Source organism: Streptomyces sp. NPDC127190, assembly GCF_042672505.1.
Classification (GTDB): Bacteria; Actinomycetota; Actinomycetes; order Streptomycetales; family Streptomycetaceae; genus Streptomyces.
This window is the reverse complement of record NZ_JBHXVE010000018.1, coordinates 70,345-128,015: the sequence shown is the minus strand read 5'-3', so window position 1 is coordinate 128,015 and position 57,671 is coordinate 70,345. Positions and strand designations below refer to the sequence as shown.

General features: G+C 72.4%; 34 protein-coding genes and 3 pseudogenes (1 of these 37 running past the window's edge). 16 read left to right on the top strand and 21 right to left on the bottom strand.

From position 1 onward, the window contains the following. Window positions 1-18,371: the 3' portion of a non-ribosomal peptide synthase/polyketide synthase gene (locus tag ACFVIU_RS26055; RefSeq protein ID WP_385845405.1), read on the top strand. It extends 1,588 nt beyond the left edge of the window; the window shows 18,371 of its 19,959 coding nt (coding positions 1,589-19,959); its start codon lies beyond the left edge, outside the window; it ends in the stop codon at window positions 18,369-18,371. Between the two features lie 142 nt (window positions 18,372-18,513). Then, a complete protein-coding gene (locus ACFVIU_RS26050) occupies window positions 18,514-19,242 on the top strand; it encodes a GNAT family N-acetyltransferase (RefSeq protein ID WP_385845403.1) in 729 nt (242 codons plus the stop codon). 106 nt (window positions 19,243-19,348) lie between these two features. Here ACFVIU_RS26050 and ACFVIU_RS26045 read toward each other — a convergent pair whose 3' ends face one another. Next, a complete protein-coding gene (locus ACFVIU_RS26045) occupies window positions 19,349-20,938 on the bottom strand; it encodes a hypothetical protein (protein ID WP_385845402.1) in 1,590 nt (529 codons plus the stop codon). A 317-nt stretch (window positions 20,939-21,255) separates the two neighbouring features. On the opposite strand from ACFVIU_RS26045, the gene ACFVIU_RS26040 reads away from it, so the two are divergent. Further along, window positions 21,256-27,501 (top strand): RHS repeat-associated core domain-containing protein, encoded by a 6,246-nt coding sequence (locus tag ACFVIU_RS26040; RefSeq protein WP_385845401.1) that lies wholly within the window; start codon window positions 21,256-21,258, stop codon window positions 27,499-27,501. An 80-nt stretch (window positions 27,502-27,581) separates the two neighbouring features. After that, window positions 27,582-29,216, top strand: coding sequence for a hypothetical protein (locus ACFVIU_RS26035; RefSeq protein ID WP_385845469.1), 1,635 nt, complete (start codon window positions 27,582-27,584; stop codon window positions 29,214-29,216). Here the strand turns inward: ACFVIU_RS26035 and ACFVIU_RS26030 are convergent. Next, entirely contained in the window at window positions 29,131-29,745 is a 615-nt protein-coding gene (locus ACFVIU_RS26030; protein WP_385845400.1) for a helix-turn-helix domain-containing protein, read from the bottom strand. The genes ACFVIU_RS26035 and ACFVIU_RS26030 overlap by 86 nt on opposite strands. Window positions 29,746-29,885: 140 nt before the next feature. Between ACFVIU_RS26030 and ACFVIU_RS26025 the strand changes: the two genes are divergently transcribed. After that, window positions 29,886-30,818, top strand: coding sequence for a helix-turn-helix domain-containing protein (locus tag ACFVIU_RS26025; protein ID WP_385845399.1), 933 nt, complete (start codon window positions 29,886-29,888; stop codon window positions 30,816-30,818). Here the strand turns inward: ACFVIU_RS26025 and ACFVIU_RS26020 are convergent. Further along, entirely contained in the window at window positions 30,796-31,287 is a 492-nt protein-coding gene (locus ACFVIU_RS26020) for a peptidoglycan-binding protein (RefSeq protein WP_385845398.1), read from the bottom strand. The two genes, ACFVIU_RS26025 and ACFVIU_RS26020, sit on opposite strands and share 23 nt — an antisense overlap. 124 nt (window positions 31,288-31,411) lie before the next feature. On the opposite strand from ACFVIU_RS26020, the gene ACFVIU_RS26015 reads away from it, so the two are divergent. Both ACFVIU_RS26015 and ACFVIU_RS26010 read left to right on the top strand, forming a co-directional pair. Then, window positions 31,412-32,326: a DUF2690 domain-containing protein gene (locus ACFVIU_RS26015; RefSeq protein ID WP_385845396.1), complete on the top strand. Its 915-nt coding sequence runs from the start codon at window positions 31,412-31,414 to the stop codon at window positions 32,324-32,326. 298 nt (window positions 32,327-32,624) lie between these two features. Continuing rightward, entirely contained in the window at window positions 32,625-33,041 is a 417-nt protein-coding gene (locus ACFVIU_RS26010) for a hypothetical protein (protein ID WP_385845395.1), read from the top strand. A 309-nt stretch (window positions 33,042-33,350) separates the two neighbouring features. On the opposite strand, the gene ACFVIU_RS26005 is transcribed toward ACFVIU_RS26010, so the two are convergent. Further along, a complete protein-coding gene (locus tag ACFVIU_RS26005; protein WP_385845394.1) occupies window positions 33,351-33,581 on the bottom strand; it encodes a hypothetical protein in 231 nt (76 codons plus the stop codon). Next, window positions 33,578-33,727: a hypothetical protein gene (locus ACFVIU_RS26000; RefSeq protein WP_385845393.1), complete on the bottom strand. Its 150-nt coding sequence runs from the start codon at window positions 33,725-33,727 to the stop codon at window positions 33,578-33,580. Before ACFVIU_RS26000 ends, ACFVIU_RS26005 begins: the two co-directional genes overlap by 4 nt. Before the next feature lie 269 nt (window positions 33,728-33,996). Here ACFVIU_RS26000 and ACFVIU_RS25995 point away from each other — a divergent pair, with 269 nt between their 5' ends. Beyond that, the gene (locus ACFVIU_RS25995; protein ID WP_385845392.1) at window positions 33,997-34,464 is read left to right on the top strand and encodes a hypothetical protein; all 468 of its coding nucleotides are present in this window, start codon (window positions 33,997-33,999) and stop codon (window positions 34,462-34,464) included. Window positions 34,465-34,673: 209 nt separating this feature from the next. On the opposite strand, the gene ACFVIU_RS25990 is transcribed toward ACFVIU_RS25995, so the two are convergent. Continuing rightward, window positions 34,674-35,141: an AbfB domain-containing protein gene (locus ACFVIU_RS25990; protein WP_385845391.1), complete on the bottom strand. Its 468-nt coding sequence runs from the start codon at window positions 35,139-35,141 to the stop codon at window positions 34,674-34,676. A gap of 110 nt (window positions 35,142-35,251) precedes the next feature. Between ACFVIU_RS25990 and ACFVIU_RS25985 the strand changes: the two are divergent. After that, window positions 35,252-35,602, top strand: a pseudogene (locus ACFVIU_RS25985) (transposase family protein); the annotation flags it as partial. A gap of 175 nt (window positions 35,603-35,777) precedes the next feature. Here ACFVIU_RS25985 and ACFVIU_RS25980 read toward each other — a convergent pair. Both ACFVIU_RS25980 and ACFVIU_RS25975 read right to left on the bottom strand, forming a co-directional pair. After that, window positions 35,778-37,211, bottom strand: a pseudogene (locus tag ACFVIU_RS25980) (NAD(P)/FAD-dependent oxidoreductase). A gap of 489 nt (window positions 37,212-37,700) precedes the next feature. Then, complete coding sequence (locus tag ACFVIU_RS25975) at window positions 37,701-38,408, bottom strand: FAD-dependent monooxygenase (RefSeq protein WP_385845389.1); 708 nt, start codon at window positions 38,406-38,408, stop codon at window positions 37,701-37,703. Between the two features lie 108 nt (window positions 38,409-38,516). Between ACFVIU_RS25975 and ACFVIU_RS25970 the strand changes: the two genes are divergently transcribed. Continuing rightward, window positions 38,517-39,722, top strand: a complete 1,206-nt coding sequence (locus ACFVIU_RS25970; RefSeq protein ID WP_385845388.1) for a cytochrome P450 — start codon at window positions 38,517-38,519, stop codon at window positions 39,720-39,722. 322 nt (window positions 39,723-40,044) lie between these two features. On the opposite strand, the gene ACFVIU_RS25965 is transcribed toward ACFVIU_RS25970, so the two are convergent. From ACFVIU_RS25965 to ACFVIU_RS25950, 4 genes and pseudogenes are all read right to left on the bottom strand, one after another. Beyond that, entirely contained in the window at window positions 40,045-41,766 is a 1,722-nt protein-coding gene (locus ACFVIU_RS25965) for an acyl-CoA dehydrogenase family protein (protein ID WP_385845386.1), read from the bottom strand. A 78-nt stretch (window positions 41,767-41,844) separates the two neighbouring features. Continuing rightward, window positions 41,845-42,402 carry a PadR family transcriptional regulator gene (locus ACFVIU_RS25960; protein WP_385845385.1) on the bottom strand — a complete coding sequence of 186 codons (558 nt, stop codon included), beginning with the start codon at window positions 42,400-42,402 and terminating at the stop codon, window positions 41,845-41,847. A 182-nt stretch (window positions 42,403-42,584) separates the two neighbouring features. Further along, a pseudogene (locus ACFVIU_RS25955) lies at window positions 42,585-42,872 on the bottom strand (TcmI family type II polyketide cyclase); the annotation flags it as partial. Between the two features lie 99 nt (window positions 42,873-42,971). Next, window positions 42,972-43,655: a VC0807 family protein gene (locus ACFVIU_RS25950; protein WP_385845383.1), complete on the bottom strand. Its 684-nt coding sequence runs from the start codon at window positions 43,653-43,655 to the stop codon at window positions 42,972-42,974. Window positions 43,656-43,871: 216 nt separating this feature from the next. Here ACFVIU_RS25950 and ACFVIU_RS25945 point away from each other — a divergent pair, with 216 nt between their 5' ends. Beyond that, a complete protein-coding gene (locus ACFVIU_RS25945) occupies window positions 43,872-44,699 on the top strand; it encodes a class I SAM-dependent methyltransferase (RefSeq protein ID WP_385845382.1) in 828 nt (275 codons plus the stop codon). 250 nt (window positions 44,700-44,949) lie between these two features. On the opposite strand, the gene ACFVIU_RS25940 is transcribed toward ACFVIU_RS25945, so the two are convergent. After that, window positions 44,950-46,119, bottom strand: a complete 1,170-nt coding sequence (locus ACFVIU_RS25940) for an MFS transporter (protein ID WP_385845381.1) — start codon at window positions 46,117-46,119, stop codon at window positions 44,950-44,952. Between the two features lie 325 nt (window positions 46,120-46,444). On the opposite strand from ACFVIU_RS25940, the gene ACFVIU_RS25935 reads away from it, so the two are divergent. Beyond that, entirely contained in the window at window positions 46,445-47,281 is an 837-nt protein-coding gene (locus ACFVIU_RS25935; RefSeq protein WP_385845380.1) for a helix-turn-helix transcriptional regulator, read from the top strand. 654 nt (window positions 47,282-47,935) lie between these two features. Here the strand turns inward: ACFVIU_RS25935 and ACFVIU_RS25930 are convergent. The 6 genes from ACFVIU_RS25930 to ACFVIU_RS25905 all read right to left on the bottom strand — a co-directional run bounded on the left by ACFVIU_RS25930 (window position 47,936) and on the right by ACFVIU_RS25905 (window position 54,076). Continuing rightward, window positions 47,936-48,604: a response regulator gene (locus ACFVIU_RS25930; protein WP_385845379.1), complete on the bottom strand. Its 669-nt coding sequence runs from the start codon at window positions 48,602-48,604 to the stop codon at window positions 47,936-47,938. Continuing rightward, complete coding sequence (locus ACFVIU_RS25925; RefSeq protein WP_385845378.1) at window positions 48,601-49,899, bottom strand: sensor histidine kinase; 1,299 nt, start codon at window positions 49,897-49,899, stop codon at window positions 48,601-48,603. The genes ACFVIU_RS25930 and ACFVIU_RS25925 overlap by 4 nt, the downstream gene beginning before the upstream one ends. A 35-nt stretch (window positions 49,900-49,934) precedes the next feature. Continuing rightward, window positions 49,935-50,792, bottom strand: a complete 858-nt coding sequence (locus ACFVIU_RS25920; RefSeq protein ID WP_385845376.1) for an ABC transporter permease — start codon at window positions 50,790-50,792, stop codon at window positions 49,935-49,937. Continuing rightward, a complete protein-coding gene (locus ACFVIU_RS25915) occupies window positions 50,789-51,727 on the bottom strand; it encodes an ATP-binding cassette domain-containing protein (protein ID WP_385845375.1) in 939 nt (312 codons plus the stop codon). Before ACFVIU_RS25915 ends, ACFVIU_RS25920 begins: the two co-directional genes overlap by 4 nt. Before the next feature lie 572 nt (window positions 51,728-52,299). Continuing rightward, on the bottom strand, window positions 52,300-53,253 hold the full coding sequence (locus ACFVIU_RS25910) for a potassium channel family protein (RefSeq protein ID WP_385845374.1): 954 nt from the start codon (window positions 53,251-53,253) through the stop codon (window positions 52,300-52,302). Between the two features lie 181 nt (window positions 53,254-53,434). After that, window positions 53,435-54,076, bottom strand: coding sequence for a hypothetical protein (locus ACFVIU_RS25905; protein ID WP_385845372.1), 642 nt, complete (start codon window positions 54,074-54,076; stop codon window positions 53,435-53,437). Window positions 54,077-54,241: 165 nt separating this feature from the next. Here ACFVIU_RS25905 and ACFVIU_RS25900 point away from each other — a divergent pair, with 165 nt between their 5' ends. Beyond that, window positions 54,242-54,775 carry a hypothetical protein gene (locus ACFVIU_RS25900; RefSeq protein WP_385845371.1) on the top strand — a complete coding sequence of 178 codons (534 nt, stop codon included), beginning with the start codon at window positions 54,242-54,244 and terminating at the stop codon, window positions 54,773-54,775. Beyond that, window positions 54,772-54,984, top strand: coding sequence for a hypothetical protein (locus ACFVIU_RS25895; protein ID WP_385845369.1), 213 nt, complete (start codon window positions 54,772-54,774; stop codon window positions 54,982-54,984). The genes ACFVIU_RS25900 and ACFVIU_RS25895 overlap by 4 nt, the downstream gene beginning before the upstream one ends. 33 nt (window positions 54,985-55,017) lie before the next feature. On the opposite strand, the gene ACFVIU_RS25890 is transcribed toward ACFVIU_RS25895, so the two are convergent. Next, the gene (locus ACFVIU_RS25890) at window positions 55,018-55,590 is read right to left on the bottom strand and encodes a phosphatase PAP2 family protein (RefSeq protein WP_385845368.1); all 573 of its coding nucleotides are present in this window, start codon (window positions 55,588-55,590) and stop codon (window positions 55,018-55,020) included. Between the two features lie 149 nt (window positions 55,591-55,739). Continuing rightward, complete coding sequence (locus tag ACFVIU_RS25885) at window positions 55,740-56,117, bottom strand: STAS domain-containing protein (RefSeq protein ID WP_385845367.1); 378 nt, start codon at window positions 56,115-56,117, stop codon at window positions 55,740-55,742. A 158-nt stretch (window positions 56,118-56,275) separates the two neighbouring features. On the opposite strand from ACFVIU_RS25885, the gene ACFVIU_RS25880 reads away from it, so the two are divergent. Together ACFVIU_RS25880 and ACFVIU_RS25875 are read left to right on the top strand one after the other, a co-directional pair. Beyond that, window positions 56,276-56,755, top strand: a complete 480-nt coding sequence (locus tag ACFVIU_RS25880; RefSeq protein ID WP_385845366.1) for an ATP-binding protein — start codon at window positions 56,276-56,278, stop codon at window positions 56,753-56,755. A gap of 531 nt (window positions 56,756-57,286) precedes the next feature. After that, the coding region (locus tag ACFVIU_RS25875; protein WP_385845468.1) for a WhiB family transcriptional regulator at window positions 57,287-57,671 on the top strand (385 nt) is incomplete at its 3' end.

Below are 57,671 nucleotides of genomic sequence, written 5' to 3'. Positions count from 1 at the left end.
TCGTCGCCGGCGGTGAACGGCTCGACTACGCGACCCTGAACGCCCGCGCCAACCGCCTCGCGCACCACCTCATCTCCCTGGGGGCCGGCCCCGAACGGCTGGTCGCCCTGCGCCTGCCGCGCACCGCCGACATGATCACGGCGATCCTCGCCACCTGGAAGTCCGGTGCGGGCTACCTCCCGCTGGACCCGGCCCTGCCCGAGGAACGCGTCCGCTACCTGCTGGACGACGCCCGCCCCGCGCTCGTCCTGGACGAGGCCGCCCTGCGCGCCGTACCCGCCACCGCACCGGACACCGACCCCACCGACGCCGACCGGCGTGCCCCGCTGCACCCGCTGCACACCGCCTACGTCATCTACACCTCCGGCTCCACCGGCCGCCCCAAGGGCGTCGCCGTCGCCCACCGCTCCGCGGTGCACCTGCTGGCCGCGCACCGGGCGGGCTTCGTCGCCGAGGCCGGCGGCGGCCCGCTGCGGGTCGCCCTCACCGCGTCGTTCTCCTTCGACACCTCCCTCGAAGGCGTGCTGCTGATGGCCGACGGCCACCCGCTGCACCTGGTCGACGAGGTGACCCGGATGGACCCGGCCGCGCTGGTCGCCCACGTCGCCGAACACCGCATCGACTTCCTCGACGTCACCCCCTCCTACCTGCGGCAGCTGCTGCCCGCCGGACTGCTCACCGGCCCCGGGCACCGCCCCCGGGTCCTGATGCTCGGCGGCGAGGCGGTCGGCCCCGCCCTGTGGCGCGAGCTGGCCGCCCACCCGGACGTGACCGCGCACAACTTCTACGGCCCCACCGAGTGCACGGTCGACGCGCTGTCCTGCCGCATCGACGGCGGCGACCGCCCGCTGGTGGGCCGCCCGCTGCCCGGTGTCCGCGCCTACGTGCTGGACGGCCGGCTCCAGCCGGTGCCGCCCGGCGTCGGCGGCGAGCTGTACCTCGCCGGCCCCCAGCTGGCCCGCGGCTACACCGGCCGCCCGGGGCTGACCGCGGCCCGCTTCCTGCCCGACCCGTACGGGCCGCCCGGCACCCGGATGTACCGCACGGGCGACCTGGCCCGCTGGACGGCCGACGGCCGCCTGGACTACCTCGGGCGGGCCGACGACCAGATCAAGGTGCGCGGCCACCGCATCGAACCCGGGGAGATCGAGGCGGCCCTGCTGGACCTGCCCGCGATCGCCGCCGCCGCGGTCGTCGCCGTCCCCGACGCGCACGGCCACACGCGCCTGGCCGCCTACGTCGTGCCCGCGCCCGGCGCGGCCCGGCCGGCCCCCGCCGACCTGCGCGCGGCCCTGCGCCGCACCCTGCCCGACGCCCTGGTGCCGTCCTCCTTCACCGCCCTGGACGCCCTGCCGCTGACCACCAGCGGCAAACTGGACCGCCGCGCCCTGCCCGCGCCCGACACGGCCGAGGGCGACCGCGAGTTCACCGCCCCGCGCACCCCGGACGAGGAGACGCTCGCCGCCATCTGGGCCGAGGTGCTCGGCGTGGCCCGGGTCGGCGTCACGGACAACTTCTTCGAACTGGGCGGCGACTCGATCCTGAGCATCCAGGCCGTCTCCCGGGCCCGCGCGGCGGGCCTGCGGATCGGCTCCCAGGACGTCTTCCGGCACCAGACGGTCGCCGACCTCGCCGCCGCCGCGCGCCGCACCGGCGCCGTGCCCGCGCCCCGGCGCGCGCACGAGGACGGCCCCGCCCCGCTCACCCCGGTCCAGGAGTGGTTCTTCGCCACCCACGGGCCGCTGCGGCACTTCAGCATGTCGATGCTGCTCGACCTGCCGCACGACCTCGACGAGGCGGCCCTGGAACGGGCGCTGGCGGCCCTGACCGGCCACCACCCGGCGCTGCGCGCCCGCTTCACCCGCACCGACGACGGGACCTGGCGGCAGGAGCCCGGCACGGGCCCGGCCGGCGCACCGCTGACCCGGCACGCCCCGGACACCCCGCCCGCCGAGGCCGCCGACGCCGCCCGCGCGGCCCTGGACCCGGCCACCGGCGCGCTGCTGCGAGCGGCCCTGCTGACCGGAGGCCCACGGCCCCGGCTGTTCCTCGCCGTGCACCACCTGGCCGTCGACAGCGTCTCCTGGCGGGTCCTGCTCGCCGACCTGGAGCTGGCCTACCGGCAGGCCGCGGCCGGCGAGGAGCCCCGGCTGGAGCCCGAGCACACCCCGTTCGCCGACTGGGCGCGCCGGCTCGCCGAACGGGTGCGGGCCGGCGACCTGGACGACGACCTGCCGTACTGGACCGAGGAGACCGCACAGCCGCGCACCCCGCTCCCCGTCGACCTGCCCGGCACCCCGCTCGCCGGCTCCGTGCGCACCGTGCGCACCCGCGTGGACCGGACGACCACCGAGGCACTGCTGCGGCGGGTGCCGGGCGTGTACCGCACCCAGGTCAACGACGTGCTGCTGAGCGCACTGGGCCGGGTGCTCGCCGACTGGGCGGGCACCGACCGGGTCACCGTCGCCCTGGAGGGCCACGGCCGCGAGGAGGACCTCGCGGAGGGCGCCGACCTGTCCCGCACCGTCGGCTGGTTCACCACCCAGTACCCGGTCACCCTCACCGTCGCGGACGGAGCGGACGGTGCCGACTGGGGCGCGACCCTGAAGGCCGTCAAGGAGCGGCTGCGGGCGGTGCCCCGCCGCGGCCTGAGCTACCAGGCCCTGGGCCACCTCGGCTCGCCCGGCCCGCAGGCGGCCGCGCTCGCCGGACTGCCGCTGCCCGAGGTCTGCTTCACCTACCACGGCCAGTGGGAGGCCGCCGCCGGCGGGGACTTCGCACCCGCCGCCGACGTGCCCGGCCGCGACACCGACCCCGCCCAGCCACTGGACCACCTGCTCGACGTCTCCGCCGTGGTGTCCGACGGCGAGCTGGAGATCACCTGGCACTACAGCGAGCAGGTGCACCGGCCGTCCACCGTACGGCGGCTGGCCGACGCGATGGTGGAGGCGCTCGGCGCCGTCGCCGACCACTGCGCCCGGCCCGGCGCGGGCGGCCGCACCCCCTCCGACTTCCCGCTCGCCCGGCTGGACCAGGCCGGTGTGGACCGGCTCGCCGGCGACGGCCGGGACGTGGCGGACCTGCTGCCGCTCACCCCGCTCCAGGAGGGCATGCTCTTCCACCGCCTGGTCGGCGGGAGCGACGACGTGTACGTCGACCAGGCCGCCCTGCTGTTGGAGGGCGTGAGCGACCCCGCCGCGCTCGCCGTGGCCTGGCAGCGGGTCGCCGACCGCACCCCGGCCCTGCGCACCTCCGTCGTGTGGGAGGGCGTCCCGGTACCGCTCCAGGTCGTCCACCACCGCGTCACCGTCCCCGTCGAACAGCTCGACTGGCGCGACCTGGACGCCGGGGAGCGGGCCGAGCGCTGGGACCGGCTGCGCGCCGACGACCTCGCGCGCGGACTCGACCTCACCGCGGCGCCCCTGATGCGGCTGACGTTCGTCCGGCTCCCGGACGCCCGGCTGCACCTGCTGTGGACCTCCCACCACCTGATCCTGGACGGCTGGAGCCTGGCCCAGGTCCTCACCGAGGTGTTCGAGGAGTACCGGGCGCTCACCGCCGGCACCGAGTACCGGCCCCCGGCGCGGCGGCCGTTCGGCGACTACGTGCGCTGGCTGGCCGGCCAGGACGGCGAGGCGGCCCGCGCCCACTGGCGGGCCGTCCTCGACGGATGGGCCACCCCCACCCCGCTGCCCGCCGACCGCGTCCGGCGCCCCGGGCACGAGACCCGCTCCGCGGCGGTGCACACGGCCGCCCTGTCCGAGGAGGTCTCCGCCCGGCTGGCCGCGACCGCACGGTCGGCCGGACTCACCCTGGGCACCGTGGTGCAGGGCGCCTGGGCGCTGCTGCTGGCCCGCTACAGCGGCGAACGGGAGGTGCTGTTCGGCACCACCGTCTCCGGCCGCCCCGACGACCTGCCCGGCGCCGAGTCCATGGTGGGCCTGTTCATCAACACCCTGCCCACCCGCATCCGCGTGGACGGCGGGCGCAGGGCCGCCGACTGGCTGCGCGACCTCCAGGAGGCGCAGGCCGAGGCACGGCGGTTCGCCGCGGTGTCCCTGGCCGAGCTGACCGGGCTGAGCGACGTGCCCGCGGGCAGCCCCCTGTTCGACAGCATCGTCGCCTTCGAGAACTACCCCTTCGACGAGGCCCGTTCGGCCGCCACCGGCATCCGCCTCGCCGACGTCTCCTCCCGGGACGCCACCAACTACCCGCTGGTGCTGCGGGCGTACCAGGGCGCGCACGTCGGCTTCGACCTGGCCTACGACCCCGCCCTGTTCGACGCCGCCACCGCCGCGGACCTCGCCGGCCGGCTGTGCCTGCTGCTGACCGGGCTCGCCGACGACCCCGACCGCCCGCTGCGCGCCCTCGCCTGGACCACCGCCGCCGAACGGCACCGGATGCTGACCGAGTGGAACGGCACCGCCGAGGGCCGGCCCGCCGACACCCTGACCGGCCTGTTCGCCGCGCAGGCCGCCCGCACCCCGCACGCCGAGGCCGTCACCTGCGGCGACGACCGCCTCGACTACGCCACCCTGGACGCCCGGGCCGGCCGGCTCGCCCACCGCCTCGCCGAACTCGGCGCCCGCCCCGAGACGTTCGTGGCGCTCGCCCTGCCCCGCTCCACCGACCTCGTCGTGGCCGTCCTCGCCGTGCTGAAGACCGGCGCGGCCTACCTGCCCGTCGACCCCGCGCTGCCCGCCGAACGCGTCCGGCACCTGCTCGACGACGCCCGGCCGGTGGCACTCGTGACCACCGCTGGCACCACCGCGGGCACCGAGGCCGGCACCGCCGTGCCCGCCCTGCTGCTGGACGACCCGGACGTACGCGCCGACCTGGCCCGGCGCCCGGCCACCGGCCCCGCCGACCCCGCGCTGCGCCCGCTGCCGGAGAGCCCCGCCTACGCCATCTACACCTCCGGCTCCACCGGCCGGCCCAAGGGCGTCGTCGTCCCGCACGCAAGTGTCGTCCGGCTGTTCACCCGCACCCGGCAGTGGTTCGGCTTCGGCCCCGACGACGTGTGGACGCTGTTCCACTCCTACGCCTTCGACTTCTCGGTGTGGGAGCTGTGGGGCCCGCTGCTGCACGGCGGCCGGCTGGTGATCGTGCCCGAGGACACCGCACGCTCCCCGGAGGACTTCCTGCGCCTGCTCGCCGACGAACGGGTCACCGTCCTCAACCAGACGCCGTCCGCGTTCTACCCGCTCATCCGCGCGGACGCCGAACACCCCGGCGTCGGCGCACGGCTGGCCCTGCGCACGATCGTCTTCGGCGGCGAGGCACTGGACGTCACCCGGCTCGCCGACTGGTACGCCCGCCACCCGGACGACGCGCCGCGCCTGGTCAACATGTACGGCATCACCGAGACCACCGTGCACGTCACCTACGCCCCGCTGGACCGCGGCACGCCCGGCGGCACCGCGAGCCCCATCGGCACCGGCATCCCCGACCTGCGCGTCCACGTCCTCGACGACGCCCTGAACCCCGTACCGCCGGGCGCGGTGGGGGAGTTGTTCGTCGCCGGCGAGGGCCTGGCCCGCGGCTACCTGAACCGGCCCGGCCTCACCGCGACCCGCTTCCTCGCCAACCCGTTCGGACGCCCCGGCACCCGCATGTACCGCACGGGCGACCGGGCCCGCCGGCGGGCCGACGGCACCCTGGAGTACCTGGGCCGCGCCGACCAGCAGGTCAAGATCCGCGGCTACCGCATCGAGCCCGGCGAGATCGAGGCCGCGCTGCACACCCACCCGGGCGTGGGCGCGGCCGCCGTCGGCGTGTACGAGGACTCCGCCGGCACCCGCAGGCTGGTGGCCCACGTCGTCGGCACCGGCACCGGGGACCGCGCCGCGCCCCCGCCCCCCGCCGCCGCCCTCCGCGCCCACCTCGAAGGACTGCTGCCCGCGCACATGGTGCCCGCGGCCTACGTCCCCATGGCCGCCCTGCCGCTGACCGTCAACGGCAAGCTGGACCGGCGCGCCCTGCCCGCCCCCGGACCCGGCGGCTTCGCGGCCGACGGACCGCGCACCCCCCTGCGCACCGACGCCGAACGGCTCGTCGCAGCCGCCTGGACGGACGTCCTGGACACCGACGAGATCGGCGCCGACGACGACTTCTTCGCGCTCGGCGGCGACTCCATCCTCGCCGTCCGGGTCACCTCCCGGCTGCGCGCCGCCTTCGGCAGCGACGTCTCGCCCCGGCTGCTGTTCACGCACAGCACGCTCTCCGCGCTCGCGGCCGCGCTCGGCGAGCCGCGGGAGGGGACCGGCGCCGGCCGCGGCGAGGCCGCCGACGCCATCCCGGCGACCGACCCGGACACGCCTGCACCGCTGTCGTACGCCCAGCAGCGGCTGTGGTTCCTCGACCGGTTCGAACCGGGCAGCACCGAGTACACCACCCTGTCCGTGCTGCGGCTGCGCGGATGGCTCGACCTCGCCGCCCTGCGCACCGCCCTGGACGGCCTGGTCGCCCGGCACGAGGCCCTGCGCACCACGTTCACCGAGGACGGCGGCGAGGCCCGGCAGGTCGTGCACCCGCCGCGGCCCGTCGACCTGCCGGTGGAGGACCTCCAGGACCGCGCCGCCCTGGACGCCCTGCTGGAGCGGGAGGCCGGCACCCCCTTCGACCTGGCCACCGGGCCGCTGCTGCGCGCCCGCGTGGCCCGGCAGGCCCCCGACGAACACGTCCTCGTCCTGGCCGTACACCACATCGTCACCGACGGCTGGTCCGTCGGCGTCCTCGGCCGGGACCTCGGCGAGCTGTACGCGGCGGCCCTCGACGGCCGCCGCCCCGCCCTGCCCCGACTGCCCGTCCGCTACGCCGACCACGCCGCCTGGCAGCGCGGCCGCGCCGACCGCGTCGAGGCCGGCCTCGCGTACTGGCGCCGCGCCCTGGACGGCGTACCCGCGCTGGAACTGCCCACCGACCGGCCGCGCCCGGCCGTGCGCACCCGCGACGGCGCCCTGGTCACCTTCACCCTGCCCGCCGCGCTGACCGGGCGGCTGCGCGAGCGCGGCCGGGAGGCCGACGCCACCTTGTACATGACCCTGGTGACGGCCTGCCAGGTGCTGCTCGCCCGCTGGGCCGGGCAGCAGGACCTCACCGTCGGCACCGTCACCGCCGGCCGCGACCGGCCCGAACTGCACGACGTGGTCGGCATGTTCGTCAACACCCTGGTGCTGCGCACCCGCGTCCGCCCCGAGCTGTCCTTCCACGACCTGCTCACCGAGGTGCGGGGCACCGTCCTGGACGCCTTCGCCCACCAGGACGTGCCCTTCGAACGCGTGGTGGACGCCCTCCAGCCCGAGCGGGACACCAGCCGCACCCCGCTGTTCCAGGTCATGGTGGCCCTGCACAACCTCGGCGCCCGGGCACCCCGGCTGCCCGGGCTCACGGCCGAGCCGGTCACCCCGCCGGTCCGCAACGCCACCTTCGACCTCGCCTTCGACTTCGTCGAGACGGACGGCGGCCTCACCGGCCACCTGGAGTACAACACCGGGCTCTTCGACGCCGGCACCGCCGCATGGCTGGCCGAGCGGCTGCGCATCCTGCTGGAGGCCGCCGCCGCCGACCCGCGGCAGGCCGTGGGCGCCCTGCCGCTGATGACCGACGGCGAACGCCGGCAGGTGCTCGCCCAGGGCCGGGGCGCCCCGCTGCCCGGGCCGGACACCACGTTCTGCGCCCTGTTCGAGGCCCAGGCCGCGCGCACCCCGCACGCGACCGCGCTGGTCGCCCGGGACACCACCCTCGACTTCGCCGCCCTCAACCGGCGGGCCAACCGGCTCGCCCACCATCTGATCGCCCGGGGCGCCGGCCCCGAGGACGTGGTCGCCGTACGGCTGCCCCGCACCTCCGGGCTGCCGGTGGCGCTGCTCGCGGTCCTCAAGGCGGGCGCCACCCTGCTCTGCCTCGACCCCCAGCTCCCCGAGGACCGCGTGCGGTACCTCCTCGACGACGCCCGGCCGCACACCGTGCTGACCGGCCTCGACGACGTGCCCTGGGACCGGCTGCCCGACCACGACCCGTTGGACGCGGACCGCGTCCGGCCGCTGCTGCCCGGGCACACCGCCTACGTCGTCTACACCTCCGGCTCCACCGGCCGCCCCAAGGGCGTCGCCGTCGAGCACCGGCACCTGGTCAACCTCTGCCACGACCACCGCGAGAACCTGTTCGCCCCGCACACCGCGGGCGGCCGCCGGCTGCGGGCCGCGCTCAGCGCCTCGTTCTCCTTCGACACCTCCTGGGAGGGCGCCCTGCTCCTCGCCCTCGGCCACGAGGTCCACCTCGTCGACGAGGACGTGCGGCTCGACCCCGAGGCGTTCTGCGCCCAGGTCGCCGAGCACCGTCTCGACCTGGTCAACGTCACCCCGTCGTTCCTGCGCGAGCTCACCGCCGCCGGCCTGCTCGCCCCCGGCCGCCACCACCCGCGCCTGCTGCTCGTCGGCGGCGAGGCGGTGCCCACCGCCACCTGGCGCGAACTCGCCGCGGTGGAACGGGACCTGGGCATCGCCGTGTACAACATGTACGGGCCCACCGAGTGCACCGTCGACGCGGCCTACGCCCGCACCACCGACCGCCCCGACCGCCCGGTCATCGGCCGTCCCGGCGGCAACCTGCGGGCCTACGTGCTCGACGGCGCCCTGCGCCCGGTCCCGCCCGGCGTGCCCGGCGAGCTGTACCTCGCCGGAGCGCAGGTGGCCCGCGGCTACCTCGGCCGGCCCGGCCTGACCGCCGCCCGATTCCCCGCCGACCCGTTCGGCGCGCCGGGCGAGCGCATGTACCGCACCGGGGACCGGGCCCGCTGGGACCGCGGCGGGCTGCTGGAGTTCCTCGGCCGGGTGGACGAGCAGGTCAAGATACGCGGGTTCCGCATCGAACCCGGCGAGGTCGAGGCCGCCCTGCTCGCCCACCCCGACGTCGCCGACGCGGCGGTGACCGCACGCGAACACGCCGGCCGCCTCCTGCTCGTCGGCTACGTCGTGCCCGCCCCCGGCCGCAGCCCCGGCGCCGACGAACTGCGCGTCGCGCTGCGCCGCACCCTGCCCGACCACATGGTGCCCGCCGCGTTCGTGCCGCTGGCCCGCATCCCGCGCACCACCAGCGGCAAGACCGACCGGCGCGCCCTGCCCGCCCCGCCCGAGCAGCCCGACAGCGGCAGCCCGTACGTCGCCCCGCGCAGCGGCACCGAGGAACGCCTCGCCGCCATCTGGACCGACGTCCTCGGCGTCGAACGGGTCGGCGCCCGGGACAACTTCTTCGCGCTCGGCGGCGACTCGATCCTGAGCATCCAGATCGTCTCCCGCGCCCGGCAGTGCGGCCTCGCACTCACCACCAAGGACGTCTTCCGCCACCAGACCGTCGCCGAACTCGCCCTGCACGTCACCGAGTCGGCGCCACGCCCGGCGGCCGGCGACGCCACCGGGCCGGCCGAGGCACCCCTCACCCCGATCCAGCACTGGTACCTCGACGGCCGCGAACCCGGCGAGCGGCTGCGGTTCACCATGACCCAGCGCCTCGAACTCGCCCCCGGCACCGACGCCCCCGCCTGGCGGCAGGCCGCCGACGCCCTCGTGCGCCGGCACCCGGCCCTGCGCACCCGCTTCCACCGCACCGGCGAGACCTGGCGCCAGCAGGTGCTGCCCGAGGCGCCGGACACCGTCTTCACCCGCCACGACCTGACCGGCGCCGACGTCCCGGCGGCGGAGGCGGCGGTCCAGCGGTGCACCGAGCAGGCGCAGGCCGGCCTCGACCCCACCGCGGGCCGGGTGGTGCGCGTCCTGCTCTTCGACCGCGGCCCGCAGCTGCCCGGCCAGCTCGTCGTCACCGCGCACCACCTGGTGATCGACGGCGTGTCCTGGCGCATCGTCCTGGCGGACCTGGAGAGCGCCTACCGGGCTGCCGCCGCCGGCCGCCCGGCCGAACCGCCGGCCGCGAGCACGCCGTACGGCCACTGGGCGGACCGGCTGGAGCGGCACACGCGCTCCGGCGCCCTGGACGCGGACCTGCCGTACTGGACGCGCACCGCCGCCGCCCCGGCCGCGCTGCCCGCGGGCCGGCCCGGCCCGAACACCCACGGCACCGCCGCCACGGTCACCGTCACGCTGGACGCCGCGACCACCGACGCCCTGTTGCGGCAGGTCCCGGAGGTCTACCGCACCCAGGTCAACGACGTCCTGCTCAGCGCCCTCGGCCGCACCCTGGCCCGCTGGTGCGGCCGCGACACCGTCCTGCTCGGCGTGGAGGGCCACGGCCGCGAGGACCTCTTCGCGGACGTGGACCTGTCGCGGACCGTGGGCTGGTTCACCGCCGAGTTCCCGCTCGCCCTGCGCGTCGCCCCGGACGCCGGCTGGCACGACACCCTCCGCTCGGTGAAGGAGCAGCTGCGCGCCGTGCCGCTGCACGGTCTCAGCCACGGCGCCCTGCGCCACCTGCGGCCCGACAGCCCGCTCGCCGGCGCCCCGGCCCCGCAGATCGGCTTCAACTACCACGGGCAGTGGGACCCGGGCGCCGCCGACGGCGACGGCCCGGTCCGCGGCCCGCTGCCCCCGGCCGGCCGGGACACCGACCCCGACGCACCCCGCCCCTACCTCCTGGACGTCACCGGCGTGGTCCAGCAGGGACGGCTGGAACTGGGCTGGACCTACCCGCCGGGCGTCTACGACGAGGACACCGTCCGGCGGCTCGCGGACGACACGATCGCCGCCCTGCGCGACATCGTGCGGCACTGCGCGACGCCCACCGCCGGCGGCCGCACCCCGTCCGACTTCCCGCTGGCCGGCCTCGGCCAGGACCAGCTGGACCGGCTCGTCGGCGACGGCCGGCACGTCGCCGACGTACTGCCACTCACCCCGCTCCAGTCCGGCATGCTCTTCCACGGCCTGGTCGACACCGAGCACGCCTACTTCGACCGCACGGCCGTCCGGCTGTCCGGGGTGGCCGACCCGGGCGCCTTCGCCGCCGCCTGGCAGCAGGTCGCCGACCGCACCCCGGCGCTGCGCACCAGCGTCCACTGGCAGAACCTGCCCCACCCCGTCCAGGTCGTCCACCAGCGCGCCGAACTGCCCGTCACCCACCTCGACTGGCGCACCCTCGCCCCGGCCGAGCGGGCCGCGGCCACCGAGCGGCTGCTCGCCGAGGACCGCGCGGCGGGCATGGACCTCACCACCGCGCCGCTGACCCGCCTCACCCTGGCCGCCCTGCCGGGGGACGAGGTGCTGATGCTGTGGTCCACCCACCACATCGCGCTCGACGGCTGGAGCACCGGGCAGCTCCTCACCGAGGTCTGCGCACGCTACGCCGAGCTCACCGGCGGCCCGCACACCCCGCCCCCGGTACGGCGGCCCTTCGCCGACTTCCTGCACTGGCTGGCCGCGCAGGACGAGACGGCGGCCGAACGGCACTGGGCCGAGGCCCTGGACGGGTTCACCGCCCGCACCCCCCTGCCCTACGACCGCACCCCCGCCGAGGCACACCGCACCCGGTCCGCCGCGGCCGTCCACCAGGAGCTGGACGCCCGCACCTCGCAGCGGCTGCGGGAGACCGCCGCCCGCGCCGGGCTCACCGTCAACACCGTGGTGGAGGGCGCCTGGGCGCTGCTGCTGGCCCGCACCAGCGGCCGGGACGACGTGGTGTTCGGCACCACCGTCTCCGGCCGCCCGGCCGAACTGCCCGGCGTCGAGGGCATGATCGGCATGTTCATCAACACCGTCCCCACCCGGGTGCGCATCCCGTCCGGGCCCGTGCTGCCCTGGCTGCGAGGCCTCCAGGAACGGCAGAGCGAGGCCCGCCGGTTCGATCACCTCGCGCTGCCGCGCATCCAGGCGGTCACCGGCGTCCCGGCCGGCGAGCCGCTGTTCGACAGCATGGTGGTCTTCGAGAACTACCCCGTGGACGAGGCCGCCACCGCCCGTACCGGCGTCCGCGTCGAGGAGGTCCGCGCCGACGACGCGACCACCTTCCCCTGGTGCCTGCGTGCCCACCTCGCCGACCGGCTCGCCTTCGACCTGGCCTACGACCCCGCCCTGTTCGACCCGGCCACCGTCGAGCGCGCCGCGGACCGCCTGACCGCCCTGCTCACCGCGCTCGCCGACGGGTTCCACACCGGCCTGGACGAGCTGGACCTGCTCACCCCCGCCGACCGCGAGCTGCTGGGCGCCTGGAACACCACCGCACGCCCGGCCCGGCCGCACAGCCCCGTCGCCCTGTTCACCGCACAGGCGCGCCGCACCCCGGACGCGACCGCCGTGCGCGACGGCGACCGCGACCTGACCTACCGGGACCTGGCCGACTGGGCGGGGCGGCTCGCGGCGCGGCTGGTGGCGGACGGGCTCGCCGCCGAGGACCGGGTGGCGCTGCTGATGGACCGCTCGGCCGAACTCGTCGTCGCCCAGCTCGCGGTGCTCATGGCGGGCGGCGCCTACCTGCCCGTCGACACCCGGGCCCCCGGGGAACGCCGCCGCCTCCTGCTCGACCAGGCCGGCGCCGCGGTCCGGCTCACCGCCGCCGACGTCGTCGCCGCCCGCACCGCCGGCGCGGACGGGCCGCTGCCGGCCGCCGACCCCGACCGGGCGGCGTACGTGATGTTCACCTCCGGCTCCACCGGCCGGCCCAAGGCGGTCGTCGTCCGCCACCGCGACGTGGCCGCCCTGGCCACCGACAGCCGGTTCACCGGCGGGGCGTGCGCACGAGTGCTGCTGCACTCGCCGGTCGCCTTCGACGCGGCCACCTTCGAGGTGTGGGCGCCCCTCCTCAACGGCGGCTGCGTCGTCGTCGCCCCCGTCGGCGGGGTGGACGCGGCCCTGCTGCGCCGGCTCGCCGCCGACGGCGGACTGACCGCGCTGTGGCTGACCGCGGGGCTGTTCCGGCTGCTCGCGCAGGACGCCCCCGACTGCTTCCGCGGCCTCGGCCAGGTCTGGACCGGCGGTGACGTCGTCCCCGCCCAGGCCGTGCGCCGGGTCCTGGCCGCCTGCCCCGGCCTGACCGTCGTGGACGGCTACGGACCCACCGAGACCACCACCTTCGCCACCTCCTACGCCCTGACGGACCCGGCGGCCGTACCGGACACGATCCCCGTCGGCCACCCCCTGGACGACATGCGGGTCCAGATCCTCGACGCCCGGCTACGGCCCGTGCCGCCCGGCTGCGCGGGCGAGCTGTACCTGTCCGGGGAGGGCGTGGCCCGCGGCTACCTGGGCCGGCCGGGCGACACCGCGGCCCGGTTCCTCGCCGACCCCGCCGGCCCGCCCGGAGCCCGCATGTACCGCACCGGCGACCTCGCCCGGCGGCGGCCGGACGGCGCCGTGGAGTTCCTCGGCCGCGCCGACGACCAGGTGAAGATCCGCGGCTTCCGGGTGGAGCCCGGCGAGGTCGAGGCCGTCCTCGCCGCCCACCCCGGCGTCCTCGACGTGGCCGTGCTGGCCCGCGAGGACCGACCGGGCGCCAAACGGCTCGTGGCCTACGTCGTCGGCCCGGCCGGCGAGGACGAGGAGGAACTGCGGGCCCACGCCGCCCGCAACCTGCCCGAGTACCTGGTGCCCACCGCCTTCGTCCCGCTCGCAGCCCTGCCGCTCAGCGGCAACGGCAAGGTCGACCGGGCCGCCCTGCCCGCGCCCCGGACGCCCGAACCGGCCGTACGGGTGGCACCGCGCACCGAGGCGGAGCGCCGCACGGCGGAGGTCTTCGGCGAGGTGCTCGGCACCGAACCGCCCGGCGTGCAGGACGACTTCTTCCAGCTCGGCGGCGACTCGATCCTCAGCATCCGGCTCGCCGCCCGCCTCGCCGCGGCCTTCGACACCGACGTCACCCCGCGCGCGGTGTTCACCCACCCGACCCCGGCCGGGCTGGCCGCGCTGCTCGGCGCGCGCCAGGGCTCCGGCCGGCCGGAGATCGTCCCGGTCCGCCGCGACGGGCTCGCCCCGATGTCGTACGCCCAGCAACGCCTGTGGTTCCTGGAGGAGTTCGCGCCGGGCGGCGCCGAGTACGTCACCGCGCTCGCCCTGCGCCTGCGCGGCACGCTCGACCTGCGGGCCCTGCGCGCGGCCCTGGCCGCCGTCGTGGCCCGGCACGAGTCGCTGCGCACCACCTTCGACAGCGTCGACGGGCACGGCGTGCAGCGCGTCCACCCGCCGCAGGACGACGTGCCGCTGGACGTCCGGGACCTGACCGGCCAGGCCGGGGAGGAACAGCAGCGGGCACTGCGCCGCGTCCTCGCCGAGGAACGCACCCGCCCCTTCGACCTGCGCCGCGGACCGCTGCTGCGCACCCTGCTGGTCCGGCTGGCCGACGACGACCACGTGCTCGGCCTCACCCTGCACCACATCGTCACCGACGGCTGGTCCACCTCGGTCCTGCTCGGCGACCTCGCCCACTTCTACCGGGCCGAACACGGCGTCGTACAGGAGGACCTGCCACCGCTGCCGGTCCAGTACGCCGACTACGCGCACTGGCAGCGCGCCGCGGCCGGCGCCGGCGACGACGAGCACCTCGCCTACTGGAAGGAGCACCTGGCCGGCACCGCACCACTGGACCTGCCCACCGACCGGCCCCGGCCGCCGGTGCGCACCACCGCTGGCGCGACCACCCGCGTGGTGGTGCCCGCCCGGACCGCCCGGCGGCTGACCCGGCTCGCCCGGGACCGGGGCACCACCCTGTTCACCACCCTCGTCGCCGCCGCCCAGGCCTACCTGGCCCGGCTCTCCGGCGCCGAGGACATCGCCGTCGGCACCGTCACCTCCGGCCGCGACCGCGCCGAGACCCAGGCCCTCATCGGGTTCTTCGTCAACACCCTGGTGCTGCGCTCGACGGCGCGGACCGGACAGTCCTTCAGCGACTTCCTCACCACGGTCCGCCGCACGGTCCTCGACGCCTTCGCCCACCAGGACGTGCCGTTCGAGCGCGTCGTCGACGAGGTGCAGCCCGTCCGCGACACCAGCCGCAGCCCGCTCTTCCAGGTCATGGTCGTCCTCCAGAACACCCCGGCGAGCGGTCTCGACCTGCCCGGCCTCGACGTCACCGACGTGCCGCCGGAGTCGGAACAGGCCGCGTTCGACCTCACCTTCGAGTTCGCCGAGGCCGGCTCGGGGGCTCTGCACGGGCTGCTCACCTACAACACCGACCTGTTCGACGCGGCCACGGCCGAGCGCATGGCCGGCCAGCTCGCCACCCTGCTGGGCGCGGTCGCCGAGGACCCCGACCGCCCGCTCGGCGCGCTGCCGCTGACCACCGACACCGAGCTGAAGGGCCTGCTCGACCAGGGCCGGGGAACCTTCCGCCCGGTACCGCAGGCGACCCTGCCCGCCCTGTTCGAACGGCAGGCGGCCCGCACCCCGGACGCGGTGGCCCTCGCCGACGGCGACCGGGAGCTCACGTACGCCGAGGTCGACCGGGCGGCCAACCGGCTCGCCCACCGGCTGATCCGGGACGGCGCCGGACCGGAGCAGGTGGTGGCCCTCGCCCTGCCCCGCTCGGCGGCGACCGTGGTGGCCCAGCTCGCCGTCGCCAAGACCGGCGGCGCCTTCCTGCCCGTCGACCCCGACTACCCGCCGCAGCGCCGGGAGTTCATGCTCCGCGACGCCGGCGCCCGGCTGGTCGTCGGCGACCCGGCCGAGGTGTGGGCCGCCGACGGCCCCGAGACCGCACCGACCGACGCCGACCGCACCGCCCCGCTCACCCCCGACCACCCCGCCTACGTCATCTACACCTCGGGATCCACCGGCACCCCCAAGGGCGTCACCGTCACCCACCGGGGCCTCGCCTCGTTCGCCGCGGCCGCCGCCGACCGGTATGCCGCCGGCCCCGGCGACCGGGTCCTCCAGTTCGCCTCGCCCAGCTTCGACGCCTCCGTGCTGGAACTGTGCATCTCCCTGCTGAGCGGCGCCACACTGGTGACCGGCGAGGAAGGGCCGCTGGTCGGGGAACGCCTCGCAGAGGTGCTCGCCGGGCGGCGCATCAGCCACACGCTGATCCCGCCGGCCGCGCTGGCCACCGTCCCGCCGGAAACGGCCGCCGCCCTGCCCGACCTGCGCACGCTCATCGTCGGCGCGGAGGCCTGCCCGGCCGACCTGGTGGCCACCTGGGCACCCGGCCGCCGGGTGATCAACTCCTACGGGCCCACCGAGGCCACCGTGGTCGCCACCTGGACCGGCCCGCTCACCCCCGGCACCGGAGCCCCGCCCATCGGCCGCCCCGCCGGCCACACCCGCGTCCTCGTCCTGGACACCGCCCTGCGCCCCGTCCCGCCCGGCGTCACCGGCGAGCTGTACGTCGCCGGCCCCGGACTGGCCCGCGGCTACCTCGGCCGGCCCGGACTCACCGCCCAGCGGTTCGTCGCCGACCCGTTCGGCGCGCCGGGGGAGCGGATGTACCGCACCGGCGACCTGGTCCGCTGGACCGCCGACGGCCGGCTCCGGTTCGCCGGACGCGCCGACGACCAGGTCAAGCTGCGCGGCTTCCGCATCGAGCCGGGGGAGATCGAGGGCGCGCTGCGCCGCAGCCCCCAGGTGCGGGACGCGGCCGTCGCCGTCCGCGAGGGCGCGGCCGAGGGCGCCCCGGCCCGGCTCGTCGCCTACGTCGTACCCACCGGGCCGGCCGGGGGACCGCTGCCCGTCGACGAACTGCGGCTGCATCTGGCCGGGCTGCTGCCCCCGCACATGGTGCCGTCCCTCTTCGTGCCGCTCGACCGGCTGCCGCTCACCCCGAACGGCAAGCTGGACCGGCGGGCGCTGCCCGCACCCGGGCCGGCCCAGGCCGGGGACACGCCCCGCACCGCGCCGCGCACCGACACCGAGCGCCGCATCGCCCGCATCTGGGCCGACGTGCTGGGCATCGAGGAGGTCGGCGCCGACGACAACTTCTTCGCGCTGGGCGGTGACTCCATCCTGACCATGCAGGTCGTCTCCCGGCTGCGTCGCGACGGCCTGCACGTGGCCACCCGGGACCTGTTCACGCACCAGACCGTCGCCGAACTCGCCACCGTCGTGCGCAGCGCGCCCGAGCGGACCGGGGAGGGCCCGGTGACCGGCGAGGTGCCGCTCACCCCGATCCAGGAGTGGTTCCTCACCAGCCCGCGCGCCGCCCACCACCACTTCAACCAGTCGGCGCTGCTGGAACTCGACGGCACGCCCGACCAGCGGGCGCTGCGGGCCGCGCTCGACGCGCTGTTGGAGCACCACGACGCCCTGCGCATGCAGTTCACCCGGTCCGCCGGGACGGACGGCCCCGGCACCGGCTGGCGCCAGTTCAACCCGCCGCCCGCCGCCCACGACGTCCTGGTGTGCCACGACCTCACCGGCCTGTCCGCCGAGGAGGCCGACCGGGCCATGGAGAAGACCGCGGACGAACTGCACGCCGGGTTCGACCTGGCCCGCGGTCCCCAGCTGCGGGCGGCGCTGTTCACCGGCGGCCCGGACCGGCCCGTGTTCCTGCTGCTCGTCGCCCACCACCTCGTCGTGGACGCGGTCTCCTGGCGCATCCTGCGCGACGACCTGGAGACCGCCTACCGGCAGGCGCTCGAGGGCGGCACGGTCGGCCTGGGCGAGCGCAGCACCAGCTTCCGCACCTGGTCGCGACGGCTGGCCGCGCACGTCGCCGACGGCGGCCTCGACCACGAACTGCCGTACTGGGAGGAGGCGGTGCGCGCCGAGCCCGCCCCGGCCGCCCCCGCACCGCAGGCCGGGACGGGACCGGCCGCCGTGGTCGGCGTCGAACTGGACGAGGACGACACCGCCGCCCTGCTGCGGGCCGCGCCCACCGCCTACCGCACCCGCGTCGACGACGTCCTGCTCGCCGCCCTCACCCTGGCCCTGGCCCGCTGGACCGGCCGCGACCGGGTCCGCCTGGACCTGGAGGGACACGGCCGCGAGGACCTGCTCGACGGGGTGGACCTGTCCCGCACGGTCGGCTGGTTCACCACCGTCTACCCGGTCGCCGTCCAGGTCCCCGACCCCGGCGACCTGGGCCCCGACCGCGACTGGCGGGCCCTGGTGAAGTCCGTGCGCCGCCAGCTGCGCGCGGTGCCCGGCAACGGCATCGGCTTCGGCGCCCTGCGCACCTTCGGTCCGCCCGAGGTCCGCGAGCGCCTCGGCGGCAGCGCGCACAGCCAGGTGGTGTTCAACTACCTCGGCCAGTGGGACGCCCGTCCGGAGACCGCGGGCGGCGGGCTGGTCCGCGCCGAGCACGGCTCCTTCGGACAGGACCACGACCCCCGGGACCCCGGCTCGCACCCGGTGGAGGTGGTGGGCGCCGTCCAGCACGGCCGGCTCGCCTTCACCTGGCACCACCGCCCCGGCGTCCACGACACGGCGGCCGTGCGCCGGGTGGCCGAGGAGTTCGCCGAGGCCCTGCGGCAGCTCGCCCGGCACGCCCGGGGAGGCCGGTGACGGCGCCCAGCCGGGACGGGGCGCACCGTGCCGGGCCACCGCCCGGCACGGCCCGCGCCCCTCCCGCGCCCCTCCCAAGGCAGGACGACCTCCACCCGACGACACCCGTACTGACGACACCCATAGGACGAAGGAGCCCGACATGGACGAGAACACCCGCTACCAGGTGCTGCGCAACGACGAGGAGCAGTACTCCCTGTGGGCCGCCGACATCGAGGAGCCCGCCATGATCCCCGTACTCCACACCGAACGCCTGGAGTTCCTCCCCTACAGACCCGAGGACGAGGACCACTTCGTCGCCCTCCTGCGCAACGAGGAGGTGTGCCGCTGGATGGGCCAGGATCTGGTGCCCGAAGCGGACCTGCGCACCCTGTTCCGCGCCATCCTCACCGACGTCTACCCGCAGCGCCGCTTCGACGTGTGGGGCCTGTGGCTGGCGGGCACCTACGTCGGCCACGCCGAGATCAAGCCGACCGGCAACGTCGACGGCCACGAACTCGTCACCGCGCTCGCCCCCGCCCACTGGGGCCGCGGCCTGGGGGCCGAGGTGGTGCGCGGGCTGCTCCGGCACGCCGCCGACGACCTCGGGCTCACCGAGGCGTACGGCATGGTCGGCGCCGACAACACCGCGAGCCTCGCCATGTGCCGCCGACTGGGCTTCCGGCACGTCCGGGACGTCGTCGACGAGGACGGCTCCGTGACGAAGATGCTGGTCGTACCCACCCTGCCCGCCGACGCCGGGCCGGCGGACCGGGCGCCCTCCGGGGCCGGAGCGGCGGACCGTGCTCCGTTGCCCGCGGGAGCGACGGATGCGGCTCCGGCCGCCACCGTGCCCGCCCCGGCCGCTGACGGCTCACTCGCCATGGAATGACCGACAGGATGGGAGCCTCAGAGGGCGCTTCCATCCCCTGCGCGGCATTCAGCTTCGCCGGTGCACCGAACGCGCCGGCTCCTTCGCATGAAGCGGCGCATGCGCCTCACGGCTGGGTGAGGATGTCGCTCACCCGGTGGGCATAGATCACCCGTCCGCAGGGCGTCGGGTCGGGTGTGGGGCCGGTCGCTGTACAGGAAGGGTCGTTGATGTCGGCGCGGTGCTCACTCTGCGACCAGAGCAAAGGTGCCGCGCCGGTGGCCTGACCGTGCTCGTAGTACATGTCCTCGGCGCCGACCGCCGTGCGAATCTCGCCCCCGGTCACCGCCAGGGCGCCGTCGCCTCCCACTGCTGCCCGCCACAGACTGGCATTGCTGTAGCGATGGCTCTGGTTGAGATACCAGCGGCCGGCGTAACGGGAGTCCCCCTGGACCTGTTTCACGGGTAGCGCGTAGGTGGCGACCGCCGACACCAGGCCGTCGGCAGTCGCCAGGAGGGATCCGTCCGTGTCGTCGACGGGCAGGGCGCCGATGCGTCCGTTGTCGGGATGAGTGGAGTCGGTGGTGCAGTACTCGCCCATGATGAGCTGCGGGGGGCTGCTGCTGCGGTCGACCGAGAGGTAGGACGCCTTGGGCGCCCCACTCGACTCGCACGTGCCGGCTGAGCTGTTGTACTGGGCGCTGACGAAATCGTAAGAGCCCACCTGCGGCAGGACGTAGCGATAGCCGTAGGAGTACCAGACGTTGCTCTGCCGTCCGACCTTGCCGTTGTCCTGGACATTACTGGTCAGGCCGTCGGGGGTGCTGTTGTTCGTGCTGGGGTTCCGGTCCGGGTCGAGGTCGAGGATGTCACGCAGGTCGAACACCCTCAGCCCGTGCAGGGTGTCGGTGACGTAGAGGCGGTACTTGTACCAGGCGATGCCGCCGGCGTGGATGTTGACCGCCCGGTACGAGATGTGCCCGTAGGAGTTGTAGTACGGCGCCGCGAGCAGGACGTGGCGATACTTTCCGGTGGCCGGGTCGAGGAAGGACAAGCGCACCCCCTTGTCGGCACACGCCGGTGTACCGGCGGGCGTGCAGGCGGTGGAGTCGTCGTACCAGGAAGCGATCAGGGGCCGCTTCGTACCCCAGTACTCATCGGCCTGGGCATCCGAGACACCGGTGATTCCCTGTGGGATCCATTCGTGGTTCAGGGCATCGTCGTCGCTCCAGCAGTACTTGACGGCCGGAGCCAGCGGAGCGATGCCGCCGTCGCCGGCGCCGAACGGATCAGTCGCGCAGGCCGTTCCGCTGCTGATCGACTTGTCGGCCTGGCTGAGCAGGTTCTGGACGCCCTGTGTGGGCAGCGAGGTGGTCAGATCGGCGACGCGGTCACTCAGGTCGGTGGCCGCGAGGCCGAAGCCGCCGTCGACCGTTGACACCGTGCGGGCAGCGATCGCCTGCACGGCGGCCGGCTCCGGGCCTGTCGGCGTCGCCGCAGCCGGCTCTGGCTGCCACAGCAGTGCACCGGCGGCGAGGGCCAGGGCCAGGAGACGGCCTGTCCGGCGCGGGCGGCATCGGTCGTTGCGGGTTTTCATGGTGACGAAAGCCTCTTGGTCGCGGGTGGGCGAGCGGCGGACGGTGCGACGAAGACGGTGCGCCCGACGAGGCTGCTCGGTCAACCGCCTGAAGTCGTCGAGGCGGTGCTCGCCTGCCACGACGCGCTTCCGAAAAGGGGAGTTGCTCACCCGTCCCACGGCATGAACGCCGAGGTGGCCGTTGTCGGAGCAACAGCGACTCCAACTGGGGTTCCGTGCCTCCGCGGCCGACGCCGACACCGTGATCCGGGCCCGCACGCCGCGGTCGCCCGCCGCGGGCCTGGGGGCCCGAAGTCATGCGCTGAGCGACAACGGCATTGCGTTCACGGTCAATGCATCGGACAGCCGCCGGTGAAAGGCTCGCCGGGGTTCCACTGCTGAGGTTGCCGCAGCCTATGGCCGGCGGCCGTCCTGGACAGGCTGAGGGGGAGAGGCTTGTGAAGGTACGCAGACGACTGTCGCGGTGGCTGGCACTGTTGTGCCCGCCACTGATCCTCGCCGGACTGCTCCAGGGTGCCGTCCCCGCCTCCGCACTGACCACCGTCACCGCGAAGGCCTCCGCGCATACCGGGACACCGCGCAGGGAGAAGTCCGTACCCGGTCGTCCGCTGCCCGCCGCGGCCAGGCGCCGTGACCGGGAGGCCGTCTCCTCCGCGTCACCGGCGGCGCCCACCTGGCCGACGGCTCGTTCCGCCACCCTCGATGTCACCAAGGGACACACTGCAAAGCTTCCGGGGACCGGGCTCGGCCTGACGGCAACTGCGGACACCGCAGCTCGGGTTGCGGTGCGTACCTACGACCGGGCCACGGCGCGGCGGCTGGGAGCCATCGGATACGTCTTCACCGCTGCCCGCGCCGACAACGCAGTACCTCAGGCGAGACCCGCGACCGCTCCCGTGACCGTCACGATGGACTACGCGTCGTTCCGTCATGCCGCCGGCGGCGACCTCGCGAGCCGGCTACGGATGGAACGCCTGCCGCGGTGCGTGCTGGACGCCAGACCGTGCCGAGGGCGGCCAGCCTTCGTGCCCGCGGACAACGACGTTGACAAGGGGCGGATCAGCGCCCGGGTGCCGCTGGCCGACAACGCGGTGTACGCCCTGGTGAGCACCGCGTCCGGTGACTCCGGCGACTACCGGGCCACCGATCTCAAGGCGTCCGGTAAGTGGTCGGTCGGACCTGAGTCGGGTGACTTCCGGTATTCCTACCCGCTCCCGTTGCCCCCTCCGCCCTACGGCAAGGCGCCGGACCTGTCGCTGGAGTACTCCTCGCAGTCGGTCGACGGCCGGACCTCGGCCTCGAACAACCAGGCGTCCTGGGCGGGTCTGGGCTGGGACCTGAACCCCGGGTTCATCGAGCGCAAGTACCGGACGTGCGTCGACGACGGAAGCCCGACCCTGTCCGACCTGTGCTGGCGCTCGCCGTATTCGGGCGCGGAGGACGGCGCGGAGTACGTCATCTCCCTGCAGGGCACGACCACCGAGCTGATCAAGGACGGCAACGGCAGATACCACGCCGAGGACGACCCGGGCTGGAAGATCGAGCACACCTACGACGGTGCCAACTCCGACAACAGCAAGGAAGCCTGGGTGGTCTCCACGGACGACGGCACCCGCTACTTCTTCGGCTACCACGAGGACTCCAACTGGACGGTGCCGGTCGTCGGCAACGACAGCGGCGAACCCTGCCACGACGCGGCGCAGTCACTGTGCCGCCAGACGTACCGTTGGAACCTGGACGAGATCCGGGACCCCAACGAGAACGACACCCGGTTCTCCTGGACCAAGGAGACCAACTACTACAAGCGCTTCTCCAATGGCGACAAGGAGTCCTACGACAGGGGCGGATACCTCAGCCGGGTGGAGTACGGCATGCAGACCGGCGAGAAGCCGGCCGACCGCGTGGACTTCGCCACCGCCTACCGCTGCCTGTCCGACGTCACGAAGCAGAGCCCGAACTGCTCCGCTCCGACCTCCACCAGCGACAGCGACTATCCTGACGTACCGGTCGATCTGATCTGCACCAGCGGCCAGGACTGCACGAAGAACTCCCCGGCCTTCTTCGTCACCCGGCGCCTGGCGTCGATCACCACACAGGTCTGGGACCCGGCTACTTCGGCCTATCTACAGGTCGACCGCATCCAACCCACCTATGCGATGCCCGACCCGCCCGGCGCGACCGACGCGATGCTGTGGCTCAACTACATCCAGGTGCAGGGCACATGGGCGGAGAACGTGACTCTTCCCGCCGTGGACTTCGACGGGGCCTGGCTCAACAACCGGGTCGACTACCCCAGCGGTGATTCCACCAAGGCGATGCCCATGCGCCGTATCACCAGCATCCAGAACGGGCTCGGCGGTGCGACGGACATCCACTACGGCCACGGTTCCGCCGCCGCCACCTGTCCCAGCGACGGTTCCGACTCCACCTGGGAGTCGGGCAAGCACTGGGACACCAACGACCAGGAATGCTTCCGCGTCGACTACCGGCCCGAAGGGGCCTCCTCGACCGTGCACGGCGTCTTCCAGAAGTACCTGGTGACCAAGCTCGACCAGGTCGACCTGATCGGTGGCTCGCCCACCAGGACCACCCAGTACGACTACCTGGGCAAACCGGCCTGGCACTACGACGACGACCTCACCACCCCCACCGTCCAGCAGCAGTGGGCCGACTGGCGCGGCTACGCCACCGTCCGGCAGACCGACGGCAGCGGGCCGGCCGAGCAGCGCACGGTCACGGAGACCACCCACTTCCGCGGTATGGACGGGGACAAGCTCAAGAGCGGCGGCACCAAGAACGTCAACCTCACGGACTGGGACGGCAACCAGTTCGCCGACAACCACGCCAAGAGCGGCGAGACGCTGCAGACCCGCCACTACCGTCTGAACTCCGACGGCTCGCGCACCGAACTCGCCTCCGAGCGGTACACCTACTGGGACTCGGGCGTCACCGCGAACGGCCCCGGCCTGCACAACGCCCACATGATCCGCCCGTACCAGACCCGGGCCCGGCAGCTGAGGGCCGACGGGACCTGGCGGCAGACCGGCAGCGACAAGGACGGCTACAGCACCGCCAACGGTGGACTGCCCACCCGGACGGTCCAGTGGGGCGAGATCGGCACCGGGACCGACAACACCTGCAGCGAGATCACCTACGCGCAGAACACCAGCGACTGGCGCTGGATGCTCGACTATCCCGAAACCCAGGAGACGCACAACGGCGACCCCGACGCGAGCACCACGCAGTGCCCGGGGCCGGTGGTGGCCCGCACCGTGACCCTCTACGACAACGCCACCGCACCCGGCACCAGCGACCAGCCCATCGACGGCAACCCGACCGAGATCCGCCGGTACTGGAACGACACGTCCCACTCCGACGAGAAGAAGATCTACGACCAGTACGGCCGCGTCACCTCCGACACCGACCCGCTCAACCACACCACCACCACGTCCTACAACCCGACCAGCGGCTGGCCGGTGAACGGCACCAGGACGACCAATCCGCTGAACCAGAGCACCACGACGTACACCAGCCGCGCCTTCGGAGTGGTGTCCCGCACCATCGACCCCAACGGCCTGACCACGACAACCGACTACGACGGCGCCGGCCGGCTGGTCCGGGTGTGGCTGCCGACCGAACCCAAGCCGAACGCCGTGGACGTCCCGCCGCCGGCCGGCGCGGTGCCCTCCTACGAGTACACCTACCGCGTCACCGTCGACGGAACCGCCCCCAACTCGCAGCCGGACAAGCCGACCGTCGTGACCGCGCGCCAGCTGCAGTCGCTCACCGACGGCACCCCCCAGTGGCTCCCGACATACACCTATCTCGACGGCTTCGGCCGCACACGCGAGGTACAGGCGCCCAGCGCGGCCCGCACCGGCGGCCGCACGGTCACGGTCACGACCTACGACGACCGGGGCCTGGCCAAGGGCACCTCGGCAGCGCTCTACAACACCCAGGCTCCCGGCGACGACCCGGACCTGCTCCTCAACCCGGCTCCCAGCGAGATCCCCTCGTGGACCGAGAAGACCTACGACGCCCTGCAGCGGGAGACCTCCAGCACCCTGTCCGGCTACGGCGCGGTCGACTGGACGACCACCACCGCCAACTACGGCGACGGAAAGGTGGTCACCCCACCGCGCGGCGCCCGGACCGCCTACTGGAACGACGGCCTGGACCGACTCGCCAAGGTGCAGGAGAACGTCCCCGCCGGCAGCGACGTGCCGCCGTCCGCGACCCCCACCACCAGCTACACGTACACACCGCGCGGAGAGGTCGCCACCCTCACCGACGCGGCCGGCAACCTCACCTCGTACGGCTACGACTGGCTCGGCCACCGCACCAGCACCCGTGACCCCGACGCCGGCCCGTCGACCACCACCTACGACCCCACGGGCAACGTCCTCACCACGAAGGACGCGGCCGGAAAGACTCTCGCGTACACCTACGACGCGCTGAACCGCAAACGCACCGAATGGTCCGGTTCGGTGGGCGACACCAAGCTCGCCGAATGGACCTACGACACCGTGCCCATGCCCGGTCAGACCGGAACACCCACCAAGTTCGTCCTCGGCCGCCCCGCCACGACCACCCGCTGGAGCGGGGGGCAGGCCTACCGCGTCGACGTCACCGGCTACGACCTGCGCTACCAGGTCACCGGCCGCACATGGACCGTGCCGACCGCCGAAGGAGCACTGGCCGGCACTTATGCCTACGGCTACGGATACGACCGCGCCGGACACCAGACCTGGATCTCGTATCCAGCGGCCGGCGGCCTGCCCGCCGAGAAGGTCACCACCGGATACACGGACACCGGCCGCCCGGACACCCTGACCGGTGATGCCGCCACCTACGTGAAGACCAGCACCTACTACGGCAACGGAGTGCTCGAGGGCAGGAGTTACGGGGCCGACGGCAGCGTGCAGCGGCAGTACGGCTACGAAAGCTCCGGCGCCCAGCGCCTGTCGTCCGTACAGAGCTATGTGGCCGGCGACCGGGTGCAGTACGACACCTACGCCTACGACGACGACAGCGACCTGACCTCCGTCACCGACCAGACCCAGGCCGTACCGCAGAACCAGTGCTACGGCTACGACGCCCTGCAGCGCCTGAGCAATGCCTGGACGACGACGGCGGCCTGCTCCGCGGGGCCCTCGGGTGCCGACAAGACAGGCACGGACCCCTACCGGCTGGCCTACTCGTACGACGCCGTAGGCGACATGACCGCCGTCACCGACGACGCCGCCACGCGCACCTACTCCTACCCCGACCCCGGACCGACGGCGGTGCGCCCGCACGCGGTCACCTCCGTCGGCTCCGACACCTACGGCTACGACGCCGACGGACGCCTCACCTCACGCTCGGTCGGCGGCACCGCGGCCACCCTGGCCTGGGCCGACAACGGTTCCCTCACCTCGGTCACCAGCGCGGGCGCGACGACGTCGTTCGCGTACGACGCCGACGGCGACCGGCTGGTCCGCCGCAGCCCGAGCGCCACGACGCTCTACCTGGACGGCATGGAACTGACCCGCACCGGCTCGGCGGTCAGCGCGAGGCGCTACTACACCGCGGGCGGCAGCGTCGTCGCCCTGCGCACGCCCGACACCCTGCAATGGCTGGCCAACGACCAGCAGAACTCCACCCAGCTCGCCATCGATGCCGCCACGGGCAAGGTCTCCCGCCAGCGCTACCTCCCCTACGGCGCACACCGCGGCGCCACCGACGCCGTGCCCCTGACCGACCGAGGCTTCCTCGGCAAGACGGAGGACGCCGACACCGGCCTCGACCAGATCGGCGCCCGCTACTACGACCCGTCCCTGGCCCGCTTCATCTCCCCGGACCCCCTGTACGACAAGACAAAGCCGCAATCCCTGAACGGCTACACGTACGCCGACGGCAACCCGACGACGTTCAGCGACCCGACGGGGCTGCGCGTGTGTGAGGGCACAACAGGCGAAAACGCCTGCGCCCCGGGGCAACGGCCGGACGGCAAGGAAACGTCCGACGTGGGCGCCGGTAATGACGACGACCGCTGGCTCGGCCAGCCCGTACATCCCGGGGCCAACTGGGACACACTGCGGAGAATGGTCCAGTTGTATCGGCAAATGGGATACGAGGGAAGTGGTCTACTCACCCGCCGTGACCTCCTCGCCTGGGCGGCGCAGGGCAATGCGTTCGCTTGGGACAACTTCTGCCAGGGGGTTCTCGGCTTCTCGACCGGCACATGCAAGGCGGATCCATTTATCGGCGATAAGAACATCTATGCCGATCCAGCTAAAGCCCTGGCGAAGTTCGCGTGGCAACACGTGGGGGTCAGTGTAAACGGGTGTGCGCTCTACTGCTTCTCGCTCACCATCCAGGATGGCCAGGTCTGGGGGGCATTCGGAGGTGGGTTGAAACTCAGCGGGATGGTCGTTGGTGTATCGGCATCGGCACAGGTCACCAGTAAGAAGCCGTCGGACCAGTCGAGCTCCTACTTCTCGATGTGCAACGGATCAAAGGTAATTACATGCGCGATGCATGGAACTGGCGACCAGGCGTGGACTGGGTATTCCATCGGCTATGGCCGATCAGCAAGGGATCTGATTCCGGTGCCGGATAATTTCCTCGGCCGAACGATCATGTTCAGAGAGATAGCGCCTATGAGGAGCGCCTGTCTCATAGGTTTGACAAACCCCTGCTGATAAGCCCCGGGAAATCGGGAGGGCAGTTGTCTGTCAAGCGTATTGCAGCCTGTGTCGCTGCTTCACTGGGTCTCTTGGCTGTGTTGATTGCGGCGCCGGGCCAGGCCCTGGCCCGGCCCCACCCGCACGCGGCACTGACCGCCCCCGGCGGCGTAGCCGCCCGGGCCGATGTCAATGGTGACGGCATCCCCGACATGGTCGTCTCCACCGGGGCCCGGCTCACCTTCGCCGGGGACCCCAATGCGGAGGGGATCGACAAGGGCGGCTCCATCTACGTGATACCCGGCGGGGGCACGCTTCCCGCAGGGCCCGCCGTGACGATCAGCCAGGACAGCAACGACTTCGTCCCGGGCAGCGGGGAGTCGGACGACACCTTCGGGGCGTCCCTGGTGACGGGCGACTTCAACGGTGACGGACTCGCCGACGTCGCCATCGGCAACCCGAGCGAGAGCATCAACAGCAACCTCGCCGTCGGCATGGTCACCATCCTGTACGGCAAGCGCGAATCGCCCTACCTGGGCCTCATCCCCAACGGTCTCGCGCAGATCGACCAGGGCGTGCCCGGCATCCCCGGTGACAACGAGCCCGGCGATCGGTTCGGCGCGAGCCTCACGGTCGGTGACTTCGACGCGGACGGCTTCGCGGACCTCGCTGTCGGCGCCCCCGGCGAGGCGATCGGCAGCACCCAGCGGGCCGGCGCGGTCACCGTCCTGTTCGGCAGCGGCAGCGGCATCACGGCGAGCCGCTCGGTCGGCGTCTCGCAGGACACCTCCGGGGTTCCGGGAACGCCGGAGACGGGGGACAAGTTCGGCTGGTCGGTCGCGGCCGGGGACGTCACCGGCGATGCCAAGGACGACCTGGTGGTCAGCGCGCCCGGGGAGGCGATCAGCGGGGTGTCCGACGCCTGGGGCGGCGTCGTGGTGATCCCCGGCTCCTCGGGAGGCATCAACGCGGCCGCCACCAGTTCCATCAGCGTCCAGGACACCCACACCCAGGACCACCTGCGCACCGTCGCTGTGGGACGGTTCCACGGCGGCAACAACGCCGACGTCCTGGTCTTCGCCGACCGTGCCTCCGGCGAGCCCCAGTACTCCGGCGCCCTCGTCGTCGCCCGCGGAGGGTCCGGCGGCATCAGCCCCAGCCGGGTACAGACGATCAGCCAGAGCAGCCCTGGCATCCCCGGCACTCCGGAGGAGAACGACTTCTTCGGCGGTTCCCTGGCCGTGGGGGACCTCGACGGCGACGGGTACGCCGATCTGGCGACGGGGGCGCTGCGGGAGAACAACACCGGAACGGTGACGCTGCTGCGGGGCGGCAGCGCGGGCCTGCTGTCCGCCCCGGGTGCCACCTTCGACGAGAACGCCGCGGCGATCGGTGCCAGTGCCCAGGTCGGTGAGGGATTCGGCTACGGCCTGCGGATCCTTGACGTGACGGGCGACGGACGGCCCGAACTGCTGGTCACCGCGCCGTGGGAGGACGGCTCCTTGCAGGCCGGAGCCCTGTTCGTGCTGAACACCGCCCTCAGCGGGGACACTCTCACCGTCACCGGCGCGCAGGTCCTCACCCGCGGAGCGCTCGGCGGGGCGTCCAACTTCGGCCCCGCCACGCCCTTCGCGGGGGGCGCCGTCGTCACGCTCGACTCCAACGAGCAGCCGCAGCGCGCACCGCGAGGCCTGCTGCCCGCCGCACGAGCGGAGCGTGGCGCTCGCCGGTGAGGACGGGGAGGAGCACGGGCGTGACCCCGTACGCCGACTTGAAGGCCCGGCTGAACACCGCCGGATCCCGGAAGCCCCATCGCCTCCCGACCTGGCCGACGCCGCGACGGACGAGAGCGGGGGCGACGAGATCCGCCCGGCAGCGTTCCAGGCGCCGTCGACGCACGTAGGCGCCGACGCTCCGCCGGTCCCGCTGGAAGAGATGATGCAGATACCGCACGGAGATGTGGTGCGCGGCGGCTATCGAGGCCGGTGAGAGATCGGCGTCGGCAAGGTGGTCCTCGACGAATGCCTTGATGTCCCGGAGCAGTCCGTCGACGGGTGACGCGGCGGGCCTCGGCGCGGGTCTCGGACCGCCGTCCGTCCCGCGGGACGCACCAAGGCCTGTGCTTCTCCGCCCCCTCGATACGGCGTGGCGCGCAGCGTTCACGTGAACCCCCGGAGTCTGTGCGTACGGCGGATCGGCCGGCCCGATGCTCGGCCGCCGCAGGTGCCGACGAGTCTGGCCGGGTGCGATCGCGGCGGCCATCGGTGCCGGGCACCTGACCCAAATCCGGGACGCCCGGCCCGTGGCCTGCGAGGATGCCAGAGCCGTGGGCAACGCGGTGGGACGCTGGAATGCGCCCGGGGAACGTTCGTGGCACGACGGACCGAGTGGGGAGGGGCGTTGTGGGCCGTTGGCGACCACTGCCGGGAGACCTGCCGATCGAGGTCGTCCGGCTGGTGCGGGAGCTGCGCCTGTGCCTGGACAGATGCGAGGCGAGCGCGGCGGCCGTGGCCACCAGAACCGGGTACAGCCGCAGTTCCTGGCGGCGCTACGTCAACGGTTCCCGGCTGCCGCCCTGGCCTGCCGTGGAGGCAGTGGGCCGACTGGCGCATGCCGACCGGGAGCAGTTACGGGTGTTGTGGGAGTCGGCCGCTCATGCCTGGCAGAAGGGGCAGCCCCTGGACACCGGGCCGGAATCGCGGGTGTCCGAGGCGCTCCCCGCCCTGGACCTGTCCGGGCCCGCCGGAGAGCCACCGCCCCACACACCCTCGCCGCCGGCCGCCCTCTCGTCCGGGCGACCCGGGGCGACAGCCGGCCCGGTCATACCCTGGGTCGGCGTCGCGGCCGTCTGCGTGCTTCTTGCCGTCGCCGTGCTCGTGTGGCCGTGGAACGCCAGGTCGGCCGACCGCCCACCACACGGCGCACCGACCGGCGTGCCGGCCTGGCCGTACCCACTGGCGGGCGGGGCCGACAGCGCGACGACCGGATGCCGGTCGGTCGCCTGCGAGGGGCGGGATCCCGGCCGGGAGCGATGCGACGGCGACCGGGTGACCGTCCACCGCCTGCGGGCGTACGGCCAGGTCCTGGAGCTCGTGTACAGCCCGGCATGTCAGGCCAGTTGGGCAGAGGTCGAGTCGGCGGGGGCCACGCGCGGCCTGCGCATCACCACGCGAGGGGGAGAGGGGAGCTCGGCCCCCGCCGGCGCGGTCCGCACCCCGATGGTCGCGGGCGGTCCCGGATCGGCGACGGCGACCGTGGTCGTCGGCGGCCACCAACTCGGGGTCACGCTGTACGACAGCTGGATCGACCGCGTCACCGGCACAGGGTCAGGGTGACCTCGTCGGTCCGCAGCCGACGAAACACCCCGGCGTCGTAGACCTCGAGGAATCCGTCCGCGTCCCGACGCAGCGGAAGGTCGTACCGCTCACCCCGGTAGACCGTCCAGCGGCCCACCGGGGCCAGACGCGCCGCGGCCGTGCCCCAGGTCGCCGGTCCCACCACACCGTCCGCCGAGAGGTGGTGATTGCTCTGCCATGCGCGGGTCGCGACGGCCGTCGGACCGTCGTACACGCAGGAGACCCGTCTTCGCGCCGTGTAGCCGTCGGCCCACAGGATCGCCTGCCACAGTCCCACGACGTCACTGCGCTTCGTTCGACCGGACACCAGCAGGTCCGCCGCGTGCAGGTCCGACAGGAGTACCCGGCCGTTCGGCTCTCGTTCGTCGTGCGGTCGAGTGGCCCCCGCGCACAGCGCCCCGACGAGAAGTACACACAGCGCGGCACCGGCCGCGGTCTTTCCACGCATCCAACCGTCTTAGCCGCGTCCGTGGGCACCGGCCAAGGAATTTGGCGGATTTGACGGTGCTGGTGGTCTATGCCCCGCCGCTACCGTGGGAGACAGGTGGGACAACTGGTGGTGGGGGGTCTCAGTGACCGGCTGGAAACCACTGCCGGACGACCTGGCGACGGACGTCCGGCAACTGGTCACCGAACTACGGACGTTGAAGATCCGCAGCGGACTGAGCCTGACGGCACTCGCCGAGCGAACCCCGTACAGCAAGTCTTCCTGGGACCGGTACCTCAACGGCAAGACACTGCCGCCACGGCAAGCGGTCACCGTCATGGGGCAGTTGTCCGACGCGGAGCCCGCCCGGCTCGCAGCGCTGTGGGAACTGGCCAACGCCGCCGCGCACGATCAGCGGGCAGGAGGCGGACGGCCCGCACCACCCGCCCCGCGGCCCGAACCGCCCGTCGACCCCACTGAGGCCACTCCGCCGTCGTCCGACGAGGGGCGGCGGCGTCTTCGGCACGACGCACGGCTGCTCTGGGCGGCGGCCCTGCTGTTGGCCCTCCTGCTCGCGGGCACCGCGGTCGTGCTGGTCAAGGGTGGCTCGTCGACCGGCAGGGCACGGGCCGCCGTGTCGAAAACCGAGCCCCAGGGCAGGCAGGCCGACGTCAACTGCTTCGCGGACAGCTGCGCCGGAAAGGACCCGAAAGAAGCCGGCTGCGGGGGTGACGCGTGGACGGCGGCCCTGACCAAGGTCCAGCAGGTCTACGTGGAGCTGCGGTACAGCGACGCCTGCCGGGCCGCGTGGGCCCGCATCAGCTGGGGCCGCCCCGGCGACATCGCCCGCATCGTGGGGCCGCGCAACAGCACCCAGCAGAACAAGGTGCACTACGACACTGACACCTACACCGCCATGCTCGCCGCCCCCACCCCGTCGGCCGTCAAGGCCTGCGCAGTCCTCACCTCGGGCCGGCACGGCTGCACGGGTCCCGGAGGGGACCAACGGTTGACCGAGCCCCCCAATCCTCCTGCCCCCACACTGCCGCCCACGGGATGACCTGTGACTACGCGCCCAAGCCGGTGCTGCCGTCACCGCCTCGGGAAGCCGCGGGTTTTCACGGACTCCTTGATCGACCGCCTCGCCGGCTGTTGCGCTTGCGGTTGGCGATCTGGTCGGCTCCGGGTTCACTGCCCGGATTCCGGAGACGGGCGAACCTCGGTCAGCGGAGTCCGGCCCCGTCTCGACCAGGTCCAGCCCTTTTCGCCTCAGCTTCTACGGCTCCTGCCCATTCAGCAACCCTGACCAACCGAGGCTACGCTTAAAGAGGGGATCCGCCGCGTAGAGAGGTGGGGCCATGTTCGAGGACCTTCACGCTCCTGATGGCACGAATCAGCCCATCAACAACCAGACACTTCAACGTATCGGTACGGTGCTCCCGTTCTCGACCGCAATCCTCTTCGCGGGTGGAAACTCGGACTGGGAACAGGCTGGCATTGTCTACATCAACGGAGTACGCCAGACGGAGCAGATAGGCAACTTCAGTCGCCCGAATACGTTTGGTGTCGGAGAGGAAACCTTCGATCAGGAGATTGCGGTTGCCGGTTGGCACAAGCGGGGCGCCCCTTCCGGCGGACTCCCCTGGACGGCGTCGCGTGGTCAGGTACAAGGTACGGAAGGCCGATGGGATGATTCCTTTGGCGACTTGGACTTCAACGACTTCACAGCATCGCTGACCGCTCTCACCGGTACGGTCCATCCTATAGGTGGCTGATTGTCTCGACGCGAGATCAGTCCAGCTCGCCGGCCGCGTGCAGCTCGGCAAGCAGGAGGCGGTGCAACTGGTCGAAGACGCCGGCCTCATGCCACCGGCCCAGCCGACGCCAGCAGGTCTGACGGAACCGAACCCCGGCTCCCGTGGCAGCAGGCTCACGTCGTTGGAGAGCACGTACAAGATGGCAGGCACAGCCGGCCGTCCACCGGTTTCGGGCCGGGCGCCTTCTGCGGCCAGGGTGGCAGCAGCGGCCCGATCAGCGCCCACAAGTCGTCGTAGCCGTTGTCTTTCCGGACGCGGCCGTTGAGTTCACTCGCTGATGCCCTGGCCATGCCGGCCGGGGAGACGGATGCCCCTGCCCCTGCCGATCGTTGAGCTGGTCCAGGCCGAACCGAGTGACGGCGAGGGGGTGTTGACGAAGGAGCTGGTGGCCCGGCTGGATCTGCCGCTGGTGCCGGCGAAGATCGAGGGAGCGCGGTCCAGGGCGAAACGGCTGGTCGAGCGGGGGTCGCGGGTGGCGTCGCCGTCGGGCCGGTTCATGCGGCGAGCGTCGTCCGGTCCTGCTGCGGGGAGTGGACCGGGCGGGCCAGGCGGCGGGCCACGAGCATGCTCGCCGAGAAGCGGATGAACGCCTCGCTGCTGGTGGGCAGCGTCTCGAAGTCACGCACCAGGCGTCGTGAACGCAACAGCCCCCAGAGTTCGTTCCACCACCCGCCGTCTCGGCAGCACCACAAACCCCGTGTAGCCGCCGTCGGCCCAGGCAAGGGTGATCTTGCCGTGCCCGCAGCCGCCGCCATGCCCCCGCCTTCGTCCAGGCCGTGAACCGGCGGTGGGCGGTGGCCGGCGAGCCCCCGAACTCGCCCGCCTTCGCCCGACGCGGGGAACATCGGTACAGCGGTAGCACTGAGCACTTGATCTTGGATACGCTGCCGCCGCCCTGTTCACATGAGAGGACATGATGAAGAAGCACATATCGCGGCTCGTAGTCGCAGTCACGGCCGTCGCAGCCAGCACGATTTTGAGCTCGCCCGCAGCGCACGCTTCGGCCCCGAAGGTCACCTGGAGTGACGATGCCACCGGGAAGTACCTGGTCTACGAGCCCAGCACGGAATCGGCGGTCGAGACGCACGACCACACCTGGTACAACGGGCCTTATGACTGGAGCGATTTCCAGCAGTCCGACGGCAGCTATATCGAAACGCCGTACGGGGTCTCCAACGTGTGCCTGACCGCTTACTGGGACAATAGCGTTTACATGGAGAACTGCAAGCCCAACAACGATTACGAGCGCTGGTACGAGGAGTGGCAGGGCAACGGTTGGCGCCTGCGGAACAAGGCCACCGGCTACTACCTGGACAGCAACGCCAGCGGCAGCGTCTATGCCCTGCCCGGCAACGGCGGCAACTACCAGCTGTGGCACTAATTAAGGTTGTCTTTGCGCACTCTGAAGGAGGTCTTGTCTTCGGCTGTAGCCGTCGCGTTTGGCCGTGGCCTTAGCTGCCGACGAAGAGGTGGGCGCGTTCGTCCGGGGCGGCGCCGCAACCCACCACGCGGACGCCGCCTTGCGGGAGCGGGCCCGGCGCGCGGTCAGGTAGGCCATCGCCAGTAGCAGTGCCCTGGCGTGATGACCCGTCACGCCTCCGAGGAGAGCGGCGGGGCGATCCTGAAGCACGCGTCCTGAAGCTCTCCGGGGGTGTTCACCGGTTCCGCGAAGAGGTGGAAGTCCCGGTGCCGGAGGAAACGGTCGGGGAACCGTACGGACCGGAACGAGGCCTGGTTCGGGTCGATCTCCGCTCTTTCAAGGACAAAAGTCGAATCCTCACGAACCTCTTCCGCGACGTCGGGGTCGATGATCCCGGTGAAGAACTTGCCGACTACGCGGAACCCCTCCAGCGCGTCGATCCGCAGACAGAAGCCCAGCGGGAGAGTGGCTCGCACCAGCCGTCCCGTTTCGCCGAAGTCCAACGCGGGGCCGGTCCACTCGAAAGTGGCGTTGCGCCGGTCGTCATCCGTTTCGATCTTGGAGATATCGACGTCGCCGCTCCGTTCGACGATGAAGAAATCCGGGAAGTTGTTGGAAAACAGCGAAAGCTTGGGCATGACGCCTCTCCTTCCCTCAGCCCCATCATGCGCCCCGCCCCGCGAAGCCGCATATCGGCCCCGGAGCCCTGGAGGCTGCCCGTAAACCGCTGGGGCGGGTGGTGCGTTGACTGGGCACGGGTGGGGTGATCTGTGCGGATGATGCGAAGTGGATCGAGCCGTTCTCCGGGCTGAACGAGTCGCGGATCGCCAGGTGGGTGGCGTTGGTGCGGCGTCGTGGTGGTGACGTTCAGCGTGGCCGTCCCGGGCGGCTGCCACTGGAGCACCGGGTATTGCTGGTGGCGACGTACTGGCGCACGAACCTGACGTTGCGGCAGGTGGCGCCGTTGTTGGGGTCTCGAAGTCCGCGGCTGACCACACCCTCGATCACCTGGCGCCCTTGCTGGCCATCTCGCCGGCCACGCAAGGACACCGTCTACATCGTCGACGGCACCCTGGTGCCCACCCGCGATCGCAGCGTGGAGCAACACCGGACGCCTGGCCTCGGCTCGGACGGTGTGTCCCCGTCGGTGCCGTTCAGGTTGGGGGCGACCCGGACCCCTGCAAAACCACCGGCAGGCGTCCAGGTCGCCGAGCCGCAGGCCCCCGACTTCGGATCATGTCCGAGCCGGCTTGCCTTACGTGACGTACGCCTTCTCAGGCTGCTGATGCGGGCGCCCGGCTTGCGCTCCGTGCGGCGCGGGCGAGGTGACGGTCGATCAGCGTGGCGAGAGCGGGGCCGTGTTCGTAGGCGATGGGCGCCAGATCGGGCGGGAGCACGAAGCCTTCGGGGAGGCGGTCGTAGGCGGTGGTGAGCTGGTGGCGGTAGGCGTCGTCCAGGCGGGCCGGCCAGTCGCCGGTCAGCGGCGGGCGCATCCGTGATTCGGCGGCGAGCGCCCGGTGCTGGACGAGCGCTTCCTCGACGGCTTCCTCCTTGGTCCAGTCCGCGATCGGCGAGCGGTCGGGCCGCCACGGGGCGAGCCGGTCGCCGGATCGGCCGCACACGATGGCCTCGGCGAGTTCCTGGGCAATCAGCGGTGAGGCGTGCAGGCCGTCGCGGTGGGTGCCCGTGGCCAGCCACAGGCCGGGACGGGCGGTGGCGCCGATCAATGGGTGGCCGTCCAGCGCGACAGGGCGGTTGCCGTGGTGCAGGCGGTGTATGCGGGCGGTGGTCAGGCGGTGGTCGAGCTGGCCTATCGCGGTGTCCAGGAGGAACCGCACCCCGGCGGCAGTGGGTTCGCCGCCGGGGACGAGCGCGGGCGCGGCGGACGAGCCGACGTATCAGGTGCCGTCGGCCTGCGGGACGGCGTGCGGTCCGCAGGCGTAGGCCCGGTTCGGGGTGCGCAGCACGGCGGGCAGCGGGGCTGGTGCGGCGAGGGTCAGGGCGGCGCCTTCGGCGGCGACCACGGGCAGAACGGGCAGGTCGGGGTCGAGGGCGTCCAGCAGCGGGGTCGTCCAGGCGCCGGCGGCGAGGACGAGGGTGGGTGCGGTGACGATGGCGGAGCGGGTGTGCAGGGTGTAGTGGTGGCCGTCGGGGCGCAGTCGGCCGGACGGCAGGCGGGTGAGGTTGGGGAGGTGGGCGAGGGCGGCGTCGAGGGTGGCGAGCCAGCGGCGGGCATCGAGGTAGGACTCGGCGGGCAGGTGGAGGGCGCGCAGCGCTCGGTCGTTGTCGAGCGGCCGGTGGCCTGGGACTGCGGCCGGGTCGATCTCCTCGACGGGCAGGCCGTGTTCGGGGCCTGCCTTGGTGATGGCGGCGAAGGACTGGTCGTCGATCGGGCTGGAGACGGCGTTGAGCAGGACGAATGTACCGCTTCCGTAGCCGTCCCGGGCCGGGGCCGACGTGCCCGCGCGTTCGCGTACCTGCTCGCGCCAGGCGGGCCACTTGGCGGCGGCGTCGACGGCCATGGCGAGCCGCAGCCTGCCGTGGACGGTGCGCATCCCACTGGCCGTCACTTCGCCGAGGACGCCGAGCATCGCACCCGCCGCCCGCGAGGCCCCGGCCGCGCGCCGGCCCGCCACAGCGACCCGCACCCTGGGGTCGGCGGCGGCGAGCGCGAACGCGATCGACCGGCCCAACACCCCGTCCCCCACCACGAGCACGTCAACCGTCCGCCGCACAACACCCTCCCGACTGCCACCGGCCCGTCGGCACTATCCCTGTCCCGTCCAAGGGCCCGCTACGCGCGTGGCAGAGCACCGAGGCGGCAGGCAGCCGGCAATCCGGGGCCGAGGTCAGCGAACGTCTGCCTTCGGGCCGCGCGGGGCGCGGCAAGCAGCTGGACGGAACAACCGGAAGGACCCGGTGGGGACGCAGCTGCCCACTGCCGTCTGCTCCGGGAAGATCTCTCTTGCCGCCGCGCAGAACGCCATTGTCGGCTCCTGGGCCACGGTCCTTGGCAAGCTCGGCATCGGCTGAGGAGCCCGCTCTGTGGGCTCCTCGGGGAGGACGGCGGACGATGTTGCCTCAGGGAGGTGGTGCGAGGCGACGCGGGGTGGCGTGAACCTCGTCCGCCGCCACCTGCGCCAGTTGATCGTCCGCGGGCAACTGCTGCCGGCAGCACCGGGCCGCAGCCACCGTGGTCATCGCCAGCTATCACTCCGCGCTGCCCGCCGCTGGCGAGTACCTTCCTGGCCGCGACCCTCGGCGTGAGGCTGGGCCAGGTGAGGAACGCCCCTTCCTCGATGGCGGGCTGCCTGCCGGCCCCGGATGCGTTCCGGGGTGTGTTCGCGCTCCTCCCCGTCCGCCTTGGCGTTGAGCTGGAACATGTCGGTGCCGGGCAGCGGGCAGAGCAGGAGTTCGCCACCCGGTGCGTCCGGCCAGATGTGCCAATGGTCGCGGTCCAGGCCGTCGAGGCGGACGTCCGCGACCACCGCCGCGTGCAGGGAGCCGCCCTCGTCCTTCATCCTGATGCCGAGCGTCTCGCGGACGGTGCCGTGTCCGCCGTCGGCGCCGACGAGGTACGGCACGCTCACGGTCCGGCGGCTGCCGTCGGCTCGTGTCAGCTCAGCGTGCACCTGCTGGCCGCTCTGGTCCAGGGACGTCAGCCGAGTGCCGTACTCCACTGTCCCGCCCAGCTCCAGGAGCCTGTCCCGCAGAATCTCCTGCGTGCGCCATTGAGGCACCAGCCACGGCACCGGATACCGCGACCGGGGCGCCTCAGGATCGCGTTCCATCAGCCGCCACGTGCCGTCGCGCAGGCCGTTGCGCCACGTCTGCATGGGCGGGAAGGGGCTGCCGGCCTCCCGCAGCGCGTTGTCGGTTTCGGCTCGGAAGGAGTGCGAATACACGGCACCTGACACAGAATGCGTTATATGCCAGATATGTTCGACGGGTGGGAGGTGTCGCCATCCGGCCGTCCCCATCCGCCCGCATGGCCCGACGACGCAGCCGAGTCCGTGGCGATTCCTCCTGCGGTCTCTGCTTCTTTCGACTTCAGTGACGGCCTCGACTTCGATCCACTGCTGACCCGCCTCATGCAGCAGGGACCCGTCACGCGCGTCCGTCTGCCGTACGGCGAGCGCGAGGCCTGGCTCGTCACCAGTTACGACGGCGTCCGGCAGGTCACCACCGACGCGCGTCTGAGCCGCGCCGCCATCGTCGGCCGGGACTACCCCCGCCTTACACCGGAGCCGATCGTCTCCGCCGAGTCGATCAATGTCCTGGACCCACCGCACAGCACCCGGCTGCGGCGCCCGGCCGCCGCGGCCTTCACGCACACGAATGTCGAACGGATGAAGCCGGCCATCGAGCGCGTGGCCGGCCGCCTGCTGGAGGAGATGGCCGAGCACGGGCCGCCGACCGACCTCGCCCACCACCTCTCTGCGCGTCTGCCAGGACACACCATCTGCGAACTGCTGGACGTGCCCGATGCCGACCGGGACGAGTTGCTGCATCACACCCAGCAGATGCTGGCCACCTCACCGACGGCACAGCAGGCGGCCGCAGCCGCCAAAGCGCACCTGCGCGACTACTTCACCGCCCTGGTCGCGGAGCGACGCACAGCGCCGGGGGACGACCTCGTCAGCCAGCTGACCGCCCCCGGCCCGGACGACGAGGACCCGTTGAGCGACCAGGAGGCGGCTGTCCTGGCGCTGACGCTCATCCTCAGCGGCAACGACACCGCCACCTGCCAGATCAGCAACATCGCCTATACCCTGCTGACCCGCCCGGGGCAATGGGAACACCTGCTGCACCACCGCGAGGACCTGCCGCCCACCCTGGACGAACTCCTGCGCTACCTGCCGTTCCGCAAAGGCGTCGGCATCCCCCGTCTGGCCCTTGAGGACGTGGAAATCTGCGGCAGCCGCATCCGCGCCGGCGACTACGTGCACGTGTCATACCTGACTGCGAACCGCGACCCTGCTGTCTTCCCTCACCCCGACGTACTCGACCCCTACCGTCCTGCCCACCCTCACATGACATTCGGCTGGGGCGGACACCACTGCCCCGCCACAGCCCTTGCACTGGCCGAACTCCACATCGCGATCAACGCCCTCCTCACCCGCTTCCCCCGCCTGCACCTTGCCGTACCCGCCCACGAACTTCGCTGGGACACCGCAACCATCCGGCGCTTCCCCCTCCAGCTCCCTGTCGCCTGGTGACCCACCGTCGTCTCCGACGGCAGGCGCGAACCACAGCGTCTCGACCGCGACCGCCGGCACGTCGGCCCAGCGCTCCCGCTTGGGGCGCTGACGGGCCTGGACGGCTTCCTCGATCACCCGCAGGGGCAGCCTAAGGTGCGGCTCAGCAACTGGAGCTCCTCCTCGCGGGGCTCGTCCAGACGAAGCGGCATGTGTGAAACGATCAGTCGCCGTGAACCCGTCGGCCTTCGGCCAAACCGCGGCACACTGACCGGCCGAGAGCTCGCGGAGTACGGCGGCCAGCGCCGTACTCCGCGAAGCGGTCGGAGGTATCGTCGGGGCCTCAGGGCATCATCTCGTACGCCCCGGACAGTGCCTCGACGCGGCGCCAGGCACGCTCCGAACGCGCCTCGTCGACCGCCGGGCGCCGGACGGCACCGAGTGCCCAGGACTGCTGCTCCTCGGTCGCCGAGTCCTTGCCGTGCAGTTCGACGGCGTGCGCGGAGAAGTCCCGTACGAGGACGGCGAACAGCTCGTCGAGCACGTCCTCGTCGAGGCCTGCCAGGGCCGCCTGCTCCAGGACCAGCTGTCCGTGGACGACGAGTGCGAAGAGCTGGCCGACGGCGAGGAGGAGGTCGAGGTCCCGGCTCTGCTCCTCGCCGGGCGCGGCGGTGCGTACGAACTCGCACAGCGCGTCGGCCTGTTCGCGGAACCGGCCGACGTTGGGCAGGTGGGCGTACGCGTCGAAAGCCGGCCGCCAGTCGTGGAAGCGTACCGATCCCAGGCCGCGGGCCGGCCCCTGCCGGAAGAGGAAGTCGTCGTCGGCCGCGTCGAGACGGGTCGGGACGGGCTCGTAGGCGACAGGGGCGAGGAGGTGGTTCCGCATGAACTTGAGGATCAGAGCCAGGTTGACGTGGACGGTGCCCTCCAGCTTCGGCAGGCTGCGGATCTCGACGGCGGCCTGGGCGAAGTAGTTGTCCTTCTCGAAGCCCTTGGCGGCGATGACGTCCCACATCAGGTCGATGACCTTCTCGCCCTCGGTGGTCACCTTCATCTTCGTCATCGGGTTGAAGAGGAGGTAGCGGCGGTCGTCGGGACCCGCGCTGCGGAAGTAGTCGACGGCGCGGTCGCTGAACAGCTTCATGCCGATCAGCCGGACGTAGGCGTCGGTCAGTTCGCGCCGTACGTGCGGGAAGGCGGTGACGGGGCGGCCGTAGAGGATCCGGTTCTGCGCGTGGGTGACGGCCTCGTACATCGCGTGCTCGCAGATGCCGATCGAGGCGGTGCACAGGTTGAACTTGCCGACGTTGACGGTGTTCAGGGCGGCGTCGAAGGCGGCACGGCCGGTGTGCAGCACGTCCTCCGGCGTTACGGGGTAGTCCTCGAGGCGGAACTCGCTGACGTACTTCGACGAGTCGACGACGTTCTTGACCAGGTGATACGAGGGGTGACGGCTGTCGGCGGCGAAGAAGACGTAGCCGTCGGGGCCTTCGATGTCGGTGCGCCGGCCGAAGACGGAGACAAGGCCGGCGGCGTTGCCGTTGCCGATGTAGTACTTGGAGCCGTTCGCCCGGAAGCCGCCGTTGCCGTCGGGCTCCAGCAGCATGTCGGTGGAGTAGATGTCGGCGCCGTGGGCCTTTTCGGACAGGCCGAAGGCGAACACTTCGCCCTGGGAGAGCAGTTCGGCGGCACGGGCCCGGGCGGCGGGATTGTCGCTCTGCCAGACGGGGCCGAGGCCCAGGATGGTGACCTGCCAGGCGTACCAGTAGTCGAGGCCGTAGAAGCCGAGTATCTCGTTGAGGGCGGCGATGCGGGCGGTGTCCCAGCGCTTGTCGGCCTCGCCCTCTGCGGCGGCGGCCGGGGTGAGGAAGGTCGCGAAGAGATTTTCCTTGGCGGCGAAGGCGAGGAAGTCGCCGAGCCAGGCGCGGTTGCGGTAGTCCTCGGTCAGCCGGCGCTTGCCCCGCTCTTCGAACCAGTCGACGGTGGTGCGCAGCAGCCTGCGGGTCTCCGGGTCGAAGTGCGCGGGGTCGTAGGTGCGCGGGTTGAAGAGCAGCGCGTCGGTCACGGATGCCGCCTTTCGGCTGGGATGGATGAGGGTGGGGCCGGGCACGGTCAGGGTCCCGGTGAAGGCCCGCTCGGCAGGTCAGTGTTCGACGTCGAAGCGGGCCAGTGTGGTGAGGACGTCGTCGAGCCAGGCGATCATCATGCGTTCGTACGCGATACCGCCCCGCAGCACGACGTGCTGGAGTTCCCGTTCGGCGTCGAGCGGACCGTCCGCGCCGGGGTCCCCGAAGTCACGGGCCTCGCCCGCGAGGTAGTGGGCGAGGCGGTCCATGTGCGCCTGCCGGTGCCGCTCGACCTCGTGGATCAGGCCGGCCGGGTCGTCGAAGGCGGCACCCCGGATCTTCACCGCCAGGTCGTGCCGGACACTCTCGGGTTCGGTCGGGTCGTGGAGCCACGCGGAGAGCGCGTCCCGTCCGGGTCCCGCAACGGAGTATTCCTTCTTGTCCGGACGCCCGTACTGCGGGACGTCGCGGACGTCGACCCAGCCGTCGCTCTCCATGCGCTTGAGCACACGGTAGATCTGCTGGTGAGTGGCGGTCCAGAAGTATCCGATGGACCGTTCGAACCGCCGGGCCAGCTCATAGCCTGAGCCCGGCTTCTCCAGCAGGGAAACGAGGATCGCATGCTCGAGCGCCATGCCCCCGATCTTGCTATGCACCTCGTTGCATAGCAACGCTGCCGCGGTGAGACACGGCTCACCCGGGGGCAGAGCGCGCAGATCATCGCCGACGGCGGCGTGCCGGGGGAGGGTGGCAACCCGGCCGGGCGTGCTCGGCGGCCGCGGTGTGCGGGCCCGGCACCGGCGTCCGGAGGGCGGGTTCAGCCGCGGGTGTCGCGCTCCCAGAGGTAGAAGCGCTGCGCCATGGCGTCCTTCGGGGACCGCCAGGTCTCCGGGTCGTAGGCGCTGACGTACGCCGAGAGCCGCTCGCTGACGTCCTGGAACTCGGGGTGCGAGGTGACCTTGGCGATGGCCGGGCCGGGCTCGCGCTCGGACTCGATGAGGTGCATGTACACATCGCCGAACTGGAAGAGGTTGCGCCGCACCACACCGACGAGGCGCGGCAGCTCGCCCCGGTCGGACCCGGCGAACACCTTGGCGACGTCGGGGGTCGGTGGCCAGGGCGGGGCCGGCGGCCTCGCATGAGCGGGCGGCGTCGACGGCTCGGGTGAGCCGGGCAGCGTGGTTGAACCGCGGCAGGCGGGCGCTCAGCCTTCCGGCGAGTTCGTGGTCGTGCCGGCGGTCAGCCGCCAGAGCCCGGCCAGCTCGTAGTAGACGCCGTTGACCAGTTGCAGCAGCACCAGCGTGACCGGCCAGAGCAGTGCGCCGAGGCCGGGCACCAGGTCCATCGGCAGGGTGTAGGCCATCACGACCCGCACGACGGCGTCGAGCAGCATCGCCACGCCCCAGATCGCAGTCGAGACCCGCCAGATCCGCCGGAAGGCCGGCTCGCGTTCCCACAGCACATCCCAGGACGTGCCGTCGGATCGGAACCGCCCCTCCAACAGAGGGCGGCCGCCGTGGAAGAGCAGCGGGCGCCGGGCCCCGATCGAGATCAGGAACCAGAGCCCGGCCACGCCGGTCAGCCACCCGTCCTTGGCCAGCATGAACCGCGGGCTGCCGCTGACCAGCGCGGCTGCGATGCCCAGCAACATGGTGCCGGCGACGAAGCCCGCCATGCCCTCCAGGCTGCGGGTGCGCAGCCACTGCACCACCGTGGTGAGCGCCGGCACGAAGGCACCGGCCAGCAGCGCGACGAAGACGCTGACGCCGGCGGCACGCAGGCCGTAGTACAACGCGATCGGGACCACGATGTCCCAGACGACACCGAGCAGCAGGCGTCGCCCGCTCGGCCGCGGCGATGCCCCGGAGACCACCTTGTGCGCGGTCATGGCGTCCTCCAGTCGCCAGAAGAGCCTGGGTAGTGACTCACAGACACACAGTCTCCATGTCCGGGCGAGGCGGCTGTGTCATCCCTACGACGGCGGCGTCGAGCGCAGACACGGGGGCTCAGCCACGTGGCATGGCCTCGTGTCCGGAGCGGCACCGGTCCGGGCATTTCCGTTTTTCCTCCCCCGCGCACGGCCCGGGCGCGGTTGGATGTCCTCATGACCTCTGCCGAGCACGCGCGGCTGATGCGCGCCAACCAGGCGAACTGGGACGCCCGCACTCCGGTCCACGTCACCAGCCGGTTCTACGGCCTGGACGCGGACCTGCATCCGGAGCGCTGGTTCGCCGCGTTCGAGTGGGAGGACCTCGGCGAGTTGTCCGGCCGGGATGTGCTGCACCTCCAGTGCCACCTCGGCACGGAGACGCTCGCCCTCGCCCGGCGTGGCGCCCGGGCTGTCGGCCTGGACTTCTCGGCGGCGTCCGTGACGGCCGCGCGGGACCTCGCCGCGAAGTCGGGCCTCGACGTCACCTACGTCCAGGCCAACGTGTACGACGCCGTGACGGCGCTCGAGGGCCGGCAATTCGACGTCGTCTACACCGGCAAGGGCGCCCTGTGCTACCTGCCGGACCTCGATCGGTGGGCGGACGTCGTGGCCAGGCTGCTGCGGCCGGGCGGGCGGTTGTACGTCGTGGAGTTCCACCCGCTGCTCAACGCGCTCGGCCCGACACCCGGTCCGGGTGAGGGGCCTGAGTTGCTGCTGCGCCACGACTACTTGGGCGGCTCCGGTCCGGTGCATCGGGATGCCACCTACACCTACACCGACGGCCCGGCCGTCGAGGGCGCCACGGACAGTTACGAGTGGATGCACGGCATCGGTGAGGTCGTGAACGCGTTGACGGATGCGGGAATGGGCGTCCGGCGACTGCGGGAGAGCGACGAGCTTCCCTGGCCGCGCTGGCCGCGGATGGTCCGTACGGACGCCGGCTGGTGGCGGTTGCCCGAGCCGCGGATCCCCCTTCTGTACAGCCTGCTGGCCGTTCGTTGAACCCCCGTCCCCCGGCAGCCGTACAGTGCGAGCAGCACGCACGCTTGCCCCTGTCAGGCGCCGGTGCCGGTTCCTTGTGTGCGCATCAGGTCGGCCCTCAAGCACACGCCGAGCTCATGTTCGGCGGACTTGGGGCGAGCCGACCGGGCTTCGGTGTATTCCCGGCGGGCTCCCGGATGAACGCCGGTGCCCTGCGGCTGCGCCGGGCTTGGGGACCCGTGGGCTGCGCGGGCACGTAGGCGAGGCACCCTCAGCGGTAGCGGGCCCGGCCCGCCGCCGCGGCCACTGTCAGGGGCACGGTCAGGAGCGCCGCCAGCCAGAACAGGGGGCGGTAGTCGTGCGCTTGAGCTGTGGAGGCCGCCAGTCCGGTGGCCCCGGCGCTGCCCACGTAGAGGGCTACGCCGAACAGGGCCACGCCCGTTGCGCGGGCCGTCGGCGACAGGGCCGTCGCCCATGACTGGATCGTGGAGTGCATGAAGGACCAGCCGCCCCCGAGGAGCAGCGCGACCACGACGAGCGCCCCGGTGGACTGGCTGTAGCCGGCGAGGAGGTACGCCAGAGCCATCTGCACCCCACCGGCCACGATCAGGCGCACCGGCGACCACTGTCCGACGAGCCGTTTGACCACCTGCGCCGCCGCCATGGAACCGACCCCGTACAGGGCCGCGACCGCGCCGGCCAAGGTGGTGGGAACTCCGTGCGCCTCCAGGGCCGGGGCCAGGTAGGTCAGAAAGCCGAGAAGCACTGCTCCCTCCAGCATCGCCACGGTCATGACGAACCACTGCCACCGGGAGGACAGGACCACGCGGAAGGGCGCCAGCAGTGATCCGGAGCGGACCCGCTCGGGCTCAGGCAGACGACGCAGGACCACCGACAGGTAGGCGGCGAGGACACCGGGCAGCGCGAACACCAGCCGCCAGGTGAGGTAATGCGCCAGCGCTCCGGCGACGACCGTGGCCACGGCGGTGCCGAGCGCGAACGCGGTCATCAGCTGACTGAGGGGGCGCTGGCGTGTCGCGGCCGGCACCGTGTCGCCGACGTACGTCAACGAGGCGGCGATGGAGGCGGCGAAGAAGGTCCCGGCCAGGGCGCGGGCCCCGATCAGCACAGGGGCGTCGGGAGCGAGGGCCGAGGCGAAGGCGGCCGGTGCCGCGCCCGCCAGCGACACCCGCATCACCCACACACGGCCCCGGCGGTCGCTGGCCACTCCCCACACCGGCTGCATCAGCCCGTAGGCGAGGTAGTAGCCGCTCGCAGCCAGCACCACCGTGGGAAGCGGAGCTCCGAGCTGCGGACCGATGAGAACCAGCATGGGTGCGATGCAGAAGCGGTCGAAATTGCTGACGAATCCAGCGGTGCGCAGCAGGCGCAGAGAGGACGCCGGCAAGGTCGTCACCGGTGTCGACGCGGTGGTGGTCACGGGGTGGCCGCTCCCTTCCTGAAGGGTTCGACGAGAACGGGTGACAGAGAACCGCTCCTGGGCGGACGCGGTCTGTCACCAGTTCAGCACCGGGCCGTGCGGCGCACAGACCGCTGGCTATTACCATCACTCACAGCCTGCCGCTTCGGCATCGCCGCTGGTGACGGCAGCATCACAAGAGAGCGGCCGCGTTCGGGCGGACGCCCGTTGTCCTGAGGAGAGGCACGATGACGCGCGGCAGGCCGTCGCCCCGGGAGACCTGGACCTCGCCCTTTGCGGACCACGGTGCACCGCCGGCCGGGGCCGGTCGCCGGCATGGTGGACGGTGAGCGCCCTCCTCATGCCGTCGGGCGAGTCCCCCCGCCGTGAACTGGGGGCCTTTTTGCGGTCCCGCCGTGAGCGGCTGAAACCGAAGGACGTGGGCCTGCCGGAGGCCCCGGGGCGCCGGACCCCGGGGCTGCGGCGGGCCGAGGTCGCGGAACTCGCCGCCATCAGCGTCTCCTGGTACACGTGGCTGGAACAGGGCCGGGTGCGTACCTCGGAGCAGGTGCTGCGCGCGGTGTCACGGGTGCTGCGACTGGACGCCGCGGAAACCGCGCACGTGCTGTCGTTCTTGGAGGAGAGCAGGCCGCCCGCCGATGCTCCCACCTGGGTGTCACGCAACCTGCTCGGTCTGGTGCAGGCCATGACACCCCACCCGGCCGTGGTCCTCGACCCGCACTGGGACCTGCTGGCGTGGAACGCCGGGTATGCCGCCCTGCTGACCGATCCGGCGCGGCTGCACCCCAAGCAGCGCAACCTCCTCTGGCTGGTGTTCCGCTGGCCGCCGGCGCGCACCCTGCTCGCCGACTGGGAACACGAGGCCCGCGCCCTGCTCGGCCAGTTCCGGTCACGGGCCGCTCACCGGCCGAACGATCCCCGGTTCGCCGAACTGATCGGCGAGCTGCTGTCGGACGGTGACGCGGCCCGCTGGTACGAGCGCCGGGAGACAGCCGGATTCGAGCCCTCGGTCCGTCGTTTCCGGCATCCCGCCGTAGGCGAATTGCGCCTCCAGTACGTGAAACTGGCCGCTGTGGACGAGCCCGGCCACCACTTCCTGGCCTACCTGCCCGACGACCAGGACTCCGAGGTAGCCCTGCGCCGTCTGCAGGCAAGCGAGTGAGCCCGCGGTCCCGGACGTTCCGGGACCCGGACCCGCGGGGCTCACCTCGGTGTGCCGGCCGCGCGTTGCGGCACGCAGGCTGCCCTTCCTCGCCGCCTTTGTGTCCTCACCGGCGTCCTCAGGCGCCCTGCGCTCGCGTGCCGAGCGCCTGGTGAAGCGCCTCGAGCCGCAGATGGAGAGGCACCCGGACATCGCCGAAATGCGCGAGCGCCACGAGGTGGCCGAGCGGGCAACCAGCACACCACGGGCAGGCCGTCACGACGCTGGCGTTCCTCACGTGAACAACGCCATCACCTGAGCGCTAGGCGCCGCTGGGGCCGCCCCCGCGAGTTCCGCCGGAGTGGGCCCGGGCCGCCAGGATGCGGCGACACCGTGGTGAGACCCGCCCGTTCCGCGCCTTGCAGAGCCCTCGATGAGCGAACAGCCGGCCACCGCCGCCGACACCGCCCGGCAGCAGCTGGACCCCACGGCCGCCGACGCCGTACGCGCGTACGCCGCCCGCCCCCGGCCACCGCCGACCAGTTCGCCGGCGCCCGGGAGGACATCGGCCTTCATCAGCAGCGCAGCGGATCCGGCGATTGCAGCCGTCAGGCGGAGGAGTGCACACGGACCACCCCTGTCCGAGGAGGCTGGTCCGTCGCTGGTGTCGTGGGCTCAGCCCACCTGAGGTCGGGCCAGGCCGTGGTCGTAGGCGAAGATCACCGCTTGGATGCGGTCGCGGGCGCCGATCTTGGACAGGACGCGGCCGACATGCGTCTTCACCGTGGACTCCGACAGGACGAAGCGCGTGGCGATCTCGCCGTTGGACCAGCCCTTGCCGATGGCCACGAGGATCTCTCGTTCGCGGTCGGTGAGGGAGGCCAAGCGTGGATTCTCCGCAGAGCCGTTGCCTCCGGAGGGTACGAGACGGGCGAACTCGTGCAGCAGGCGGCGGGTGAGAGCGGGTGCGATCACCGCGTCGCCCACCGCCACGGCCCGGATGCCGGCGAGGAGTTCTTCGGGGCGGGCGTCCTTGAGGAGGAACCCGCTGGCTCCGGCGCGCAGGGCCGCGTACACGTACTCGTCGATGTCGAAGGTGGTCAGGACGAGGACGCGGGAGCGATCGCCGGCGGCGACAATCCGGCGGGTGGCCTCGATGCCGTCCATGCCGGGCATTCGTACGTCCATGAGGACGACGTCGGGACGCAGCTCGGCCGCCATGCGCACCGCCTCCGCTCCGTGCCCGGCTTCACCGACCACGTCCGTCTCGGGCACGGAGTCCAGCAGCATGCGGAAGCCGTACCGCTGGAGCGGCTGGTCGTCCACGATCAGCACGGTGGTCACCGGGCACCGTCCTGGGGGGTGAGGTCGAGGTCGGCCCGCACCGTCCAGCCGGCGCCCGCGGGGTTCGCGCTGACGTGCCCTCCGTAGAGCGCCGCTCGTTCTCGCATGCCCACCAGGCCGTGTCCTTCCTCGTTCGCGGTACGCGGGCGGCCGGCCGGGACGGGCGGGCCGGTGTCCTGGACGGTGACGGTCAGCCGGGTGTCCTCCAGGACGATCGCCACGTTCGCACGCGCCCCGGTCCCGGCGTATTTCAGGGTGTTCGTCAGGGCCTCCTGCACGATGCGGTAGACCGTGAGCTGCACCCCGCTGTCCAGGGCGTCGATGTCTCCGGCCGTACGGTAGACGACCTCCAGGCCGGCGGCGCGCACTCCCTCGCACAGCGCGTCGATGTCCGTAAGACCGGGCTGCGGGCTCAGCTCGGGCTCGGTCGGCGGACCGTCGGCCTCGCGCAGGACGCCGAGCACCCGGCGCAGTTCGCCCAGGGCCTGGCGGCCGGTGTCCCCGATGAGGTGCAGCGCCTCCTTGCCCCGTTCCGGAGCGACGCCGGCGGCGTAGGCCCCGGCGTCGGCGAGGGTGATGATGACGGACAGGTTGTGCCCGACGATGTCGTGCATCTCCCGAGCCACCCGGGCCCGTTCGGCGGCGACGGCGAGTCTGCCGCGCTGGTCGCGTTCGATCTCCAGCCGAGCCGCGCGGTCTCGCAGCCCGGCCAGCTGGGCCCGCCGGATGCGGATCACCAGGCCGAGTGCGAGGGCCGCGGTCGCCGTGCTGAGCAGGAAGAACAGTGCGTCCCCGACCGACACCGCTGCCGACACCCGCGCCGCGACCAGGCCCAGCACGCCCGCGCTGATCGCGCAGGCCCAGGGCAGCTGCCGCAGCCGGCCGTGCAGGGCGAGGCTGTACAAGGCGACGAAGAGGGCGACGTCCGCACGGAGGGCGGCGCCGAGGGACCACTGGAGGACGAACACCGCGGCGACGGCGCCGAAGGCGACCGCGGGCGCCCGGCGGCGCCACAGCAGGGGCAGCACCAGCCCGGCCTGCAGGGCGAGCATGCCCGTCACCGGCAACCGGGTGAACACGCCGCGGAGGCGGTGCGGGCCGTCGCCGTCACCGTCCCCGCCGGTCACGCCCATCGCGTGCAGGAGGTCCGGCAGACAGAACAGCAGGAAGACCCCGGCCACCACCGCGCTGTCCAGCACCCACGGTCGCGCCCGGTCGGCATGCCGGAACCGCTGGCCGGCCCGGCCGAGCCGGGCGACCAGCTGTCCCGTTCCGCTGAGATCTTCGGTGGTCATGGAGGTCACCGGACCATGATGCGGGTGGCTGCCGCTCAGACGTCGCTGCGCAGCAGCCGGTACGCCGCACCGGCCAGCGCCAGCGCCGTCCAGCCGAGGAAGACCAGCAGCCCGGCGCCCGGTGACAAGGTGGTCGAGTCATGGGTCAGGGCGAAGATCGACTCGCCCGCGTTGCTGGGGAGGTAGGGGCTGATGTCGCCCTGCCAGGAGCTGGGCAGCAGGGAGACCAGCCCGGGGACGAGCATGAGCGCGGCCACCAGGACCGAGATGCCACCGGCCACCGACCGCAGCAGCGCGCCCAGGGCGGTGCCGATCACCCCGACCAAGCCCAGGTACAGCCCGGCGCCCAGCAGACTGCGGACGACGCCGGCGTGGCCGAGGCCCATGGCGGCGGGCGTGCCGGAGACGATCCGGCTGCCGATGAGGAAGGCGATGAACGCGCCCACGGTCGCGATCACCAGCGCGACCAGCCCGTACACCGCCGCCTTGGACCACAGCACGGGCAGCCGGCGCGGCACGGCGGCCAGCGTCGAGCGGATCATGCCGGTGGAGTACTCACCCGCCGTGACCAGAACGCCGAGCACACCGAGGGCGAGCTGGGCGAAGTTCGTGCCGAAGAGGGACAGGCTCGCGGCGGTCGCGGTGGCGAAGTCGCGGTCCATGTGACGGCCGGAGCCGAGATTGGACTTGTAGTGGCTCGCGGCGATGACGCCGAAGGCCACGAGGAACACCAGGCCCAGGCCGAGGGTGATCCAGGTGGAGCGCAGGGACCAGAGCTTGGCCCACTCCGAGGCCAGCACGCGCCGTCCGGTCACCCGGTGGACGGGCCGTGACGCGGCCGGGGCGGTCTCGGGGGTCTCAGGGGTCTTCGGAGTTGCCGTGAGGGTGCTCATGCCGCGCTCCCGGAGGTCTCAGTGCCGGTCGTGGAGCCGTGGTACTCCACGGCGTCCCGGGTCAGTTCCATGAACGCCTCCTCGAGCGACACCGCCTTGGTGGTGAGCTCGAACAGGGGGATGCCGTGCTCGGCCGCCTTCAGGCCGATCTCCCGAGCGGGGACGCCGGTCACCTGCAGTTCCTCCGAGCCGATGCGCCCGGTGATCTCCACGCCCGGCCCCGCCAGCACGTCCCGCAGTCGCGCGGGGTCGTTCGTCGCGACGCGCACGGTGTCGCCGCCGGCCTCGCGGACCAGGTCCTGCACGGTGGTGTCGGCCAGCAGCCGCCCCCGTCCGACGACGATGAGGTGATCGGCCACCAGCGCCACCTCGCTCATCAGATGGGAGGAGACGAACACCGTGCGTCCCTCGGCCGCGAGGGAGGTGAGCAGGTTGCGGATCCACAGGACGCCCTCGGGATCCAGTCCGTTGACGGGTTCGTCCAGCATCACGGTCTGCGGGTCGCCGAGCAGGGCGGCCGCGATGCCCAGCCGCTGGCCCATGCCGAGCGAGAAGGCACCGGCCCGCTTCTTCGCGACGCTGCCGAGACCGGCGAGTTCGACGACCTCGTCGACCCGGCGGCGCGGGATGCCATGGGTGAGCGCCAGGGCACGCAGGTGGTTGTGGGCCGAGCGGCCGGGGTGGACCGACTTCGCCTCCAGCAGCGCGCCCACCTCCTGCAACGGCGCCTTGTGGCGGGCGTAGCGCTGCCCGTTCACCGTCACGGAGCCGCCGGTCGGCGCGTCCAGTCCGACGATCATGCGCATCGTCGTGGACTTGCCCGCACCGTTGGGACCCAGGAATCCGGTCACCGTGCCCGGCTTCACGGTGAAATCCAGCCCGTCGACGGCTGTCTTCTCCCCGTACCTCTTGGTGAGCTGCTGTGCCTCGATCATTCGCGTTCTCTCCCTCGGACTCGGCGCCCGGACGCCCGACGCCTCCCTTCTCACGCTAGGGCCGTGACCTGCCGTTTCCGGTGGTACCAGGGGGCTGAACACCACCGGTCAGGTGGTACCGGGGTACTACGACCCGGCGGTGCGCACGGCGCGCCTGTGGTGCTGTGCTGCGGCCGGGCTGAGCCGGGGGGCTTGCCGAGCCTGTGGGTCAGGCCGGCTTGTAGCGGTCGATGATGGCGCGGGGCCGCTCGCGCACAACGGTCAGGGGGAGGCGCGCGGCCCGCCCGCTTCGACTTCGGCGGTGAGCTGGCCTGCCTACATTCCCTCGGATGCCGTCCGGGGTCCGCGGCGGCGCGGATGAGCTGGCGAAGGGCGCCGACGTAGACCTCGTGGTCGACGACGGCGGGCAGGACGGCGCCGAGCCATCTCCAGCTCGTACCGGCCGTCCCTGGACTCCGTGCGCGTGGCGATGGCGGCCTGCTTCGCCGCAGACGCCGTACGGCGGTCACGCCACTGCACCTCGTACTCCTCGCCGAGGAGGCCGACGAGCTTCGCGCGCACCTGCACTTCACCTACTCGTCTTCGATGGGTCGCAGGGCGCCGGGGTCACCGAACACGATCATGGTGTCGCCGGCCTGCACGGCGGTCTCGGGATCGGGGTTGGGTTCCAGGGCGCCGTCGGCGCGGCGGATCAGCAGGGGCAGCGCTCCGCCGCAAGCCTGTCGCAGGGGCCGGCCCACGAGGTGGGAGCCGGCATCGAAGCGGATCTCCTCGATCCGGACGTCGGAGCTACCGGCCCGGGTGAACTCCAGGAAGTCCACCACGTGCGGGCGGACGGCCAGCAGAGCCATCCGCCGGCCGCTGGTGATGTAGGGAGAGACCACGCTCCTCGCGCCGGCGTGGGTGAGGCGTTCGGCCGACGCCGCCTCCGAGGCGCGCGAGACGATGGCGAGCGAGGGGTTGAGGGAGTGGGCGATCAGGGTGATGTAGACGTTCTCGGCGTCCGAGTCGACCGCGCAGACCAGGCCGCGGGCGTGCGTGATGCCCGCGCGGCGCAGCACCTGCTCGGAGGCGGCGTTGCCGATCAGGTAGGGCGCGCGCTCACGCTGCAGCTGCTCTTCCAGGGCGGCCTTGCTCTCGATGACGACGAAGGGGACGCCCTCGGCCTCGAACTCGCGGGCCACGGCCTGGCCGACCCGCCCGTAGGCGCAGACGATGAAATGGTCGCGCAGCGTGTCGATGCGGTGCTGCATGCGCCGCCTCCTTCCCGCGGGCCCGAACCGCCCCTCCACCAGTGCTGTCCCGATCAGCCCCAGGGCCGCGACGAAGACCGCGACCCCCACCACCGCCAGCGCGGCGGTGAAGAGCTTGCCGGCCTCGGTGAGCCGGTCGGCGCCGGAGAACCCTTCCGTGGTCAGCGTCATCACCGTCATGTAGACGGCGTCGGGCAGCGAGAAGCCGAGCAGCGCGTACCCGCCGACGCCGGCTACGAGCAGCGCCAGGAGGGCGAACGCCGCCAGGAGCACCCGCCGGCCTGTGCGTGGCGGCCACACAGCGCCTCCTGACCCTTCGCCTTTGTCTTCAGTGTCCTCGCCGGGCATCGGGGAGCAACACGGAAGCGGTGCGGCGCCGTGGGGGTGGGCGGGGTACGCCGGAGGCGCGGTGGACGTACGCCGGGTGGACGCGAAGGGGGCGAAGGGGGCCTGTTCAGTGCAGGATGCTGACGGCCCGCGCGATCACGAGGAGCGAGGTCAGGAGCGCGGAGATGCTCTGGATGGCCATCAGGATCTTGGCGCGGGTCGACAGCGGCATGGTGTCGGTCGGGCTGAAGGCGGTGGAGTTGGTGGTGGACACGTACAGGTAGTCCATCAGGGTGGGGACCCAGTCCGAGGTGGCACTCGCGCCGTCGGCGACTTCCTGGACGGCGTCGTCGTTCTCATCCTGGGAGAAACGGAAGTCCGCCAGGGGCAGGGCGGAGCGGGGCGCCTGGGTGCGGCTGACCGGACCGCCCCGATCCAGCTCCCAGTAGGCCAGCCCGAAGACGATGATGTTGGTGAGCCAGACCTGTAGCGCGGCCACCAGCAGGGACCGGCCGTCCTTCACTCCGGCGTACACCAGTTCGTGGATCAGGATGGCCAGCGCCACGAGGTTGCTGACCGCGATGACGCCCACGAGCGTCAGCGACAGCACGCGGAACGTCTTCGTCTGCCGGGTCAGCCGTTTGGGGTTGATGGCGATGAGCGGGATGAGCAGCAGGCATTCCAGGGCGGGCAGGACGTACCGGGGAGCGATCAGCAGCCGCTGCGGCAGCACCAGGTACAGGGCGATCGCGGCGAGGGTCGCGAGCACCGCCGGAAGCCGTGCCTCCCCTCTGCGCTCATGCCGCGGATGCCGGGCACTGGCTTCCGCCCGCGTACGTGCCATCCCACCCGGCCTTCCGGTCGTTGCCGCAACGGACCGTGCCAACGGCGCCTCGCACACCTTCTGCCGTGCCGGGCGCCGCGCACTCCCAGCATGTACCCCGAAGCACGCGGGCCGTGCCTGTGCGGGAAGGACACCGCCCGGCCGGGTGCCTGCCGGCCGCGCGAGCCGACTTTCGCTGCCCGGGGGTGCGTCCGCTCGCCGAACGGCTTCACCTGGGCAGCGCGCTGGGTGGTCTGCCTGCTGGCGATCGCGACGAACCTGTCCGAGATCGCGATCACGGTGAGTGCGGCGATGGCCGGCCAGCTCGTTGTCGCGGTCGGCAACCTCCTCGGCGGGATCGCCATCCAGACGATCGCGCCGGCGGTCCTGGATGCGGCCAGGGTCCGCCCGCGCGCCCCGCTGACCCGCCTTGCGGCCAGTCTGCAGCTGGTCCTGGAGGAAGCCATGGTGGACGACGACCTTCCTGCCCGTCCTGTTCCTGCTCGCCACCGTCATCTCCGGCAAGTCGGTCCTGCCGGCCGCGCACGACACCGACATCTACCTCACCGCCCTCGGGTGTCCGGCGGCCCTGTCAGGCGTTGGCCGGGTGCGGCGCGGGCACCCGTTCACGGTTGTCTGCCGTGAGGGAGCCCGAGACCGTGGTCATCGTCGCCTGCCTGCTGCTGCCGGTTGTGGCTGTACTGCTGTACGGCATGGACCGTGTCGAGGACTGGCTGTCGCGCACCCCGCGGCCACCCCGCCACGCCCGTACCCGGCACCTGCGTCTCATCGAGGGCGGCAGGCAAGGTTCTCTGACGCGTCCGCAGACCAGCCGGCGGCGGCCCGCCGCCTGACCGCGGGCCCGCACGCGGAACGTCCCGCTCGTGTCACCGCCACATACGCAGGGCCAGCTGCGGCAGGCGCCTGACCAGCCAGGCGCTGACGAGGCCGATGGCGGCGCCGGCGGCGACGTCACTGGGGTAGTGGGCGCCGGACTGCACCCGCTCCACGGTCACCAGGGCGGCCGGCACCGCGCAGACCGTAGCGGCCAGCGGCCAGGAGGGGGCGATCCCTGCGGTGAAGGCCACAGCTGCCGCGGTGTGCCCGGAGGGGAACGACGAGGAATCGGGCCGGTCCTCGACCTCGTCGTGAGGGATCCATTCCTTGGGTGGCCGCGGCCTGTCACTCACCTGCTTGCACACACCATTGGACACCAGCTCCGCCAAGGTGAGAGCCGCCAGACCGGCTACCGCCGCCTTACGGCCCCTCCACCCGCCGGCCCAGACCATCATCGCCGCGGCACCGCACCACAACTTGGTGCTCTCCGCCGTTTCCTCCACCGCCGACAGCGTGCGGTGAAGCGCCGGTTCCCGCCAGGAAGCCATGCGCTTGGTCAGACGGCGGTCCCTCTCGTGCACTGCGGCCAGCAACCTCATGACCTGCTGGTATCCCGTGCTCACCAGTTCACGCGTCCGTCGCGGTGGGGCTCCCCGCAGCGGACCCTCCCGCAGATCCCTTACAGGCGCTCCCGCCGCGTCTGGGGTAGGGACGTCTTCTCGGCCGCGCACCCATGCCTGCGCGTGATCGATAGTCGAGGACCTGTCCCAGGTCAGATGGTGAGGGCTTGGCGGAGTGTTGCGCGGCAGTCGATGACGGCGTCGACGCCGACGATGCTGATGGTGCGCATCACGGACTCGCCGGGTGCGGCCAGACGCAGCCAGCCGCCGGCCTCGCTGAGGGCCCGGTGAGCGGCGATGAGGATGTTGATGCCGCTGGAGTCCATGAAGGTGACCTGGCGCATGTCCACCACGATGCGGGGGCGGGGAGTGCTGGAGGCGTCCAGGGCCTGACGGAGTGTGTCGCCGGTGTGGTGGTCGATCTCTCCGGCCAGGGTCAGCACGCGGATGCCGTCGGTGGCGGTGGTCACGACCGACAGCTGGCCGGCCTGCCCAGCGTGTTCCGTGCCCGTCATCTCTGCCTCAGACATGCCGTGATCCTGGCACACGCAGACCCTCACGCGCAGTGCCGCCCGGTAGGAGCGGTGCCGGTGTGTGGCCGATCCGACAGAAAGGGCATGGCGTGATCCGCGACTGCGCGGGTACGCGCTGGGGGATTGTGTGAACGGGGGAGCGAATGGCGGTTGTGATGGAATCAGACCCGGCGCCGGCAGGCGGCGCGGCGCCGGGCAGGCCGGTCATCCAGACCAGCGTGGCCCTGGTCGGAGACGGCACGGACATCGCCCACGCCCGCCACCTGGCCGCCGGCTTCCTCACCCGGGTTCAGGCCGAGCACGGCCTGCCCGTCTCGCAGCGTGCCATGGACCTCACCCAGCTGGTGGTCAGCGAACTGGTCACCAACGCCCGCAAGTACGCCCCTGGCCCGGTGCTGCTGGACCTGAAGATCATCGGTGACATGATCGAGGTCGTCGTGTGGGACTCCGACCCCGTGCTGCCGGTCGCCCGCGCTACAGACGCCGGCCGGGTCGGCCAACACGGCCTGGAGATCGTCATGGCCGTCGCCCAGGGCTTCGAAGCGCAGCGCGAACCGGTCGGCAAACGCATCACCGCCCGCCTCGCCCTGGCCGACGACCCGGGCGGCGCCATCTCCGGACGCCAGCCCCTGTAGAGCGACCGTCTGCCCCTCAAACGGGACCCGAGCCAACAGCATGCCGAGCCAACGCCGCCTGCAGTTCCCCCAGCAGGACATCGGGCAGGGCCGCGCCCTGAGCGGACTTGAGGACGTGTTCCGCGACGCCGGACAGCTTCATGTCGGTGTGCTGTCAGACCTCCCGCGGCACCGTGAACCCGTCACACGGCCTGATCTGGCCCAGCACGGTCAGGACGCCGATGGCCTGGTCGACAGCGGTCCCGGAGACATCGATGAGGACATGGCATACACCGCTTCAGAAGTGGGCGGAGGGCTTGTTCCGCCCCTGCCCCGGTCGCCTCTCGCCATACATTGCAGCACGTCACAGCACGTGAAGCGCGTAGATCGCCTCCCACTGGGCATGCGCGTGTGGGGTAGTGGTGGAGTGACGCGGCGGCATGGCAGCGATGACCGTGCCGCCGCGTGGCATACCACCCAGTTGGCTGCGGCCGTCACCGGTCAGGCACAGGTAAGAACGGCGGCACGCCCTGGGGAAGAGGACGGAATCGGATGATCGCGGATGACGAATGGGGAGCCTACGCGGCATGCCGCAGCAGTGCCCCGGACGAACTGTTCGTTGAAGGGGCGGCCCAAAATGAAGCGAAAGCTGTGTGCAGCGGTTGTACGGTACGCACGGAATGTCTGGCATTCGCTCTGGACCGTCGCATCCAGCACGGCATTTGGGGAGGCATGACAGAGCGAGAACGCCGTGCCCTGCTGCGCCGGCGGCCCACCGTGACGTCCTGGCGCAGTCTGCTCGAAGCGGCCCGTGCCGAACATGCACGCCGCGCTTGTTCGGCCGCCGGTGCCGGAAGGCAACAGACACGAGGCGCCCCACCACGCCCCCGCGGACCCCCCCCGGGACCACCACCACAAACGCGGGGGGGCCGACGGG

Bases quoted from the DNA above. Each gene is read 5' to 3' on its own strand.
- ACFVIU_RS26005 (WP_385845394.1), bottom strand. From the start codon at position 33,581: ATGAACCGGCCCGACGGCGACGCCACCCGCGACCCCCGCTCGACCAGC.
- ACFVIU_RS25900 (WP_385845371.1), top strand. From the start codon at position 54,242: ATGTACCCCGAAGCACGCGGGCCGTGCCTGTGCGGGAAGGACACCGCC.
- ACFVIU_RS25885 (WP_385845367.1), bottom strand. From the start codon at position 56,117: ATGTCTGAGGCAGAGATGACGGGCACGGAACACGCTGGGCAGGCCGGC.
- ACFVIU_RS25990 (WP_385845391.1), bottom strand. From the start codon at position 35,141: ATGCCCAAGCTTTCGCTGTTTTCCAACAACTTCCCGGATTTCTTCATC.
- ACFVIU_RS26050 (WP_385845403.1), top strand. From the start codon at position 18,514: ATGGACGAGAACACCCGCTACCAGGTGCTGCGCAACGACGAGGAGCAG.
- ACFVIU_RS26030 (WP_385845400.1), bottom strand. From the start codon at position 29,745: ATGGCCGCCGCGATCGCACCCGGCCAGACTCGTCGGCACCTGCGGCGG.
- ACFVIU_RS25880 (WP_385845366.1), top strand. From the start codon at position 56,276: ATGGAATCAGACCCGGCGCCGGCAGGCGGCGCGGCGCCGGGCAGGCCG.
- ACFVIU_RS25960 (WP_385845385.1), bottom strand. From the start codon at position 42,402: ATGGCGCTCGAGCATGCGATCCTCGTTTCCCTGCTGGAGAAGCCGGGC.
- ACFVIU_RS25995 (WP_385845392.1), top strand. From the start codon at position 33,997: ATGATGAAGAAGCACATATCGCGGCTCGTAGTCGCAGTCACGGCCGTC.
- ACFVIU_RS26020 (WP_385845398.1), bottom strand. From the start codon at position 31,287: ATGCGTGGAAAGACCGCGGCCGGTGCCGCGCTGTGTGTACTTCTCGTC.
- ACFVIU_RS26010 (WP_385845395.1), top strand. From the start codon at position 32,625: ATGTTCGAGGACCTTCACGCTCCTGATGGCACGAATCAGCCCATCAAC.
- ACFVIU_RS25945 (WP_385845382.1), top strand. From the start codon at position 43,872: ATGACCTCTGCCGAGCACGCGCGGCTGATGCGCGCCAACCAGGCGAAC.
- ACFVIU_RS25915 (WP_385845375.1), bottom strand. From the start codon at position 51,727: ATGATCGAGGCACAGCAGCTCACCAAGAGGTACGGGGAGAAGACAGCC.
- ACFVIU_RS25950 (WP_385845383.1), bottom strand. From the start codon at position 43,655: ATGACCGCGCACAAGGTGGTCTCCGGGGCATCGCCGCGGCCGAGCGGG.
- ACFVIU_RS25925 (WP_385845378.1), bottom strand. From the start codon at position 49,899: ATGACCACCGAAGATCTCAGCGGAACGGGACAGCTGGTCGCCCGGCTC.
- ACFVIU_RS25920 (WP_385845376.1), bottom strand. From the start codon at position 50,792: ATGAGCACCCTCACGGCAACTCCGAAGACCCCTGAGACCCCCGAGACC.